The sequence below is a fragment of the Microcystis sp. M015S2 genome (assembly GCF_020245945.1).
Lineage (GTDB): Bacteria > Cyanobacteriota > Cyanobacteriia > Cyanobacteriales > Microcystaceae > Microcystis.
Genome location: NZ_JADBTX010000030.1, coordinates 1 through 54,567, shown reverse-complemented (window position 1 = coordinate 54,567; position 54,567 = coordinate 1). Strand labels below are relative to the sequence as shown.

Annotated in this window: 58 protein-coding genes; 17 read left to right on the top strand and 41 right to left on the bottom strand. The window is 41.5% G+C overall.

Features of this window, described 5'->3' with window-relative positions; all coding sequences use genetic code 11:
• From IM473_RS06745 to IM473_RS06730, 4 genes are all read right to left on the bottom strand, one after another.
• On the bottom strand, positions 1-228 hold a 228-nt coding region (locus IM473_RS06745; RefSeq protein WP_287659771.1), incomplete at its 3' end, for a GDP-mannose 4,6-dehydratase.
• A 122-nt stretch (positions 229-350) separates the two neighbouring features.
• Positions 351-695, bottom strand: a complete 345-nt coding sequence (locus IM473_RS06740; protein ID WP_287659770.1) for a TIGR03792 family protein — start codon at positions 693-695, stop codon at positions 351-353.
• A 12-nt stretch (positions 696-707) separates the two neighbouring features.
• The gene (locus IM473_RS06735) at positions 708-1,595 is read right to left on the bottom strand and encodes a ParA family protein (protein ID WP_287659769.1); all 888 of its coding nucleotides are present in this window, start codon (positions 1,593-1,595) and stop codon (positions 708-710) included.
• Positions 1,596-1,610: 15 nt separating this feature from the next.
• Positions 1,611-2,666: a metallophosphoesterase family protein gene (locus IM473_RS06730; RefSeq protein ID WP_287659768.1), complete on the bottom strand. Its 1,056-nt coding sequence runs from the start codon at positions 2,664-2,666 to the stop codon at positions 1,611-1,613.
• A gap of 107 nt (positions 2,667-2,773) precedes the next feature.
• Between IM473_RS06730 and IM473_RS06725 the strand changes: the two genes are divergently transcribed.
• A complete protein-coding gene (locus IM473_RS06725) occupies positions 2,774-3,250 on the top strand; it encodes a pyroglutamyl-peptidase I family protein (RefSeq protein ID WP_287659767.1) in 477 nt (158 codons plus the stop codon).
• Positions 3,251-3,672: 422 nt separating this feature from the next.
• On the opposite strand, the gene IM473_RS06720 is transcribed toward IM473_RS06725, so the two are convergent.
• The 3 genes from IM473_RS06720 to IM473_RS06710 form a co-directional block, all read right to left on the bottom strand.
• Entirely contained in the window at positions 3,673-3,858 is a 186-nt protein-coding gene (locus IM473_RS06720; RefSeq protein ID WP_002757942.1) for a hypothetical protein, read from the bottom strand.
• A 2-nt stretch (positions 3,859-3,860) separates the two neighbouring features.
• Complete coding sequence (locus tag IM473_RS06715; protein WP_002797897.1) at positions 3,861-4,346, bottom strand: type II toxin-antitoxin system VapC family toxin; 486 nt, start codon at positions 4,344-4,346, stop codon at positions 3,861-3,863.
• 239 nt (positions 4,347-4,585) lie between these two features.
• Complete coding sequence (locus IM473_RS06710) at positions 4,586-5,716, bottom strand: AlbA family DNA-binding domain-containing protein (protein WP_002757944.1); 1,131 nt, start codon at positions 5,714-5,716, stop codon at positions 4,586-4,588.
• 315 nt (positions 5,717-6,031) lie between these two features.
• On the opposite strand from IM473_RS06710, the gene cobS reads away from it, so the two are divergent.
• Complete coding sequence (gene cobS, locus IM473_RS06705; RefSeq protein WP_287659766.1) at positions 6,032-6,790, top strand: adenosylcobinamide-GDP ribazoletransferase; 759 nt, start codon at positions 6,032-6,034, stop codon at positions 6,788-6,790.
• Here cobS and IM473_RS06700 read toward each other — a convergent pair.
• The 12 genes from IM473_RS06700 to IM473_RS06645 all read right to left on the bottom strand — a co-directional run bounded on the left by IM473_RS06700 (position 6,787) and on the right by IM473_RS06645 (position 18,849).
• Positions 6,787-7,248 carry a PPC domain-containing protein gene (locus tag IM473_RS06700; RefSeq protein WP_287659765.1) on the bottom strand — a complete coding sequence of 154 codons (462 nt, stop codon included), beginning with the start codon at positions 7,246-7,248 and terminating at the stop codon, positions 6,787-6,789. The two genes, cobS and IM473_RS06700, sit on opposite strands and share 4 nt — an antisense overlap.
• A 401-nt stretch (positions 7,249-7,649) precedes the next feature.
• Entirely contained in the window at positions 7,650-7,871 is a 222-nt protein-coding gene (locus IM473_RS06695) for a DUF4278 domain-containing protein (RefSeq protein WP_287659764.1), read from the bottom strand.
• A gap of 93 nt (positions 7,872-7,964) precedes the next feature.
• A complete protein-coding gene (locus IM473_RS06690; RefSeq protein WP_287659763.1) occupies positions 7,965-9,020 on the bottom strand; it encodes a potassium channel family protein in 1,056 nt (351 codons plus the stop codon).
• 162 nt (positions 9,021-9,182) lie between these two features.
• Positions 9,183-10,028, bottom strand: a complete 846-nt coding sequence (locus IM473_RS06685; protein WP_287659761.1) for a DNA-formamidopyrimidine glycosylase — start codon at positions 10,026-10,028, stop codon at positions 9,183-9,185.
• Between the two features lie 104 nt (positions 10,029-10,132).
• A complete protein-coding gene (locus tag IM473_RS06680) occupies positions 10,133-11,476 on the bottom strand; it encodes a cytochrome c biogenesis protein (protein ID WP_287659760.1) in 1,344 nt (447 codons plus the stop codon).
• Between the two features lie 50 nt (positions 11,477-11,526).
• Positions 11,527-12,255, bottom strand: coding sequence for a cytochrome c biogenesis protein CcdA (locus IM473_RS06675; protein ID WP_287659759.1), 729 nt, complete (start codon positions 12,253-12,255; stop codon positions 11,527-11,529).
• An 18-nt stretch (positions 12,256-12,273) separates the two neighbouring features.
• Positions 12,274-12,636, bottom strand: coding sequence for a VOC family protein (locus IM473_RS06670; RefSeq protein WP_287659758.1), 363 nt, complete (start codon positions 12,634-12,636; stop codon positions 12,274-12,276).
• Positions 12,637-12,638: 2 nt separating this feature from the next.
• Positions 12,639-13,595 (bottom strand): ABC transporter permease, encoded by a 957-nt coding sequence (locus tag IM473_RS06665; protein ID WP_287659757.1) that lies wholly within the window; start codon positions 13,593-13,595, stop codon positions 12,639-12,641.
• Complete coding sequence (locus IM473_RS06660; protein WP_287659756.1) at positions 13,596-15,329, bottom strand: peptide ABC transporter substrate-binding protein; 1,734 nt, start codon at positions 15,327-15,329, stop codon at positions 13,596-13,598.
• A 148-nt stretch (positions 15,330-15,477) separates the two neighbouring features.
• Positions 15,478-16,356: a UDP-N-acetylmuramate dehydrogenase gene (gene murB, locus IM473_RS06655; protein WP_287659755.1), complete on the bottom strand. Its 879-nt coding sequence runs from the start codon at positions 16,354-16,356 to the stop codon at positions 15,478-15,480.
• 145 nt (positions 16,357-16,501) lie between these two features.
• The gene (gene murC / locus IM473_RS06650; protein ID WP_287659754.1) at positions 16,502-17,929 is read right to left on the bottom strand and encodes a UDP-N-acetylmuramate--L-alanine ligase; all 1,428 of its coding nucleotides are present in this window, start codon (positions 17,927-17,929) and stop codon (positions 16,502-16,504) included.
• Positions 17,930-18,162: 233 nt separating this feature from the next.
• The gene (locus IM473_RS06645; protein ID WP_287659753.1) at positions 18,163-18,849 is read right to left on the bottom strand and encodes a hypothetical protein; all 687 of its coding nucleotides are present in this window, start codon (positions 18,847-18,849) and stop codon (positions 18,163-18,165) included.
• Between the two features lie 222 nt (positions 18,850-19,071).
• Between IM473_RS06645 and hisD the strand changes: the two genes are divergently transcribed.
• On the top strand, positions 19,072-20,376 hold the full coding sequence (hisD, locus tag IM473_RS06640; RefSeq protein ID WP_079207808.1) for a histidinol dehydrogenase: 1,305 nt from the start codon (positions 19,072-19,074) through the stop codon (positions 20,374-20,376).
• 271 nt (positions 20,377-20,647) lie between these two features.
• Here hisD and IM473_RS06635 read toward each other — a convergent pair whose 3' ends face one another.
• On the bottom strand, positions 20,648-21,052 hold the full coding sequence (locus IM473_RS06635; RefSeq protein ID WP_287659752.1) for a type II toxin-antitoxin system VapC family toxin: 405 nt from the start codon (positions 21,050-21,052) through the stop codon (positions 20,648-20,650).
• A complete protein-coding gene (locus IM473_RS06630) occupies positions 21,049-21,273 on the bottom strand; it encodes an AbrB/MazE/SpoVT family DNA-binding domain-containing protein (RefSeq protein WP_223212298.1) in 225 nt (74 codons plus the stop codon). The genes IM473_RS06635 and IM473_RS06630 overlap by 4 nt, the downstream gene beginning before the upstream one ends.
• Before the next feature lie 153 nt (positions 21,274-21,426).
• Between IM473_RS06630 and IM473_RS06625 the strand changes: the two genes are divergently transcribed.
• Complete coding sequence (locus IM473_RS06625) at positions 21,427-21,732, top strand: excalibur calcium-binding domain-containing protein (protein ID WP_287659751.1); 306 nt, start codon at positions 21,427-21,429, stop codon at positions 21,730-21,732.
• 51 nt (positions 21,733-21,783) lie between these two features.
• Here IM473_RS06625 and IM473_RS06620 read toward each other — a convergent pair whose 3' ends face one another.
• A complete protein-coding gene (locus IM473_RS06620; protein WP_287659750.1) occupies positions 21,784-22,857 on the bottom strand; it encodes a Gfo/Idh/MocA family protein in 1,074 nt (357 codons plus the stop codon).
• A gap of 233 nt (positions 22,858-23,090) precedes the next feature.
• On the opposite strand from IM473_RS06620, the gene IM473_RS06615 reads away from it, so the two are divergent.
• Both IM473_RS06615 and IM473_RS06610 read left to right on the top strand, forming a co-directional pair.
• Positions 23,091-23,663: a shikimate kinase gene (locus IM473_RS06615; RefSeq protein ID WP_287659749.1), complete on the top strand. Its 573-nt coding sequence runs from the start codon at positions 23,091-23,093 to the stop codon at positions 23,661-23,663.
• Positions 23,663-23,983, top strand: coding sequence for a cupin domain-containing protein (locus tag IM473_RS06610; RefSeq protein WP_004266823.1), 321 nt, complete (start codon positions 23,663-23,665; stop codon positions 23,981-23,983). Before IM473_RS06615 ends, IM473_RS06610 begins: the two co-directional genes overlap by 1 nt.
• 17 nt (positions 23,984-24,000) lie before the next feature.
• Here IM473_RS06610 and hemW read toward each other — a convergent pair whose 3' ends face one another.
• Complete coding sequence (gene hemW / locus IM473_RS06605) at positions 24,001-25,173, bottom strand: radical SAM family heme chaperone HemW (RefSeq protein ID WP_287659772.1); 1,173 nt, start codon at positions 25,171-25,173, stop codon at positions 24,001-24,003.
• Positions 25,174-25,546: 373 nt separating this feature from the next.
• Here hemW and IM473_RS06600 point away from each other — a divergent pair, with 373 nt between their 5' ends.
• Entirely contained in the window at positions 25,547-26,626 is a 1,080-nt protein-coding gene (locus tag IM473_RS06600) for a PIN/TRAM domain-containing protein (RefSeq protein ID WP_045358336.1), read from the top strand.
• A 118-nt stretch (positions 26,627-26,744) separates the two neighbouring features.
• Here the strand turns inward: IM473_RS06600 and IM473_RS06595 are convergent, their stop codons facing one another.
• Complete coding sequence (locus IM473_RS06595; RefSeq protein WP_002778592.1) at positions 26,745-27,023, bottom strand: hypothetical protein; 279 nt, start codon at positions 27,021-27,023, stop codon at positions 26,745-26,747.
• A 242-nt stretch (positions 27,024-27,265) separates the two neighbouring features.
• On the opposite strand from IM473_RS06595, the gene trmFO reads away from it, so the two are divergent.
• On the top strand, positions 27,266-28,603 hold the full coding sequence (trmFO, locus tag IM473_RS06590) for an FADH(2)-oxidizing methylenetetrahydrofolate--tRNA-(uracil(54)-C(5))-methyltransferase TrmFO (RefSeq protein ID WP_287659748.1): 1,338 nt from the start codon (positions 27,266-27,268) through the stop codon (positions 28,601-28,603).
• A 61-nt stretch (positions 28,604-28,664) separates the two neighbouring features.
• The gene (locus IM473_RS06585; RefSeq protein WP_287659747.1) at positions 28,665-29,162 is read left to right on the top strand and encodes a 2TM domain-containing protein; all 498 of its coding nucleotides are present in this window, start codon (positions 28,665-28,667) and stop codon (positions 29,160-29,162) included.
• A 179-nt stretch (positions 29,163-29,341) separates the two neighbouring features.
• On the opposite strand, the gene mutS is transcribed toward IM473_RS06585, so the two are convergent.
• On the bottom strand, positions 29,342-31,990 hold the full coding sequence (mutS, locus tag IM473_RS06580; protein ID WP_287659746.1) for a DNA mismatch repair protein MutS: 2,649 nt from the start codon (positions 31,988-31,990) through the stop codon (positions 29,342-29,344).
• A 294-nt stretch (positions 31,991-32,284) separates the two neighbouring features.
• Entirely contained in the window at positions 32,285-33,031 is a 747-nt protein-coding gene (locus tag IM473_RS06575) for a metallophosphoesterase family protein (protein WP_287659745.1), read from the bottom strand.
• A gap of 252 nt (positions 33,032-33,283) precedes the next feature.
• Here IM473_RS06575 and hemF point away from each other — a divergent pair, with 252 nt between their 5' ends.
• From hemF to IM473_RS06560, 3 genes are all read left to right on the top strand, one after another.
• A complete protein-coding gene (gene hemF / locus IM473_RS06570; protein WP_287659744.1) occupies positions 33,284-34,306 on the top strand; it encodes an oxygen-dependent coproporphyrinogen oxidase in 1,023 nt (340 codons plus the stop codon).
• A 192-nt stretch (positions 34,307-34,498) separates the two neighbouring features.
• Positions 34,499-35,473 (top strand): tRNA lysidine(34) synthetase TilS, encoded by a 975-nt coding sequence (gene tilS, locus IM473_RS06565; RefSeq protein WP_287659743.1) that lies wholly within the window; start codon positions 34,499-34,501, stop codon positions 35,471-35,473.
• Between the two features lie 79 nt (positions 35,474-35,552).
• On the top strand, positions 35,553-37,853 hold the full coding sequence (locus IM473_RS06560; protein WP_287659742.1) for an ATP-dependent helicase: 2,301 nt from the start codon (positions 35,553-35,555) through the stop codon (positions 37,851-37,853).
• Here the strand turns inward: IM473_RS06560 and IM473_RS06555 are convergent.
• Positions 37,818-38,057 (bottom strand): DUF6737 family protein, encoded by a 240-nt coding sequence (locus tag IM473_RS06555; protein WP_287659741.1) that lies wholly within the window; start codon positions 38,055-38,057, stop codon positions 37,818-37,820. The genes IM473_RS06560 and IM473_RS06555 overlap by 36 nt on opposite strands.
• Positions 38,058-38,183: 126 nt before the next feature.
• Here IM473_RS06555 and IM473_RS06550 point away from each other — a divergent pair, with 126 nt between their 5' ends.
• Positions 38,184-38,750: a hypothetical protein gene (locus IM473_RS06550; protein WP_287659740.1), complete on the top strand. Its 567-nt coding sequence runs from the start codon at positions 38,184-38,186 to the stop codon at positions 38,748-38,750.
• A 34-nt stretch (positions 38,751-38,784) separates the two neighbouring features.
• On the opposite strand, the gene IM473_RS06545 is transcribed toward IM473_RS06550, so the two are convergent.
• From IM473_RS06545 to IM473_RS06535, 3 genes are all read right to left on the bottom strand, one after another.
• Entirely contained in the window at positions 38,785-39,666 is an 882-nt protein-coding gene (locus tag IM473_RS06545; protein ID WP_287659739.1) for a 4-hydroxybenzoate solanesyltransferase, read from the bottom strand.
• 163 nt (positions 39,667-39,829) lie between these two features.
• On the bottom strand, positions 39,830-40,327 hold the full coding sequence (locus IM473_RS06540; RefSeq protein ID WP_287659737.1) for a DUF427 domain-containing protein: 498 nt from the start codon (positions 40,325-40,327) through the stop codon (positions 39,830-39,832).
• Between the two features lie 37 nt (positions 40,328-40,364).
• Complete coding sequence (locus IM473_RS06535; RefSeq protein ID WP_287659735.1) at positions 40,365-40,880, bottom strand: DUF1499 domain-containing protein; 516 nt, start codon at positions 40,878-40,880, stop codon at positions 40,365-40,367.
• Positions 40,881-40,950: 70 nt separating this feature from the next.
• Here IM473_RS06535 and IM473_RS06530 point away from each other — a divergent pair, with 70 nt between their 5' ends.
• Complete coding sequence (locus IM473_RS06530; RefSeq protein WP_024969002.1) at positions 40,951-41,154, top strand: ssl0294 family protein; 204 nt, start codon at positions 40,951-40,953, stop codon at positions 41,152-41,154.
• Between the two features lie 73 nt (positions 41,155-41,227).
• Here IM473_RS06530 and IM473_RS06525 read toward each other — a convergent pair whose 3' ends face one another.
• Positions 41,228-41,692 (bottom strand): SRPBCC family protein, encoded by a 465-nt coding sequence (locus IM473_RS06525; RefSeq protein ID WP_002736419.1) that lies wholly within the window; start codon positions 41,690-41,692, stop codon positions 41,228-41,230.
• Between the two features lie 326 nt (positions 41,693-42,018).
• The gene (locus tag IM473_RS06520; RefSeq protein WP_287659774.1) at positions 42,019-42,201 is read right to left on the bottom strand and encodes a hypothetical protein; all 183 of its coding nucleotides are present in this window, start codon (positions 42,199-42,201) and stop codon (positions 42,019-42,021) included.
• A gap of 28 nt (positions 42,202-42,229) precedes the next feature.
• On the opposite strand from IM473_RS06520, the gene IM473_RS06515 reads away from it, so the two are divergent.
• The 3 genes from IM473_RS06515 to IM473_RS06505 all read left to right on the top strand — a co-directional run bounded on the left by IM473_RS06515 (position 42,230) and on the right by IM473_RS06505 (position 43,108).
• The gene (locus IM473_RS06515; protein ID WP_287659733.1) at positions 42,230-42,568 is read left to right on the top strand and encodes a DUF6972 family protein; all 339 of its coding nucleotides are present in this window, start codon (positions 42,230-42,232) and stop codon (positions 42,566-42,568) included.
• Positions 42,558-42,785 (top strand): hypothetical protein, encoded by a 228-nt coding sequence (locus tag IM473_RS06510; protein ID WP_287659732.1) that lies wholly within the window; start codon positions 42,558-42,560, stop codon positions 42,783-42,785. The genes IM473_RS06515 and IM473_RS06510 overlap by 11 nt, the downstream gene beginning before the upstream one ends.
• A gap of 164 nt (positions 42,786-42,949) precedes the next feature.
• Complete coding sequence (locus tag IM473_RS06505) at positions 42,950-43,108, top strand: type II toxin-antitoxin system Phd/YefM family antitoxin (RefSeq protein WP_004159063.1); 159 nt, start codon at positions 42,950-42,952, stop codon at positions 43,106-43,108.
• 413 nt (positions 43,109-43,521) lie between these two features.
• On the opposite strand, the gene IM473_RS06500 is transcribed toward IM473_RS06505, so the two are convergent.
• From IM473_RS06500 to IM473_RS06460, 9 genes are all read right to left on the bottom strand, one after another.
• Positions 43,522-43,950, bottom strand: a complete 429-nt coding sequence (locus tag IM473_RS06500; protein ID WP_287659729.1) for a type II toxin-antitoxin system VapC family toxin — start codon at positions 43,948-43,950, stop codon at positions 43,522-43,524.
• A gap of 2 nt (positions 43,951-43,952) precedes the next feature.
• Entirely contained in the window at positions 43,953-44,213 is a 261-nt protein-coding gene (locus IM473_RS06495) for a hypothetical protein (protein WP_287659728.1), read from the bottom strand.
• Between the two features lie 169 nt (positions 44,214-44,382).
• Positions 44,383-44,799 carry a putative toxin-antitoxin system toxin component, PIN family gene (locus IM473_RS06490; protein ID WP_287659727.1) on the bottom strand — a complete coding sequence of 139 codons (417 nt, stop codon included), beginning with the start codon at positions 44,797-44,799 and terminating at the stop codon, positions 44,383-44,385.
• A complete protein-coding gene (locus IM473_RS06485) occupies positions 44,786-45,034 on the bottom strand; it encodes a hypothetical protein (RefSeq protein WP_287659726.1) in 249 nt (82 codons plus the stop codon). The genes IM473_RS06490 and IM473_RS06485 overlap by 14 nt, the downstream gene beginning before the upstream one ends.
• Positions 45,035-45,268: 234 nt before the next feature.
• Entirely contained in the window at positions 45,269-47,446 is a 2,178-nt protein-coding gene (locus IM473_RS06480) for a GTPase domain-containing protein (RefSeq protein WP_287659724.1), read from the bottom strand.
• Positions 47,447-47,476: 30 nt separating this feature from the next.
• On the bottom strand, positions 47,477-48,226 hold the full coding sequence (locus IM473_RS06475; RefSeq protein ID WP_287659723.1) for a hypothetical protein: 750 nt from the start codon (positions 48,224-48,226) through the stop codon (positions 47,477-47,479).
• Positions 48,220-51,006 carry a GTPase gene (locus IM473_RS06470; protein ID WP_287659722.1) on the bottom strand — a complete coding sequence of 929 codons (2,787 nt, stop codon included), beginning with the start codon at positions 51,004-51,006 and terminating at the stop codon, positions 48,220-48,222. The genes IM473_RS06475 and IM473_RS06470 overlap by 7 nt, the downstream gene beginning before the upstream one ends.
• Positions 51,007-51,167: 161 nt before the next feature.
• On the bottom strand, positions 51,168-51,806 hold the full coding sequence (locus IM473_RS06465) for a hypothetical protein (protein WP_287659720.1): 639 nt from the start codon (positions 51,804-51,806) through the stop codon (positions 51,168-51,170).
• A 234-nt stretch (positions 51,807-52,040) separates the two neighbouring features.
• Positions 52,041-54,353 carry a transglutaminase TgpA family protein gene (locus IM473_RS06460; RefSeq protein WP_287659718.1) on the bottom strand — a complete coding sequence of 771 codons (2,313 nt, stop codon included), beginning with the start codon at positions 54,351-54,353 and terminating at the stop codon, positions 52,041-52,043.
• Positions 54,354-54,567 lie beyond the last annotated feature (214 nt).

The following is a 54,567-nucleotide window of genomic DNA, read 5'->3' as shown; positions in this document are numbered from 1 at the left end:
GATACGCCGCAGGGTCGTCCCGTCGGTGAGGTCGCCATAATGAAGAAATAATTTAGCATCCGGCTGGTGGGGGTCAATGTAGATATGATCGATGCGATCGGTGTTAAAAGTTGAAGTACGACGGATGATACCGTGGACTTCATAGCCTTTTTCTAATAATAATTCGCTCAGATAGGAACCATCTTGACCGGTGATGCCGGTAATTAGGGCGCGTTTAGCTTCAGTCATCAGTAATTTACCTAATCGGAAAGAATAAAGACGATGGCAGGGTCTGACTGCTTATAGCACACTTTAGCCCCTCAGGACAAGTTTGGCTAGGTTGAGAGGGGACAAAAAGATGAATTGATTTTTTATCTGGGCTGCATAGATTCTAAATTGTTCTGACAATTTTCTCGAAATTTTCTGACTTGAAATTCCTTGACTTTGATTAATTGATAATTGTCTTTTCCCATGGCGAGGGAAAATTTGGCTTCGGTGTCATCAAGCAAATTTTGTGGGACAGCTTTCCACTGTTCTTTCGTTTGCCAATGGACAACGATAATTAATTCTTCCTCAATGGTGGGATTAATCCAAAGCTCCTTACCTAAAAAACCTGGTTGTTTTGCTAAAAACTTTGTCCAAATTTCTTGATCTTTTTGGATAAATTTTTCCCTAGCTTCGGGTTTAACTTGAAATTCTAACCACTCAATGACCATAGTAATTATCTCCTATTTTTTGGTTTTCATCAAGAATTCTTCTGTGAGTTTCATAAAAGCTTTGGAACCACTAGAAGAGGGCATGGCTGCTACCACAGGCACGAACATATCAACAGCTTTAGCTACATTAACATCCATAGGAATCGCATTAGCAAAAATTTGATGGGCTTGAAAATCCTGTTGTACCCGGCGCATGACTTGATTATAGTAGCGACTGAGTAAACCACCACCGGAAAGAATAAAAACTATACCGAGTAAACCGGGGTTAATCGGTTCGGTTTCTTGATGACTAGCTTTGAGTTTAACTATTCTTCTTTCTAATAGCTGAATGCCGACAATTGATAAAGGTTCGGGACGGGCAGGTAGTAAATAAAAATGACTGCTACATAGACCACTACGAGTTAAAAGATTATAGCCTGGAGCGCAATCCATGATAATATAATCGTAACGGTCTTTAATGGGGTCAATGATTTTTTGAATTAGGATTCTTTCCAGGTTATTCCAAGCATGATCAAAGCCTAAATCTTCCTGTAAAATTGCTTGATGGTGCAGGGTTTCTGAGACGACATATTCATCATAAAGTTCGATATCTCCTGGCAGTAAATCTAAGCCTTGAATTTCACAGACTGAAGGGACGATAATATCATCAATAGTTAATTTATTGTAGGGATTGGGTTTGATAATTGCTTCTAATAAATAGCTTAAAGTGCGTTTTTTGCGACGCAGTTGAGCGAATTCGTGAGGGGACATTAAACTAAGAGTCGCACTGATTTGAGCGTCTAAATCGAGGACAAGGACTCGTTTTTGCTGAAATTTAGCTAAACAGGTGGCAAGATTGACGGTAAGAGTAGTTTTTCCTACTCCTCCTTTCATATTAACGGTGCTGATGACAGTGGCCATTATGGGAATTCCTTTCTAGTTAACCGATGGAATATCTCGACGTAAAACTTGCCCGTTGGGAGCCATAATCAGAGGAGGTAAACTGGTAATATTGATCGCCTCTTGGGTTTTCATGTCGTAGGTGGTGTAAACTGTTTCCTGTTGATGGGGATTAATATCGACAATTGTTAGGGTTTTTCTGGGTGCTTGTTCACTGTTCAATAACCGTCGCGGTCCACTGCCTAAAGCTCCCGCGTGTAATAATTGTAATTGCCCCCGTTTACCCGGATAGTAAGCGTGAGCGTGGCCACTAATATAAGTATGCACCTGATAGCTTTCTAAAAACGCTCTTAATTGCTCGGCATCGGCTAAATAATCCCCCGGTCGATTTCTGCCCACGGCAATACCGTAGAGCGGTAAATGACCGATTACTAGCCGCATTTTAGCATTTTTAGCGTCGGTACTACTCAAGTTTTTTGCTGCCCAATTTAGTTGTTCCCGAGAGATTAAATGAGTGGAGGCATCCCAAACTAGATAGAATATACCATTTTGAGTGAAAGTATAATAAAAAGGAAAGCCAGTTTTATCGATAAAATTTAAACTTGTATGATGTTGGGGGTTTTGCCAATAATCTTGGGCTAATTTTCTCTCCTTAGCATAGATAAATTTTCCTGCGGATAAAGCTCCAGAAGCGTCATGATTACCGATGGTAAAACCAAAAGGTATTTTAGCAGCTCGCAGGGGCGCGGCGATATGACGATCAAAGGCTGACCACATGGCGTTAATTTTTGCCTCTGTCAGGCTGGTTTTTTGTCCTGCCACCATGTCCCCACCACAGAGGACCAGATCGGGTTTATGATTGATAATTAAGGGGATGGCTCGATCGATTTCGGGATCGTAAGTAGTGGAACCGTATTGACTATTAAGGTCACTAATCACAATTATCTTGACTTTTTTCGCTTTTTGTGCTTGTTTAACAGCCGACTCAGGGGGATTTTTGGAAGTAACAGGCTGTAAAATTTGATGAGCGCAAGCTGCCAAGCTAAAACCGCCTAAACTGCCACTAATAAGCAAAAATTTACGGCGTTGCATAGGCTATCAATCTCGTCTTTAATTGAGGTCACGTCAGTTATTGTAGCAATTTTTGTCCCTTCGATCGCTTTTTTGTTGATCATCCTAATTAACCATCAGGAGATAACTTGACAATTCTCTTAACTTCTTTTGCGCCTTGGTTATGCCATCACTGGAGTAATTCCTCCGATGATTTGTTAGTATCTATTCAAGATAATTATCCAAAAAATCTTTTATTTTTGCGTCAACTTCCCGTTAATACCCATCGAGCCAGTGAACGAGTTATCAAAGCTATTCAAGACAAAAAAACCGATTTAGTTATTTGTTGTGGCATGGCGGAAAGTCGTTATCGTTTAAGTTTAGAATCTCAAGCTAGGAGTAGCACAAAAAAGTTATTGACATCAATTCCGTTGCCAGATTTAATTAAAAACCTTGACTATAGTTATATCAGCGATAATGCCGGTCAGTTTGTCTGCGAAGAGTTATATTTTCAAGTCTTAAAATATCATCCGAGAGCCTTATTTGTTCATGTGCCGCTTTTAACTGATAAAAATTTTGCTATTATTCAAAGGGATTTTCAGAAAATTATCGCCCTTAGCCGTTAGCTCATATAATTCGAGAGTAAGTTTCAAGGGAAAAAGGAAAAAGGATATACTGGTATTTTGCCTTAATTGCCCTCCTCGACTTGAGAGCGCACCTGAGATTCATAAATCTCTTTACCACGTCGGGCAAATTCTTCTTGGCTGTAGAGGGGTGGTCGTACTATCATTGGTTTGACCCGGTTGCAACTTTTGCCCCCCCATTTTAACCCAAACATTGGGAATCTTCGCTAACATTCCTCAACTGGTCCCACAAGAGCGGCATCGCACTTAAACCCACAGCTGCAATCAATGGGCATGGTGCGTTCCCCAAAATCGATCGCTGGAGCAGTAGGAACCACATTAGGGAACGCACCCTAGGGAGATAGCGTACTGCTACGCAGTGCCTTCGGCATCGCACTATAGATTTAGCGGTTCCATTGAATGCTTTAGCCGGCGGTCGGGTGCAGTGATTTGTTAGACGCTCGCTTAATTGGCAACCTAACTAATCTATCTTTATGAGCCAGTTGCTTCTGCTTTAAGTCATTAAAAATAGCTCTTAAGTCATATTGAAACGATTGAGCGTATTCTTCTCTATACTTGTGAATTTCATCGAGAATTTCATTTTTATACATGACTAAACCTCTAGGTTATATCCAATAAGCTCATAAGGAGTGCAAATAACTGGCAATATATATCCGAGATCAGAACTAATCTGAGCCAGCTTACGCTGAATTTGGGCATTTGCCATGTGCTTGCAGTTCCATGTTAGCAAATAATCTAAGTTATAGACGGTTGCTAATGCCATATGTAAAGCGTCGTTAGATGCCTTTAGGGGCAGATTGCTTTGAGTCAGAAACGCTTGCGAAAGTTCAAACGCATCTTCCGTAAGTTCGAGAAGCATTAGGGATTGTAACAAGTTTAACCGTTGAGCGGCGATTATCGGATCTCCCTTAGCTGCCTCATCTTCAACGATCTCTGATGCGTAAAGCGTAAATGAGCTACTATGTTCGTTCCACCAATCCTGGGTGATCTTGATATTAGCAGCAACGATCAGATTGTCAGTGGGTCTGGCGGTTAAATGCCCAAAAATACTTGTTTCAATATAGACGCTTCCATTCACGGCAACCTAGAATATCTTTTCGCTCTCTATCCTACCTTATTTAATCTTGGTTTTGAGGGTGTTGGGTAACAGCCGCCAACCCAACCGACAGGATCAGCGTACTGCCACGTAGTGCCTTCGCCATGGCACTTTAACCCACAGCTGCAATTAATGTCCATGGTGCGTTACCCAAAAATCGATCGCTGGAGCAGTAAGAGCCACATTAGGGAACACACCCTACAAGATCAGCGGCGATCGCACTACCCCCAAGACATCAAATCTTCTACTGTCAGAGAAGACTTGCTTAGTGAAGCAGATATTGTAAGATTCAACTCAGAGGGGCAAGGAAGATTGTCGGCATAAACTGCTCCGACAATATTATCGCAATTTTCAGTTTTCTTGCCGATATAGAAGACATCAGAGAATATTCTCCTGCCTGGCTGTAGATCTCCACAATCAATCTCAATAGTTAGTTGGTCAGTAGTTTGATTGATGCACACATTGCCTGGTGTCTTAGTAAATCTCATTCTATTTAGATTTAGTTCTGGTCCGAGAGATTGCTTTTTGGGCATTTGAGGAAGATTTTCCTTTTGGAGCATTTCTATCTGCATTAAAGAGTTAACTGAGAACTCGACTCTGACATTGCGCGCAGCGACACGCCCAACATTTGAGATAGATAGTCGAACTGGGCGAAATAACTTACATACATAGATATAGTGAGCTAACTCACGGTAATATTGATGATTTGTTCTATACGCTGATATTGAATCAAGTATATAGGAATTTCTGGGCAAATCAGGCAAAGATGGGGGCAAGTTGCATAATTCAGCTTCAATTGATAAGTGTGAGCCAATCAGTTCCTTAGTATCTGGGTTGGAAAATACAACCGCAAGATTAGCGTCAATATCTTCAGGTTCCACCCTCATTTGTGCAATTTCATCTAAAGTAGCCGGTTTTTGTGGATCGGTTGAACTTCCTCTCCTCACATAAACCTTATCTTTATCCAGCTTTCCATATTTCTTCTTAAGATATATTGGTCTTGTTTGCTGTTCAATTCGGATAACACCTACTTGCTTGCCCTCAATAGTTGCGGCCTCGTAATGAAAGCGAACTGGCTGATTAGTGAGACTGTTAATAAATTGTTGAAGTGTGTGATCATCAAGATGATTTTGTATTCCTATTACTTCACTTTTTCCGCCCCGTACTTCCTCTACTCCAATCAAGATATAGGCATCGGATCTTCGCCATGCGTTTGCGAATCCTAAAATATCCTTGACAAGTTCAGACTTCTCTTCCTCACTTGCCTTGGAGAATGGATATTGTTCTTTTTTGAAATCAAGCGTTGGACTTTCTTCTTCGTAAAGTAGGCTTTCAAGTAACTGAGTTTTCATTTAATTTGCTTTTTATGTATTAGTAACTGTACTAAGTCACAGGGGGAACTCGTAGCTTAGAAGTGTACGTCGGACTAGATGCTATACGGAAACTTTCCACATATCACGCCAAATACGCATTTTTTCAGGAATCTTTCCGTATATTACTCTCCTGTATAGCGATCGCAAGAACTCTTCCTATAACATTACAATAAGCGTGTTATGCCGAATTATTATAGGCGTTCTCAGATGTTTTGAAAATCCCACAGGGTGGCCGATACAAAATTAAGTTATACTTCATCTTTATGAGAAAGGCTGCCATACCGGAATCTAATTTTGGGGGGATTGACTACCATATTTAACTTCATTTGTCAAGAAATTCGCTCATTTTTAGGTGCGATCGCTTTTTACACGATTATTCCGGTTCCGATTGCCTGGCCGGATTTTGGTAGAATTGCCCGATGGATTCCCTTAGTGGGCTTATTTTTGGGTTTAATTCTGGTTTTGCTCGATATAACTCTAGCTGGTCTGGGAATGCCACCCCTAACTCGTGCAGTTGTCCTTGTGGGGGTTTGGGTTTATCTAACGGGAGGACTACACCTTGATGGAGTTAGTGACACGGGCGATGGTTTAGCTGTCACCGACCCCCCGCGTCGTTTAGCGGTCATGGCCGATAGTGTTACTGGGGCCTTTGGAGTCATGGCCGTGACCATGGTTTTGCTGCTCAAAATCGCCGCTTTGACGGATTTAAGCGATAATCGAGCCTTAGCTCTAATTTTAGCGCCAATTTGGGGACGTTGGGGGCAAGTAATGGCGATTGCTATTTATCCCTACCTCAAACCCACCGGTAAGGGAGCCTTTCATAAAGTGGCTTTTTGTCTGCCTTGGGACTGTGGGGGAGTAATTTGGGGGTTAATCGCCCTATTTGGCGGTCTAAGCTGGGGAATAATCGCCATTAGTGCCGGAATCGCCCTCGCTCTGCTTACTGGTTACTGGTTATATCGTCGTCTTCGGGGTCACACCGGCGATACCTACGGTGCGGTGGTGGAGTGGACAGAGGCTCTATTCTTGGTTTTTTTAACAATAATTAGCTAATTTTTGCCCTCCACGGCCCGTAAACGGGTTAATTTCAGGGTAAATTTTCCCCCACCGGTTTCTCCGAAAGCTCTCACCCGAATAATATATTTACCCGACTCGGTAATGCGGGCAAAGAGGAGGGCATTAGTGCCACCATCGGGACCATCATCATTTTCCGCTACAGTGGAACCATCGTCGGCCAGGAGAATTAAAACTCCATCAAAATTTTCTGATTTCAGATCGATGGCCACCTGATCATCCTTGTCCAAATCTACGGTATAATCTCTGGCAAACCCCCCCTCACCCGTGGGAATATCTTTGTCGGTGAGAGTATCGTTAATTTCTTTATTGAGGATTAGGGGGACGGGACTATAGATTTTTTCCGCTCGCACTGGCAAAGATTGACCGCTTAACCAGAATAAAGTGAGCAAGACGCATAAACCAGAATAGCGACCAGTCAAAGGGAATCTTGTCATAGGGGCAGGTATTCGTTTTCTCAATCTCCCTATTCTACAAAAAACTGATAACTATCAGCAGTTCGACAAAATTAAATTCAGAATCTGGAAAAGGGGAACACTGGAACTGCGGAACTGCGGAAGGTAAAAATATCTGTAATTAATTTTGTTAATTATGAACGTAAATTAGTTTTGCAAAATTAATTTCTTGGTTAGGATAGGCACTCATGTACTCATGCAAGAGGTAGTTAGATATGTGTAATTAATTTTGCTTAGGTAGTTATTCCTTGCTGGCAAAAACAAGTAAAAAAATCTCCCTTTGAGCAAGGGAGTAAGAGGGAAGATAAAAACCGTTTAAGGTAATTGCTGTGATCATTAATTGACAATATTTAAAGGAGATTGATTGAAAAATGAACTAGAAGTTAAAAACTTAAAGAGGGTTTTTCCGTGGGCAAAGAAGCTAGAGATTGCATGATATGATAGGCTTGACCGCGATAGGTAACGGCTACCTGTTTCTGAATAGTTTGAGCAACACCACGGTTTTTTAAATAGGGAACACCACGATAACCTAAAATCATCGGACTGGAAGCAACGGGGGCAGTGGGATTTTTCTCGTAAACAATGCCGCGATAGGTTAATTTCATAGCTGTCTCTGGAGATAATTAGTGAGTTAGTAATATCTCCAGAGACAGCGAAATTAATTCCAGAAAAGCTCAACTTTTTTGTAGGTAAATATCCTACCAAGAAGACCCGCGATAGCGCATTTCTCGACGCAGAGCATAACGACGGGCAAAATTGGGAACATCGCCCCGATGACCTAATAAAATCACCGTATCGCCTTGCTGTAGAATGGTGGAATTGTCGGGATGGGCGATGACACGACCATCAAATTGACGCACAGCAACGATAATAAAAGCACCCTGTCCCCGCACTTCCATCTGACTGATGGGTTGTCCCAAAAAGGGCGAATCGCTTAAAATCGAGTATTCTTCAAATTGCAGGTCGATATCGGCTAATAATTCGTTAAGATTGCGCCTACCTTCATCTTCCTGTAAAAAATCGATTGCGGCCGGATGGGTGATTAAATGGGCCATTCTCTCTGCTCCAATGGTAGCAGGTAAGACCACTTGATCGGCCCCGGCTAGTTTTAATTTTTTCTCGGTGCTGGGATATTCTCCCCTGGCGATAATGTATAGTTGCGGACTGAGTTCTCTTGCGGTTAAAGTGATGAAGACATTTAAGGCATCATCAGGCAACACCGTCGCTAAAACTCGCGCTTTGTCGATACCGGCTTTCTGGAGAATACTTTCATCGGTGGCGTTACCATTAAGAGTTATGTAACCTTTTTCCTGAGCTAATCGGATGCGCTCGGGGTTATTATCGACGATAATAAAGGATTGGGCTGTTTTTGCCAATTTAGTCGTTAGGATGCGTCCTATGCGCCCAAAACCGCAGATTATGACGTGATTTTCTAAGCATTCCATCTCTTTATTCATCCGGCGATCGCTAAAAGCTTTGTTAATTTCTCCCTCGGTGAGCATCTGAAAAAACCCTCCCACCACATAAACGGCCGAGGTGGTCCCACAGACGATAACTAACATGGTAAAAGCTCTCAGACTGGGAGTGTTAATCGGTTTAACTTCCCCGAAACCCACCCCAAATATGGTAATTATCACCATATAAACGGCATCAAGAAAACTCCAACCGTAGGCCATATAACCGATAGTTGCCCCGACTACCGTAGCGAGAAAAAAACTCGCCCCGATGATAATCCTTTTCAGTGAACTTTGCATCGATTTCCGTGACCTGACCATCTAGCCATTAGCTTACAGCAGAATCGAGGAGACTCCGAGACAGGAGGCAGGAGGCAAAAGGCAATAGGCAAAAGGCAATAGGCAAAAGGCATCCCTTCTCCCTTCTCCCCAATTCATAATTCATAATTCATAATTCATAATTCATAATTCCCTTGAGACTTGACATTGGGGACAAAAATGAGCCGAGCGTCCACTTAATTTAATTCTGGCAATAGTTGCACCGCAAAGACGACAATTTTCGCCAGTACGTCCATAAACCCAGGCCATCGCCCCATAATTGCCATTAACTCCCGTAACGTGGAGAAAATCGCTAAAACTGGTGCCGCCTTCAGCGATTGCAGTTTCCAATACAGAAATAATGTTTTTTGTCAATAAGTCTATTTGCTCAATTTTCAAGAGATTAGCGGCAGTTTGGGGATGGATACCACTTTTAAAAAGAACTTCATCTGCGTAGATATTGCCAATTCCTGCCACCACATTTTGATCGAGGAGAAAAGTTTTAATCGGACGACGACTTTTTTGAGAGTGACTATAGAGGTAATCGGCGGTAAAATTGCGATCAAAGGGTTCCAATCCCAGTTTTTTCAGACTGGTAATCACGCTTTCTGGGGTTTTATCGGCGGCAATCCACCAAATTTTCCCGAAAGTGCGGGTATCGACAAAGCGCAATTCTTGCTGATTGGCAAAAAAGAAGCGTAAGCGCGTATGAATCGGCAGGGGAGTGGTATCTTTTACCCAGAGCAATTGTCCGGTCATACGCAGATGAACCCCGATACTGCTACCATTATCTAAATTGGCGAGGAGATATTTGCCTCGGCGCTGCCAATTGGTAATCGTGGTCTGAGCAATTCCTTGCAGAAAAGTTGCCTCGCAATTAGGATAGGCTAGGGTACGCTGTAATAATACTTCCCCACCGATAATTTTTTTGCCCTGGGTAACTTGATTTAACCCGCGACGCACCGTTTCTACTTCTGGCAATTCTGGCATATAAGTGATTGAACAAAATTAAGTTCTTGGTTAGGGTAGGCAAAAGGCAAAAGATAGATAAACAGAACTTTTCATCGGGAAACGACACCAGATTAACGTCAATTCTAATTTAACTTTAACATTTCAATGGTATCAATTATTTCCCGTTCAAAACCGACTTGAGCGCGATTAGTTTTACCACCAATATAAAAGCGATCGCCCGATTGTAAAGCCCAAATTTGCGAATGGGAAAAGTAACTCATTACCACTCCCATCATCAATAAAGCAAAACCTAAATAGACGATAGGCACTCCCGGATCTGCCTTAATTTGTAAACCTGTACTGCCGACTAATTCGACTATTTTTAGATTAACTCCATTGATAGGAATCGTCATTCCTTCTCGTACAGCAGAGGTTAAATCTCCCTTAGCATCATAGACAATTACCGTACCTTGTAGATCTCTGGTTAAAAGAGAAACTCCCTCACTAAGATCGGTTTTAGTCGGAATCCAAGTTCCCCAGATTTGTCCATTACCTTTGGTGTCTAAACTAGCCATCGGTAGCTGTAGGATCGGACTATTATTCACCTGTACTTTTACCCCAGCAATTCCCCAACTGGTTTGATAAAAAGTCACCCCTTTATGGTGCAAAGGTTGATTAACTTGAATAGTTTTGCGATCGATCTCCTGTCCTTGATTATCGATCACCGACAAATCAGAATAAAATTGTTCTACGTCACCTTTAGGACTATAATCAATCCAAAAACGATTAACTTTAATCCCCCAATCCTTAGGGAGAGAATTTTTAGATAAGGGTCCAGCTTCAATAATATTTTTAACCTGAAAACTATCGCCACTAGCTACCATTTCTTGAGCGAAAAACCCCGTTAACGCTCCCCAGATCGCTCCCGCTAAAATAATTAACATGGCTGCATGAACGATAATCGGACCGATTTTACCGATCAGACCTTTACGAGCATAAAGACTGTTATTTTCTAGAAAAACTTTGTAGCCTTTTTTTTCTAATAGAGGGGTGAGGGATTCTAGGGAACCGGTTTCTAATTCAGCACTTAAAGCTAGTTTTTGAAATTGGCGAGATTGTTGATAAAATTGCCAGTTTCTGGCCGCCTTTAAAGCGGGGAATTGTCGTCGGAAGGTGCAAGCGGTTAAACTGGAACCAAAGAGAATTAATAATGATAGATACCACCAAGTGCTATAAACATGATTTAATCCCAATAGTAATAAAAATTTCCAAGTCAGAAAGCCAAATAAAGCGGGTTTCTCAGGATAATTAGCTTGGTAAAAAGATAGAGATTGTCCCTGTTCTATTACCGTCCCAGAAATGCTAAAAATAGCGATTAAAAGTAAGAGGATAATTGCCAATCGCAGATCGGCAATAGTCTGGATAAATTTACGTCCCCATTGGACCGGTCTATTCTTTAAATTTGAGGAAGTTTCCGATATAGTCATAGTTAAAAGTTTTGCAATTCTAGCCAATTATCCATTGTAACTCTCCACCATCACAGCAGACGGGATAATAAAGAAAAAACTCCAAAACCGATTAATAAAACCCCACTGACAGGATTAATCCACCCGGACCATTGACGCAGAGAAAGAAAGCTTTTCAGCGAGGCAGTAAAAGAACCGACGATAATTAGGGGTAAAACATAGCCGGCAGTGTAGGATAACAATAATCCCCCTCCTAAGCTTAAATCTCCCGTATTTGCCACCCATGCCAATAAAGTTGCCAGAACAGGCGTACTGCAAGGAGAAGCGATTAAACCAAATGTTAAACCGAGAAGATAGGACCGCAAAATCGGGGGAAAATCGCTGGTAATCCAATCGGTAGCACCAAGGGAGGGGAAGCGCAGGGGTAATAATTCCAAGAGGTTTAACCCCATCAAAATAGCGATCGCACTGACGATAATTGGTAAACCGATCCCCACCTGTCCATAGACTTTTCCTAAAGTAGCGGCAATTAGTCCCAATCCCGCTAAGGTGGTGGCTAATCCCAGGGAAAACCATGTGGACTGCCAAAAGGCCGCTAAACGGCCTTGATTTTCGTAACCCCCGATATAAGCGACGGTAATCGGCAACATCGACAGCATACAGGGGGTAAGACTGGTGAGTAAACCGGCTAGAAAAATCACGGCAATACTGACAAAACTAAGGTGAGTTAGTTGGGAAGTCACTAAGCGATCGGTGTATTGTTCAAGGTGATAGAGTTGAGTCTGTAATTGGTCTAACATATTGGGGAATTTTTCAGGCTAAATTTGGCTCATTTCTAGGATATTACCATCGGGATCACCGACAAATAATGCCTTTCTACCCGAGGCACTCATTTGAATTGTATAACCTTGACTTTCTAGATAGTTACCCATGGCTGTCACGTCATCAATAGCGAAGGCAATATGAGGATTGCGTCCCCATTTTTCGGGATTGGGACGGTAGTTTTGGTAATTGGTATCGACAATTAAATGAATTTGATAATCTCCCACTTGATACCAAACCCCATCGTATTGAAAAGGGCGATCGATTCTAGTCAATCCTAGAACATTTTCGTAAAAGTTAACAGCTTTTTCTAGATCGGTGACTAAAATCCCCGTGTGTAAGGATTTTGTGATGTTCATAGTTAATATCTGACTCGCGGATCGAGCCAACTATAGGTTAAATCGGCAATTAAGTTAAAGATAACAATTAAAATCGCATAGATAAAGGTAATCGCCATCACTACGGGGGTATCACTGCGGGAAATAGAATCGATTAATAAAGCACCGATTCCCGGCACACGAAACACTTGTTCTGTAACTAAAGCACCGGTAAAAATTGAGGGAATATCGAGAGCAATTAGGGTGACAACGGGGATTAAAGCATTGCGAACTATATGCTTAGTGAGGACAGAAAAATTAGTTAGTCCCTTCGCTAAGGCAGTTTTAACGTACTCTTGGTGAATTTCTTCGGTTACGGAAGAACGCACGAAACGCATCAACATCGCCCCCTGATATAAGCTTAATACAGTTACGGGCATAATTGACTGTTTAACCTGCTCGACCAAACTATTAAAATCACTGATTTCTAGGGTACTGTTATAAAAAGATGGTAGCCAGTTTAACTGCACACTAAAGATAATTATTAATAATAATCCCGTCACAAAGGTGGGTAAAGAAAAGCCAAGCATCGAAAAAGTAGAGATGATTTTGTCTAACCAAGAATAGCGCTTGACTGCTGAAATTACGCCCAAAGGAAAAGCAATTAAAACCCCAAAAATATAGGCAATACCGACAATCCAGAGAGTTGTGGGTAAACGCTGCCAAATGAGGGTAAAAACTGGGCTGCGACTGGTGAAAGAATAGCCCATATCTCCTTGAAGAAATGCTAACAACCACTTGACATAACGCACGGGAAGGGGTTGATCTAATCCGAGACTTTTGCGAATATTTTCTCGCACCGCTTCTGTAATAGCAGGATTAGCGGCAAATTCCCCCATCGGATCCCCCGGCGCTAGGGCCAAAATGCCAAAAACCACCATACTAATAGCTAAAAGAGTGGGAATCGAAAATAATAATCTTTTCAGAAAATATTTGAGCATTTATTTACTACGCTTCCAGTCTTTGATGTTCCAAGTATTTCTATCCCAGGGAGTTAATTCAAACCCCGACAAACTATTGCTAATTGCCACCACATCGGCACGATGAACTAGGGGAATAATCACAAAATCATTAATTAACATATCATTCATTTTAATCGCTATTTCTTGCCGTTTTTCTGGGTTTAATTCTTGACTAAAAGCTTGCCATAATTTATCGTATTCAGGATTACAATAACGAGCATAATTATCCCCGGCCCAACCATCAGCTTTTTGGGGAATTTCACTACAGGTAAAGGTTTTAAAATAGGCTTTCGGATCGGGACTATTATTACCAGTAGTGTACATTTGTAGGTCAGCATAAAACTTTTCTACCGTGTCATCGTTAGCAGGATCGCTAGAAAAGAAAATACTGGCATCAACAGTTTTTAATTCTACTCCTACCCCGATCGCTTGTAAACTTTGTTTGATAATTTCTTGGGTTTTCTGACGAAGAGGATTGACGGTAGTTTGAAAAACTAATTTCATTTCTACCCCATTTTTATCCCTAGTACCATCACCATTACTATCTTTCCATCCCGCATCATCTAGTAATTTATTAGCCTTTTCTAGATTAAATTCATAGCTAGTATTGGGCGAATTATATTCCGATGGCATCACAATAAAATTAGGAGTTGTTTTCCCAGTAATACCATAAAGTTGCGTGGCAATAGTATCTCTATCAACGGCTAAAGATAAAGCTTCTCTTACTTTCACATCACTTAAAAAAGGATGGGGAAACTTAATACTAGACCTCTCACCTTCGGGAGTAGCTTGATTAGGATCACTCAGATTAAATAAAACTCGTTCAATCAAAGAACCGAAACTAGATATTAACTGACCCCGACCCGCTTTTTCTAAATCACTTAAAACCTTGGCCTCTACTTGCAAATTATAGGCATAATCCGCCTCCTGTGTCTGTAAAACCGCTCGTGCCGCCGAAGTTGCATCACCTCCTCCTTTTAATTCTATTCTTTGAAAACCTAACTTATCCGCTTCTCGAAAAAAAGAATTTTGTTCATAAACCGCCGTATCTCCCGGTTTAAATTCTACCACTTTATAGGGTCCAGTTCCCACCGGTAATAAATTGGCAGGGGCTTGGCGTGCCGTTTCATTGCTATACTTTTCATAGAGATGAGCGGGTAAAATCATCCCTTCTGTTCCCACAAAAACTAATGACCAAGCGGGATTAACTTGCTTAAAAGTTATTTTAACTGTATGGGGATCGATCGCTTCCACACTTTTAACTATTTCATAATTGCCAGCGCTAGTAGAACCAGTTTTCGGATTGGTAATAAAATTATAGGTAGCGATGACATCTTTGGCAGTAAAAGGAGTACCATCCGACCATTTAATATCTTTTTTTAGCTTCCATGTCACCGCTTTACCATCCTGGGCAACTCCCCCATTTTCAACAGTAGGAATTTCTGCCGCTAAAAAAGGAACTAATTCCCCTTTTTCATCGAAACTAGCCAAAGGTTCTAAGGTAATGCGACTCGCTTCTGAGTCTTTAAATCCCGTGGAGAGATGGGGATTTAAAATCGTCGGTGCTTGCCAATATAAAAGTTTTAAAGTTTCTGAATTATTATTGGTCGTTGCCGGAGGATTATTAGCTGTTTGTTGACGACAAGCACTAAAAAGCAGCGTACAACTAAGGGATAAAATTAACAGGGGCAAGAAAAGCGATCGCTTAAACATTTTTAATGACAATCAATAATTCAACAGGGTGACTTAGGTGATTCCCTACCCCACCAATAACAAGTTATCAGACATTGAGTCTTGATCTCGATCGATTAATTGATTATTTGCCTTTATCCATTCCTAGTCAAGTTATCGAGAAAAATAATTAAATCCCGTCAAATTCCCCTAAAACTTTCACTTCTGGTTCTAACCAGAGGGACCAGCGATCGAACACTTGTTCCTGCACATGACGAATTAAACGCAGAATATCCGAGGCTTTTGCTGAACCAATATTCAGGATAAAATTAGCGTGTAATTCTGATACTTGCGCCCCACCAATTTGATAACCTTTTAATCCCATTCCCTCAATTAAAGCCCCGGCAAATTGCGGTTTAGGATTGCGGAAAACACTACCACAACTGGGACGATCATAGGGTTGGGTACTTTTGCGATGGCGTAAATTATGGGTAGTAATTGCCATTATTTCCTCACAATTATCGGTAGCTTCTAACTGAAATGTGGCTTCGACAACTAAACGTTGATCCCCTTGCAGAGAAGAACTGCGATAACTATAATTTAAATCTTCTTTGCTTAAAGTTTCTAACTGACCATCGGGATTTAATACCAGCGCCCGCACTAATCGATCCGCCACACAGGAGGTATGCGCCCCCGCATTCATCACCACAGCACCCCCCACCGTACCGGGGATACCCACCGCCCATTCTAGGCCCCTCCAGCCCCTTTTTGCCGCTCTCCAAGCTATTTTTGGCAGGGGTTCCCCCGCCGCTGCTGTAATCGTAGCAGTTTCGGCATCAAAACAACTCGATCGCAGATGGCGAGTATTGAGGACAAGTCCGGGTAAACCTCGATCGCTGATTAGTAAATTTGAACCAGCCCCCAAAACAGTCAAGGGTAAATCTTGCGCTCGCCACCAAGCGAACACTTCTCTTAATTCCTCTAGATTAACTGGTTCGGCATACCATTGCGCTCTTCCCCCCACCCGGTAGGAAGTGAAATCAGCTAGAGAAACAGAGGTTTTAATCATAGGGTTTTAGGGGTTGGAAATTATAAATTATGAATTATAAATTATGAATTATGAAGTAGGGAGAGGGGAGAAGGGAGCGGGGAGCGGGGAGAATAAATAAAAATAATCTCCTGAATCCTGTCTCCTGACTCCTGACTCCCGACTCCTATACTCTAACTGCTAATTGTTCGCGGTAAAGAGAGAGCATTTCGGGGATAACTTGATTGAGATTGCCGGCGCCGAGGAACATGGCTAGATCCCCTGGTTGGAGAATTTCTAGCAGGAATTGACCTAAAGAACTCAATTCAGGGTGATAGTAGGCGTTTTTATGGTGTTTTCTCACCTGTTCGACTACTTGCTGCCCGGTGATGTGATCGATATTCACTTCCCCGGCACTATAAATATCCGTTAAGACTACCACATCGGCGGAACTGAAAGCGGAGCCGAATTCCTCTAAAAAGGCAGTGGTGCGACTGTAGCGATGGGGTTGGAAAATAGCGATCGAACGTTGGTACTGTTTGCCTTCTACCTTCAATTTTGCCGCCGCTAAAGTAGCCAACAATTCGCTAGGATGGTGGGCATAATCATCGATAAAAGTAATGCCGTTTGCCTCTCCCTTGTGTTCAAAACGGCGTTTTGCCCCGGCAAAAGTAGCGATCGCATCGGCAATAACGGCAAATTCTAAACCGAGATAACGTCCGATAGCCACCACTGCCAAAGCATTACTAATATTATGTTGCCCCGGGATTTTCACTTCCATTTGTCCCAGATAACTGCCTTTTTCCCAGACGGAAGCTTTCATCATTCCCTGTTCATAGATAATCTCGCTGACGGTGTAATCGGCACCTTTTTCGGGATCGAGACTATAACTGATTGTCGGACGGAAATGCTCGGCGATCGTGTCACAATCTAAACAAGCGACTAAAATCTGGCACTGATTGGCGAATTCATGGAAAGTATCGATAACTTCGCTTAAATTCTGGTAATGATCTGGGTGATCTAGCTCAATATTAGTGATTACGCCGATTTTCGGGGCGTGCTTGGTTAGGGAACCATCGGACTCATCGGCCTCTGCCACCAAAAAACGCCCTTGACCGAGACGAGCGTTACCTTCCCAAGCGTCCACCTCACCACCGACAATGATCGTGGGGTCTAATCCCGCTTCTAACAAAACGTAACCGATTAGGCTGCTAGTGGTGGTTTTGCCGTGGGTGCCAGCGACGGCGATACTGTCGTAATCAGCGATTAAAGCCGCTAAAACGTCGCTACGGTGAAAAATTGGGTATCCTAAGTCTCTGGCCGCTTGATATTCCTTATTATGGTCATTAATCGCCGTGGAGCAGATTACTTGCGGAACTGTTTGGCTACTGTTTTGAGGGACCGGAGAATGAAATACAGCTAAATTATTGGCCTCTTGACGGTGGAAAATGTGCGCTCCCGCTCCCTGTAGCCGTTGGGTGATATGAGTAGGACGTAAATCGGAGCCAGACACGGGTAAATTGCGCTTGGCTAAGATATAGGCGAGGGCTGACATCCCAATACCGCCAATACCGATAAAATGGAAAGGTTGGCCGTTAAAATTAACTTTTTTCACTGTTTTCACTCCTCAGACCCACGATTATATAAGTTTTAAACTCGATCGGTAGTAAAGTCAACTTCATGATAGGGGCATTTGAGCAGAATGCCAAAATGTTGCCCAGTCACCTTGCAAAATCCTTGACGCAGAATTAAAATTTTTTCTCCCAATTCCTTTTTTTACCGAGCTTTGCCAAACGTCCCAAAAATCGGTAAAACCCTACACCCCACAAGCTGCCCCCACGAACCTAATTAGGGCAGCCATTCCAGTAAAATTCCCACGGAGCTATCTTTACGAGCGCGGGAATTTTGGGCTTGAATATCGGCGGCTAAACGTAAATTAGAGGTAATCGCATAACCAACCGAAAGAGTAGTCAATCCCACCTCGTTATCACCACCGGGGGAGATAAAACTCTGACTGACGGTGATATCTGCCGCCCCCGTGCGAGAAAGGGCTAATTTGAGCTTTAATCCTAAGTTAAGCCCATCGGTGCTGTAATTTCCTGTCTGAATGTAACGATAGCCCACCATGGGAGCTAGATTGACATAATCACCCAAAGGGAGGAGATAGTATTGTAAATTTCCTCCTATTGCCGTCCTTTTGCCGTTAAAAGCCGTCTGATAATCGCCGCTTAGGGTTAAACTGGTTTGACCGAAAAACACATCTTCTACCCCCAAAATCACGCCACTGGAATTATCGGTAGAAGGAAACTCTGCATACCCTAAACGGATACGAGTGCGAAAACTAGGATCGCGGCGAATATCTTCGGCGATATCGGGTATTTTTTCTAACCAACGCTCTAAAACCGGGCTTTCTTGCCGAATTTTCGGATCTAAGTCTAAATCCGTTTCTGCCCACACAGCACCACTCGCCCCCCATAATAAACTAAGAGCGATCGCATTTACAGAACAGCAAGAGAGCTTAAACATGATCTGCATTATACCTATTAGCTGTCACATCGGTCGGCGGTCGTCAGGAGTCAGTAGCCGGTCGTCAGCAGTCAGGTGATAGGGGTTTAGGGAAATTTCAGCCAAATGCTCCACTACCCCACTTCATAATTCATAATTCATAATTCTCCGGCACTCCCCCAAAGGTTACAATCAAAAAAGATCAGATTCTCCGTTATTCTTGAGAGGACGGGGGCAGTAGGAGCAGCAATAGTGGTCAGAATATTAAAACTTTCGCAATTAAGTAGCGCGGAACGGGCAAAACTTCAGAAAAGAGCCGAGTTAGATATTGATAACGCCCTCAAAGTCGCTCAAACGGTGATAGAAACCATCCGCGAACGGGGAGATGCTGGCGTTGTGGACTATGTGCGGCGTTTTGACTACGAAGGTGCGACGGTAGAAAATATCAAAGTCAGCGAGGCAGAATTTGAGCGGGCTTTTCAGTTAATTGAACCGGAAGTAAAAACTGCCATTGAACAGGCTTTCCGGAATATTCAAGAGGTACATCGTCGCCAAATGCCGGAAGAAACACTACTGGCAGAAATTGAAACCGGTGTCTTTGCCGGCGAAAAAATCTCTCCTATCCCCAATGTGGGTTTATACGTTCCCCGGGGCCGCGGCGCTTTTCCCTCGATGATGTTAATGTTAGCCATCCCGGCAATGGTGGCAGGAGTGGAAAGAGTTGTCGTTTGCACTCCCCCCGATAAACAGGGCAACGTGGAGCCGGTTTCTCTGGTGGCGGCGCAGATGGCTGGAGTCAGAGAAATTTATAAGTTAGGGGGCGTACAAGCGATCGCCGCTTTGGCTTTGGGAACAAAAAATATCAAAAGGGTTGACAAAATTACCGGTCCGTGCAGCGTCTATGGGGCGGCGGCCAAGCGGTTACTGTTCGGTACTGTGGATGTGGGTTTGCCGGCCGGTCCAAGTGAGTCGATAGTTTTGGCCGATGAGTCCACCGATGCCCGTTTAGCGGCCTTGGATTTATTAATTGAAGCGGAACACGGGGCGGATTCGGCGGCTTTATTAGTCACCCACTGTGAAGATTTAGCGATCGCTGCTAGTGAATATGCACAGGAATACCTGCAAAAACTCCCAGATTGGCGACGGGAATTTTGTGAGGCGGGTTTAGCCGCCTATGGGGGCATAATTTTAACCGATAGTTTGCAGCAATCCCTCGATTTTGTCAATGAGTACGCCCCGGAACATCTAGAGGTTTTAGTTAGTAATCCTTTTGCCATTCTGGGCAAGATTAAAAATGCTGGCGAAATTCTCCTGGGAAATCATACTCCTTCCTCTATGGCTACCTACGCCATCGGAGTCAATGCTGTGCTGCCGACGGGAAGTTTTGCCCGTTCCTATTCGGCGGTTTCGGTTTATGATTTTCTCAAGCGCTCTACTTTGGCTTATGTCACCCCTGAAGGCTTTGAAAAGTTAAAAGAAACCACGAAAACTTTAGCCGAGTACGAAGGTTTTCCCGCCCATAAATTAGCAATTCAACACAGGGAAATTTTACTCTAAATACAGGGAATAGGAAACAGGGAATAACTTAGATATGTAGGCAAGCTTATTTTTTAAATTCAGAACGTAGGTTGGGTTGAAGCATGAAACCCAACGCCCGCATGGGTTACGCTACCGCTAACCCATCCTACAAATAATTGTGCCTCCCTACTTAAAACACCTGAAGAAATTGCCAAAACTTACTCATCTTTGAGCTTAGAACAAGTTTATGCAACAATTTTGTACTATTTGCATGAGCAAGAAAAAATAACCAATTATTTAACCGAATTGTCTAAGGTGTAATCAGCAAGACTGAGGGAAAGTAAGTTCGGTAGCGGTTGACATCTCTCGTTAATAGGGACATGGCAGTGACAGCAGCGTGAGCGCCGATGTAGAAATCCGGTAAGGGAGAACGTCGCTCACCTCCACGACGACGATATTCCAAAAAGCTTTGTCCTGCTAAAAAAGCTGCAGCATAGGGTAAAGAATCTCGGCGAAAGAAGTCTTCTGGTAGGGCTGCTTCTACCTCCTCGGGTTGATTAAACCCGATTGAGATTTCTGCATAAATAATTGGGTTAATCACTAAATTTCCTTGCTCCGCATAGTTTGTGAGCATTTGAGCCGACCACTCAAACCATTGCGGGTCTTCGGTTACAACATCAAGAATGACGTTGCTATCTACCAGAATGTCGGTCATGAGTCACGGGTCGCTTGCATGATGTCGTTGGTTGTTAGACGGCTAGTTGCTTTGCCACGGATAGCGGCAATCAGTTGCTTTCCCCGGCTTAGGGTTCTAGGCTTGCGAATTTGCAAGATATCCCCAATCACTTCCAGCTGGATTTCTGTACCGGGTAACAACCCAAGCTTTTCTTGAATATCAGGGGGAATAGTGATTTGTCCGTTAGGGCTAATTTTCATGGTGTTTTTCTGCATATACTAACAAATAATCGGAAGAGTCAGTGCCACTGGCTGCTTGACCCCCCCCAAACGTTTACCTGGGAATAACTCTGATTTATTATCCTGTATCCTATTTGGTACTATGATAAGAGCAGAGAATCAGGCAAGCATTTTATGAAAAAAGTAATTGTTATTTTAATTCTGGGTTTTCTGAGCGAACAAATATCAATAAAATCACCAATTTCTGGCAATCAAACCCTCAATAATTTAGCCGTAGCTAACAACAATAATCGTCCCAAATTTCGGTGCGATGGTAGAACTCACTGTTCCCAGATGACCTCCTGTGCAGAAGCGACTTTTTTCTTGAGAAATTGCCCCAATGTCAAAATGGATGGAGACGGTGATGGAGTTCCCTGTGAAAGTCAATGGTGTGGAAAAAAATCCTCAGAAAAATGTTGGGAAAGTTTTCCAGATAACTAATTTTGGTTCTTCACCCCAATTCTCTCATTTAAAGAATTGGGGTAAAAACAATTAAGAAGCAGTAATCACGGGAGAATTAAGATATTGATAATTCCAGTCCGATTGTTGCCAAACGCGACCATCAAGGGCAATTTGTTCGATTAAACTAGCTAATCGTAAAGCTTTTAAAGCTTGTTCCCCACCGACAGAAGGTTGGTCCCCACCGCGCACACAATGAACAAAATGTTCTAATTCCGCGTGTAGAGGTTCAATATTGCTGGTATAAACCTTTTCAATTAAACCATCTTGACGGTAGAGAACTTGACCGTAATCGGTGCTATAGTTAGCGGTGGTTTGCCGGTGAATGAGGATTTCATTATTGAGAAAATCCGCTTCCGTGAGAGAATTTTTACAGTGGGCCGCTAAACGGCGAATCTTACGATGAGTCACCTTACTAGCGGTTAAATTAGCCACCACTCCATTACTAAAACCAAGGGTTGCAGTGACATAATCGAGATAACCAGAATCAGTGGCAGCGCGACTACCACTAGCGGTTAATTTCACCACGGGAGCGGCGACTAATTCTAAAATTAAATCTATATCGTGGATCATTAAATCTAACACCACCGACACATCATTAGCGCGCTGGGAATAGGGACTCATGCGATGGGATTCAATCGCTAAAATCTCCTCGGTTTTCAAGACCTTCGATAACTCTTGGAAAGCGGGATTAAAACGCTCGATATGACCCACTTGCAGAATACAATCGTGATCGGCTGCCGCATTGACTAAAGATTCCGCTTCACTAATACTAGCGGCGATCGGTTTCTCGATCAAGGTATGTACTCCCGCTTGCAGACAGTCCATCCCGACTCGATGGTGTAACCGCGTGGGGACAGCGATACAAACCGCATCTACCCTAGGTAAGAGATCTAAATAATTTTCAAAAAAACGGACTCGGTATTTACTGGCAGTTTCCAGACCCTTTTCGACGTTGACATCGGCCACCCCGACGAATTCCACGTCTTTTAATAAACTCAGGATGCGACTATGGTGTTGTCCCATGTTACCGACCCCGATAATCCCGACTTTAATCGGTTTGAGTTGATTTCTGTTACCCGGAAAGTTTGCTGGTTGATTGGACATGAATTTTAGACTCCTGTGTTCACACTCCTCACACCACTTGATTAAATTAATCAAGCTGATTTTGTCGATTAATTACCAAGATGGTATCATGGTTATCCAGATTCTGACACGATGTCGGTGTCAATGGGGGTTCTGAGAAGATTTTCTGATTTCATCTCGCGGTTTTTACTCCTAAATGCTTATCAAAACATCGTCCCTTAGTAGCGAGGACTACATTCAGCTAAATTTTAACTATGGACAATTCAACGGATTTTAACTCCTTACGGGGATTAAGTGTTTTTTTGCTAGGAATGATGGGATCTGGCAAATCCACCCTGGGAGAGTTGCTTTCCCGACGGTTACAATATCGTTTTTTTGATACAGATATATTAATAGAAAGGGTCGCGGGAAAGAAAATCAGGGAAATTTTTGCCGACGAGGGAGAAGCGACTTTTCGGGAGTTAGAAACCCAGGTTTTGGCCGAATTATCCTCTCTGACTAAAACTGTGATTGCCACCGGGGGAGGGATGGTTTTAAAACCGATGAATTGGAGTTATCTTCGTCACGGTTTAATGATTTGGTTAGATGTTCCTCTCGAAGTCTTGGTTAAACGTTTAAAAAAAGATACCTCTCGTCCCTTGCTTCAGTCCACTGATTTAGAAAGTAAACTGGAATTATTATTAGAACAAAGACGAGGACTTTATGCAGAAGCAGATCTTCGGATTGTTGTTTCTGACCTAGATAGACCTACTGATATCGTTGAGAAAATTTTAACAGCAATACCGACGGTGATTAAAGATTTTCATCCAGAAAGAGACAATAACTAATGATAGCAGCTTCAATTTTTGATTTACCTGAACTAATTCCTGACCGAGAAATTCTGGAAATTTTAGCCCAAAGTCAGGCTATTCGTCTAGAAAGAATTATTTCCACTGGTCAAACCACTCCCAGGGGTCAATGGTACGATCAATCTGAGTTTGAATGGGTGATTTTATTACAGGGATTCGCTGAGATTAGTTATGAAGATGGCAGCCAAGTTAATCTGCAAGCGGGGGATTATCTCTTGATTCCTCCTCACCAAAAACACCGCGTCGAATTTACTAGCAATAATCCCCCTTGTATTTGGTTAGCTATCCATTATCGCTAGTAAAATATAGTTTCTAACTATTGCCAGCGATCAAATAAATCGGTTAAAACTAGATTAGAAAACAAAAAACCTTCGGGGTCGCTTAATCTGACCCTGCTATCCCCCTCAATTATTACTAAATTACGCTGTTTATGCGGCTCTAAGACCTCTAAAATTGCTTTTTTGATTTCCGAACCAAAATTAGCTTCAATCGCGGGTAAACTCACCCCTGACCCTAACCTTAACCCTAGCATCAAGGTTTCGAGAAGATCATCGATCAAACTATTTTTCTCCACGTCAATCTGACAGCCTTCTTTTACCCAAGCGAAATAGTCGCGACTTTTGCGCGGACGGGTAAAACGTTGTTGATGAAGATAACTAGCAGCCCCCATACCAAAGCCATAATAGGGACGATTTTCCCAGTAAACTCGATTATGTCGGCATTGATAACCCGGTTTAGCATAGTTAGAAATCTCGTAATGTTGATAACCGGCTAAAGCTAGTTTTTCACCGGCTAAAACATACATTTTCGCCGTGGTTTCATCATCGGGTAAGGGTTTTTTCCCCGGTTGATACTGTTTACCGAAAGGAGTAACCGCTTCTAAGACCAAATCGTAACAGGAAAGATGGGCCGGTTGCAGTTCGATCGCTTTTTCTAGGGAATTTTCCCAATCTGTCAGGGTTTGTTGTGGCAATCCTGAAATCAAATCCAAACTATAGTTAACTATTCCCAATCCCTGAATTAATTCCACTGCCTGATAGATATCCTTAACGGTATGCGATCGACCAGAAACCTGTAATAATGGTTCTTGAAAAGCCTGTACTCCTAAACTAACCCGATTGACTCCCGCGCTAACATAACCCTGTAATTGTTCTAAACTAAAGGTAGCCGGATCAATCTCCATAGAAATCTCTATATCGGCGGCAAAATCAAACTTTTTGGCTAAAGTATCCAGAATTGCTCTTAATAATTCCACCGGTAATAGGGAAGGAGTCCCCCCCCCAAAAAAAATTGTTTCTAGGGGTTTCCCCGTCCCCTGACTAAGGCTAATTTCTTCTTGTAATATTTCCACATACTCCACCACAGGGGGAAAAGTCGCCGGATTGGTGCGATTACCGACGACAAAAATCGGGAAATCACAGTAAAAACAGCGCCGACGACAAAAGGGAATATGAATATAAACCGAGGTTACGGGGTGAAAATAGGGCATTAAAGCAGTTATCAGTGAACAGTAATCAGTAATCAGTGAACTCATACAGCCTTTCTCGTCAAGGTGAGGTACAGACTAAGCCTTGCTAATCAAGTATTTTAGCTGCAAGAACGAACCTCATCTATCTGAGAAACGCTGTAACTCGTATCTGATGACTGATAACTAATAACTGATAACTGATTCAAGGCTGACTCCCAACGGCTATAATTTCGTTTATCTTCGTTAAGATGTATTATGGCTGGGGAGAACATCTCCTAGAATGAAAGCAACTTTCCCGACACAAATTAGGAGAAGCCCACGGATATAATGTAAAAGTATCCATACTCATTATTTTCTACCGTCATTCCCCTCTATCCCCTCTGGTATTATCCCCATGCTTGATGCCGTCATAATTTTACTATTCGTCTTCGCTATTGCCAGTATTGGTTATAGTGGTGTGGACTTGCTGCCGGTTGCTGTCCAGTCGCAAATCAGCAATATTGAAGCTTTACGCTGGTTATCGGCGGGTTTTGCCTCAATTATTGGTTTAGCTCTTGGTTTAGTTGCCCAAACTACCTATCGTCGTCTAGAAACCCAAGTAAGACAAACTCCGATCGAAGTTATTTTAACCCGTTCGGTCGGTCTAGTTATCGGTTTGTTAATTGCTAATCTGATCTTAGCCCCGATTTTCTTCCTACCGATTCCCAGAGAATTCTCGTTTATTAAGCCGATAATCGCCATTTTAGGCAGTATTATGTTTTCCTATCTGGGGGTTAGTTTAGCTGATACCCACGGTCGCACTTTTTTGCGTCTGATTAACCCCAATAGTATGGAATCAATTTTAGTGGCAGAAGGAACCCTGCAAGCGGCCGCCACCAAAGTTGTGGACACCAGTTGTATTATCGATGGTCGTATCGAACAATTGTTAGACACGGGATTTATCGAAGGACAGATACTCATTCCCCAATTTATCCTTCAGGAATTGCAACAGTTAGCGGATGGCAGTAATGACCAAAAACGAGTTAGAGGAAGACGCGGATTAGATATCTTAAACCGGATGCAGCAAGAATTCCCTGATCGCATTATCATTCATCCCGCCGATTATGAGGATATTAGCACCGTAGATGCTAAATTGGTCCATCTTGCCCAAGAAATTAACGCCACCTTGCTCACTAACGATTATAATCTCAGTAAAGTGGCCAATCTGCAAAAAGTCACCATCTTGAATGTCAACGATCTCGCCCAAGCAGTACGCCCGATCTACTTACCCGGGGATACTTTGGATCTGAAAATTCTCAAAGCAGGAAAAGAACCCACCCAAGGCATCGGTTATCTAGAAGATGGCACGATGGTGGTGGTAGAAGAAGGGAAAGATTATCTAGGGGGAGAATTGCGGGTAGTGGTGACATCTGCACTACAAACCTCGGCCGGACGGATGATTTTTGCTAAACCCCAAAATTCCCTAATTGCCTAAAGGTAATAAAACCCAAAAAAGCCTCAAATACAGAGCCAGAGGGGATTGTATTTGAGGTATTTTATTTTTTAAGGGAAGTTAAGTCACCAATCGAACTATCTAGCCAATTGATACCTAATTAAGCTGGTTTATTGATTACAGCCATGGACTGACGAGCAAAACCGAAATAACTATCCCAGAATTGTTTCTGACTATCGAGGGCAACTTTGGTGGCGGTTTCTTGGGCGGTTAGATAGGATTTCACCCATTCTTGTTGATATTCGAGGGATTTAACCAAAGTTTCCGGAAACTCAAACACTGGTGTAGTCGAGGGAAGACCATTACCCCAAGCGGACAGAAGCATTTTCTGCCATTCGGCTAGGTATTTTTGGTATTCCTCAAGATAATTGGTGTTCATAGAAGTCAAACCGCTAACTAGCCCATCTGGACGGAGATGGTGAGAAAGTGGGGCGGTGTTGCCACCTTCTCGAAAGCAAAACCGGTGCAGAGATAAAATATAATATTCTATCCCCTCCTTAATTATAACCTGAGTTTGCGATCAGCCCCAATCTTTATGCGATCGCCGTCAGCCCAGCCTATTTTTTTGGTGACTCGGAACTAACGCTAAAATAATCCTACTCTAGCCATTTTCTCCCAACTATGATCGATCGCCCTATTCATGTAATTGGTGGAGGATTAGCGGGGACTGAGGCGGCGTGGCAGATAGCCCAAGCAGGTATTCCCGTGATCCTGTACGAAATGCGCCCAATTCGCTCTAGTCCTGCCCACCATAGCCAATTTTTAGCCGAATTAGTCTGTAGTAACTCCTTTGGTGCCATGGCGGTGGATCGCGCCACCGGGTTACTCCATGAAGAATTACGACGCTTAAATTCTCTAGTTATTGCTCAGGCCGATCAGCACAGTGTCCCCGCAGGAGGGGCTTTAGCGGTCGATAGAGGGGTCTTTAGTCGAAATTTGACGGAAATCTTGGCTAACCACCCTCTAGTCACCTTAAAACGTCAGGAGATCACGGAAATACCCCGGGATGGTATCGTCGTTTTAACCACTGGACCGTTAACCAGTGCTGCTTTAGCCGCAGATCTGCAAAATTTTGCCGGACTGGACTATCTGAGTTTTTTTGATGCCGCTAGTCCGATTATTCTAGGGGAATCTATTGATCAATCGATCGCTTTTCTGGCCTCTCGTTACGATAAAGGTGAGGCCGCCTATCTCAATTGTCCCATGGATCGGGAACAATACCTGCACTTCTGGCAAGAGTTAAAACAGGCAGAACAAGCAGAATTAAAGGATTTTGAGCGAGAAAATGCCAAATTTTTCGAGGCTTGTCTGCCAATCGAAGAATTAGCCTGTCGGGGAGAGGATACCATGCGTTTTGGTCCCCTGAAACCGGTGGGATTAGCGGATCCCAGATATCCGGATCAACGTCCCTACGCAGTTATACAGTTGCGAATGGAAGATAAAGCGGGGCAATTGTGGAATATGGTGGGATTTCAAACTAATTTAAAATGGGGTGAACAAACACGGGTTTTCCGTCTGATTCCGGGGTTAGAAAAGGCCGAATTTGTCCGCATGGGGGTGATGCACAAAAACACCTTTATCAATTCTCCCCAGTTATTATCCTCCAGTCTCCAGTTTAAATCGCGACCGACGCTGTTAGCGGCAGGACAGTTAATCGGCACGGAAGGCTATACGGCTGCGGCTGCTGGGGGATGGTTAGCGGGAACTAATGCCGCTCGTTTAGCTTTAGGATTAGAAACGGTGACATTGCCAACCACAACGATGATGGGGTCATTATTTGAGTTTATCAGCAGTGCCGAACCGAAACATTTTCAACCGATGCCGCCAAATTTTGGCATTTTGCCGAATTTTACCAGAAAAATCCGCAATAAACGGGAACGTTACGGTCAATATGCCGAGCGCTCTTTGCAGGATTTAGAAGCATGGATGAATCAGTTAAAAACTCCCTGTCTCGTCTAACTGTCAATCGCTAAATCGATCGCCCATAATAGAGAAGGAACCTATTTCTTTCTCTATCGCTATGCCAAACCCCGATTTTTTCCCTCCCCAATCCTACAGTCAAGAGGATGTGCAGGAAATTCTCTATTTGGCTATCTCCCGTCAAGGGGATAAGGGAGAAATTACCCGTCAACAGTTGTTAGAAATTGCCGACGATTTAGCTATTGAAGTTAAAGACTTAGAAGCGGCGGAAAAGGACTGGCAAGAGTCAAAAATGGTCAGTTATAAACGGCAAGAATTCGATCGCTTTCGTCGCGAGGAGCTAAAAAATAAAACCGTTCGCTATCTGATTATTAATAGTTTTTTTATTATCATTAATTTAATTAGTGCGGGAACAATTTCTTGGGCAATTTATATCTTTTTGCTGATGGGTTTACCTCTTTCTCTCTCGGCTTGGAAAACTTTTCAAAATCAAGGTATTGCCTACGAAGAGGCATTTAAACGCTGGAAAATTAAGGAGGAAATGAAAGAGTCTTTTACCAATCTTTGGACTCAAATTAAAAAGTTTTTACAGTTTTAATATTGTTGCCAAATTAAGCCTTTTTTGTTTTTGTAAACCACAGAGACACAAAGGACACAAAGTTGAGTTTTCCACGACTACTTAAGTAGCTGGTTATAATTAAATTAAAAATGGATTTTAGGTTCGATCCCCCCTGCCCCCCTTGATAAGGGCGGTGTCTGACAACTTTTAACACCTACCTACTTACTGTCATCAAAAATATCTAACTGCTGCAGAGACGGGGAATTATCCGATTTAACTGGTTTAATTTTCTTAATTCCTTGACGCAAACCGATAGCAATTTTACTATGTTTTTCGATTTGACCCATCACCTGCATGGCACGATCGATCACAGAAGCTGGTAAACCGGCTAATCTCCCCGCTTCGATACCGTAGGACTTATCCGCGCCTCCCGGTCGTACTTGGTGCAAAAATACTATCTCATGGGGTAATTCTTTGACCGTTACCTGATAATTGGCTACATTCTCTAAAATTGAGGCTAATTCGTTTAGTTCGTGGTAGTGAGTGGCGAAAATCGTCCGCGATTGCAGTACCGTGGCTAAATACTCCGCCACAGACCAAGCTATGGATAACCCGTCAAAAGTGGCTGTCCCCCGGCCAATTTCGTCTAATAATACTAATGATCTGTCCGTGGCGTGATTGAGAATATTGGCAGTTTCGTTCATTTCCACCATAAAGGTGGATTGGCCAGTAGCGAGGTCATCCACAGCCCCCACCCGGGTGAAAATGCGATCGCAGATGGAGATTTTGGCCGACTTTGCCGGGACAAAACTACCAGTTTGGGCCAACAATTGAATTAATCCCACCTGTCGCAGATAACAACTTTTGCCACTAGCATTGGGACCGGTGAGAATAATCAAGTCGGGATATTCTAAACCTTCCTGATTGCCCAAATTAATCGAATTCGGCACAAAAAAGCCGGCCCCAAGGGATTGTTCCACCACGGGATGACGACCATCTTTAATATCGATAAGACGACCATCGGCGATTTCTGGGCGACAATATCCCTGATAAACGGCGATTTCTGCCAATGCTGCCAACACATCCAAAGCGGCGACTTTTGTGGCCACTTCCCGAATTTCTGGGGAAAATTCGGCCACTTGACGGCGTAAATCGCTAAAAATCTCGTATTCTAACTTATTTAATTCATCTACTGCCGTCAGAATTATATTTTCTTTCTCCTTTAACTCGGTGGTGATATAACGTTCCTCATTGACTAAAGTTTGCTTACGCACATAATCTTTTGGGGCGAAATCGGCTTTACTGCGGGGTAAACTGATATAATAACCGAAAGTTTTGTTATAATTAACCTTAAGGTTACTGATACCCGTTCTTTCTTTCTCTGTCGTCTCTAGATTCTTAAACCAATCGATTACTTCCTGATAGTCGCGCCGCAGGGCATCCAATTGGGCATCAATTCCCTCGCGAATCACCCCCCCTTCCTTCAGATGCAGCGGAGGAGATTCCACCAGATGCGCTATCACCTGCTGGCCTAATTTTTCTAAATCGGCGGGAATTTGCTGTAAAGCTTGCAAATAGGGCGAATTTCCCGAAGCGACCAAAGCCGCTAAATCGGCTAATTTGACTAAAGATGCCGCTAGGGAAAGTAAATCGCGGGCGTTAGCGGTTCCTGCACCAACACGACCGCTTAAACGTTCTATATCGTAGATTTCCCTTAATTTTTGCCGAATATCTTGGCGCAAGGAGGGATTATCCTTTAACTCTTGGATAGTATCTTGACGGGCGCGAATACCGCGAGAATCTAAGAGAGGTTGCAGTAACCAACGACGTAAAGCGCGACTACCCATGGCCGTACAAGTGCGATCAATCGCCCATAATAGAGAACCATAGAAGCTACCATCGCGCACCGTTTGGGTAATTTCAAGGTTACGACGGGTTTGCCCATCTAAAATCAAAAATTCCGAGATAGAGTAGGTTTTTAAAGGTTGTAGGGGGACTTGATTGGCTTTTTGGGTATCTTCAATGTATTCTAAGAGGCCTCCGGCGGCGCGAATAGCAAGGGGTAAATGTTCGCAGCCCATCCCCTCTAGGGAACGCATTTTATAGGTGATTAAGAGACGATTTTTCGCCTCTGTGAGAGTAAAGATATTTTGGGGACGGAGAGAATAACAAAAACTATCGGGTAAACAGGGGGGGAGATGGTCTGATTTTTCCCCGGGGCGCAAAATACGGTTTAAATCGGGGGCATTGATGGGAAAAAGGATTTCCGAGGGCTGTAAACGGGTTAATTCTAGGCTTAAAGCCGTTAAATCACTGGCTTGGGTGGTGTAGAATTCTCCGGTGGAGATGTCTGCATAGGCTAATCCCCAATTTTCTCCGGTAATCACCACAGCAGCTAGAAAATTATTCTTTTTTGCGTTTAACATTCCCTCATCGGTGAGGGTTCCGGGGGTGAGCAGTTTGGTGATAGCGCGTTCTACGAGTCGTTTTTCGGCGGCTGCTTCCGTTGAATCTTCCACTTGGTCACAAATCGCCACCGCATAGCCTTTTTCCACCAATAAACGACTATAGCGCTCTAGGGCATGGTGGGGAACCCCGGTCATGGCGACTCTCCCAATCCCTTTACCCCCTTCCTTGCTGGTGAGAACTAATTCTAATTCTCTGGAGATAATCACCGCATCCTGAAAGAAACACTCGAAAAAATCGCCCACACGATAGAGTAAAAGGGCATTGGGATAGGTTTCTTTTACCTCCACATAATGCTGGTACATGGGGGTGAGTTTATCGCGATCGAGTCCGCGATAATCACGATGGGGATCTTTATTGGTAGCCGGTGGTTCTAGGGGAAAATCCGAGGGGAGAGTCATGGGTGAAAGAAAGCTGGACAATTCTTTATTCAATTTACCGCTCTTGAGAACCTACGATCAAAGAATCCCAATAGCCTAAGCTGCTGGTTCCTGTTATCCAACCCAGAGATTAACATCTGAGCTATCTGGGTGGATTTTATATCATACTAAATCCAGTTATTAAAAACTGATTATGTATTCCCCCTTTTGCCTCTTGCCTCTTGCCTTTTGCCTGTCCTTATAAGTAGCCTATGCTCAACGGATTTATTATCACTCCCCGTCCGAGAATTATATTTTTGTTAATAACAGTTATTTTTAAGGGGTGGGCTGCACTCTTTTAGTATAGACTTCGGCAGGATTAATTGAGGTGGTTATATCTTCTAAATCGAATTTTCGCAGGGTTTTATCTTTGGTATTAACCTGATAAACCAAACGATTAGTGATATCTAATCCAGTTAACCAATTACTGTGGGAATGATAGGCTCCCGTGTCGATATCTAGCCAACCGGCACCGGCGACTAATTGCCCCGGATTTACCCCCGGAAAAGTAAAAGTAATCGTGTGGCCAGTGATAATTAATTTATCACTAAAAAAAGGTTCCGGCATACTGTGGAATTCATCGCGGATCCAACAAAAATGAGTAGCATCTTGTTCTTCGAGGGGTAAATGGGGATGAACCCCAGCATGAACCAGCCAAATATCGCCTAAATCGAGGTAAAGAGGCAAGGTTTTCAGCCAATCGATGTGATCTTGCGGTATTTTGTGGTTATAGCTAAAAAGAGTAGTATTACCGCCATTATAAAGCCAACCTGGCAACATTTCCCCCATCATTCTTTGGCTGCCCAACACTTCTAGCAGCATCTGTTCATGATTGCCCAATAGACAACGATAGCGGTGTTGACGGACAAATTCAACCACTTGGGCGCTATTGGGACCACGATCAATTAAATCGCCCAAGAAATAAACCGGTTCCTTTTCTTGAGGCGCGATTGTTTCCATTAGCTGCAAAAGAGCATCGTATTGACCGTGAACGTCACCGATGATGATTCGACGGGAGGGCATAGTGGTAAAAATTGGGGGTCTGTGTTATTGTCTCTTGGTCGGGACTAATTCTAATATGCCCAGTTGAGACTTAGAAATTAACATTGATTTAGGGGAAATGGGGAAATGGGGGAATTCAACTAAAACCCTAAAACCCCAACACCCAACTCCCAACACCTAACCGGTCTAAATGTTAAGTTAAGTATCGAAGAGCGTCCGTTTCATCACCCAGTAGTAATATAATCACTGAGTTATCAACTTTGATCCTTGAGTATGACTGCATTCACCACAACCCCCACCCTTAGCAATTTGCCCGCCAGTGACAGCCGTAGCCGCGTCAGTGAATTTATGAAATCCCTACAGGATGAAATTTGTCGGGGATTAGAAGAAGTGGATGGACAAGCAAAATTTATCGAAGATAGTTGGCAACGGCCCGAAGGTGGCGGCGGACGTTCGCGAGTTTTGCGGGAAGGGGCAATTTTTGAACAAGCAGGGGTGAATTTTTCGGAAGTTTGGGGGAAAGAATTACCTCCTAGCATTGCCAAACAACGGCCCGAGGCTGCCGGTCATCAATTTTATGCCACGGGAACCTCGATGGTTTTGCATCCTCACAATCCTTATATTCCCACGGTTCACCTCAATTATCGCTATTTTGAAGCAGGTCCGGTTTGGTGGTTTGGCGGTGGCGCTGATTTAACTCCCTACTATGCTTTTGAAGAAGATGCTAGTCATTTTCACCGCACTTTTAAACAGGTTTGCGACCAACATCATCCCGAATATTATCCCGTTTTTAAACGCTGGTGTGATGAATATTTTTATCTCAATCATCGTCAGGAAGCCAGAGGCATCGGCGGGATTTTCTTTGATTACCAAGACGGTTTAGACCCTCTCTATCGTGGTCCTTTTGCCGAAAGTGATGCCGCTATCTATTCAGAAAAATTATCTCCCCAACAACCGCGCAACTGGGAAGAAATTTTTAGTTTCATTAATGACTGTGGCCGAGCTTTTCTACCCGCTTACGTTCCCATTGTCCAGAAACGGCGCTCGACGGAATACGGTGACAGAGAACGTCAGTTTCAACTCTATCGTCGCGGTCGTTATGTAGAATTTAATTTAGTTTATGATCGTGGCACAATTTTTGGGTTGCAAACTAACGGTCGTACCGAATCAATTTTGATGTCTTTACCTCCTTTAGTCCGTTGGGAATACTGTTATCAACCTGCACCCAACACCCCAGAAGCAAAACTCTATGATGTCTTCCTAAAACCCCAAGATTGGGTTAATTGGCCAGGTTAAATCAGTTATCAGTTATCAGTTATCAGTTATCAGTTATCAGTTATCAGTTATCAGTTATCAGTTATCAGTTATCAGAAGATTGCTTTTATTTATTCTTCCCAATTCCCAATTCATAATTCATAATTCATAATTCATAATTCCTTCTCCCGTTCTAGTTATCTGTCATTTGTCAAGTAAATAAATCTAAAAATTTTGGCTAATTTTTGGACACCTCTCCATACTCGTCTGGAAACCACGGTGAAAAAGGGACAATTACTACCTAAAAATGCGTCTCTGTTAGTGGCATTGTCGGCAGGTCAGGATTCCCTCTGTTTAGGTCAATTATTGCTGGATTTGCGCTCTCGTTGGGGTTGGCAACTAGCGCTCGCTCATTGTGATCACCGTTGGTCCTACGACGGAGGATTAGTGGATCATCTGCAGAAAATCGCCGAAATTTGGCAATTACCTGTTTATATTGCCACCGCACCTCCCATGGCGGAAACGGAAGCCAAAGCCCGACAATGGCGTTATCAAGCTTTACAAACAATCGCCCAAGAACAGGGTTTTAATTATCTTCTCACGGCACACACGAGGAGCGATCGAGCGGAAACTTTCCTTTATAATCTCATGCGCGGAGCCGGTAGTGATGGACTTTCTGCCTTAACTTGGTGGACAAGTTTAACCCCAGATATTTTTTTAGTCCGTCCCCTCTTAAATGTTACTCGCGGGGAAACTTTCGCTTTTTGTCAAAGTCGAGAATTACCGATCTGGTATGATCGAGCTAATGAAAATTTACGCTATGCTCGCAATCGCATCCGTCTGGAATTATTACCCTACCTGCAAACTAATTTAAATCCCCAAATCGAAAAACATCTCGCCCAAACTGCTGAAATTTTGGAAGCAGAAAGCGATTATTTAGATAGTATTGCCCGGGATATTTTTCGTCAGGTTATCGATCTAGATCAACAAAGACTCGATCGCTCCCCTTTACAAATTCTACCTCTAGCGATACAAAGACGAGTGATTCGTTTATTTTTGGCTCAATATTTACCCTCATCGCCTAATTTTGCCGAAGTTGAGTCAGTGGTTAATCTCATTACTGGTGTTAATCGCGATGCCACTTCCTCCTTAACCGGCAAAATTCGGGTAGAAGTACAACAAAATTGGCTACATATCAGTGATCAGTGATCAGTTATCAGATTACAGTTTTAAGTGGACAGTGTTAATAGTAATACAATTAAACTAAAAATAAAATTGGCGTAGAATAATGAGCGAAACTAAAGTAATTAATCGAGAAAATTTACTGGTCAATCTCCGGCGACAACTGCGTGCAGGACAACAGGAATTAGCCGATTGGCAAGGGGGAAAAATGGCCATTTCTGCGGTGCCGGGGGCGGGAAAATCCCACAGTTTAGCCGTAGCTGCCGCTATGGTTATTGCTCGTGAGCAACTTCATGCTAAAAAACAGTTAATTATTGTCACCTACACGCGCTCGGCTGCCGCTAGTATTAAAGCTAAAATTAAACAACGCTTGCAAGATTTACAACTTTCGGCCCAAGGTTTCAGCGTTCAAACACTGCACGGACTGGCTCTACAATTGGCCCGTCGTTACCCAGAATTATCGGGATTAGACCTCGAATCTTCTACCTTAGTTATTCCGACTCCTAGCCACAGAATTATTAGAAACTCGGTGGAAAAATGGCTAATTGCCGATCCAATTCGTTATCAAAAGTTATTAGAAGGAGTGGAATTTGATGGGGAAGAAACCGAAAGATTACGCCGTCAATCGGTGCTGAGAACCGAAATTTTACCTAGTCTTGCCTATACGGCCATTCATGAGCTAAAAAGTTCGGGATTATCACCGCAGCAAGTCTGGGAATTAAGCCACTACACCGACGATAATTATCAAATTCTCGCTATTGCTAGTGGTTTGTACCAACAGTATGAAATCCTGATGCGTCAGAAAAACTATATAGATTATGATGACATGATTTTAGGAGCCTTGCGAGTATTAGAGGAAGAAAAAATTCGCCGACAATGGCAAAAATCTGTCTTTGGAGTTTTTGAAGATGAGGCACAGGATTCTAGTCCTCTCCAAGAAAAACTAATTACTATTTTAGCAAAAAATAATGACAGGGAAACACCTAATTTAATTCGCGTCGGCGATCCCAATCAAGCGATTAATTCTACCTTTACGCCCGCCGATCCTGTTTACTTTAATTGGTTTTGTGAAAGTTGTCAAAACGAAGGCAATTTATCGACTATGAACCAAGCAGGTCGCAGCAATACTAAAATTATTGAAGCTGCTAATTTAGTTTTACAATGGGTCGATCGAGATTGGAAACAGGGAAAAGATAATCATAAAGTTACCGAGGCTCCTTTTCGGGTTCAAGGGATTATTCCCGTCAGTGCTGAAGATCCCCAACCTAATCCAATCAAGGAGGGAAAAGGATTAGAAATTTATCAACCCGATGACATTTATCAAACAGTGGAATTAATTGAAAAACGTCTAGTTAAATTATTCCAAGAAAATCCTCAACATAATGCCGCTATTCTCGTTAGAGAAAATCGACAAGGACACTTTTTTGCTCAAAAATTCGCCCATTTTTATAAAAGTTATCAAATCAGAATTTTTGAAGCTAACGAGATTGATCGCTTTTCCCAAATTCCCGCCGAAATGCTGAAACTATTAGCTTTTGTCGAACGTCCCCACTCTCCCGATTATCTCAAAGCGGCTTTAGAAGTGCTACAATTTAGGGGTTTAATTACTGCCCAAGACTTAAATCCTTTAGTTACCTATCCCGAACAATTTCTTTATCCCACTCCCCTCGATCCTGAACTGAAATCTAACGAAAAAATCGCCCGTCGTTATTGCTGCAGTTTACTAAAAGCTAGATTAGAATTACCCCATTATCAACTCCTGTCTTTTTTCGCTATGACTCTCCAATATTCAGGGTCAGAATTAGCCACATTGCAAAAATTAACCGCCCGTATTTATCAGGAAACTGCTGGTAATAGTTCTCTCAAAAATACCATTAATACTCTCAATGAAATTATCGCCTCTGAGCGCTTTGAAGGGGTGGAAGAAGATAACGATGATTGTTATACTCGTCCCGGACAACTGACAATTATTACTATGCACAAAGCCAAGGGTTTAGACTGGGATTATGTTTTTATTCCCTTTCTTCATGAAGATATTATTCCTGGCAAACCTTGGGTACCCAATGGGGCGAAATTTTTGGGAGATTTTACCCTCGCAGAAGTGGCACGAGCGCAAATTCGAGCAGCGGTTCATCAACGCTATTTAAACCCCGACAGCATACCAATTATTCCCCCACCTTTAAGCGCTTGGTTAGAAGCTGGACAACTTAAAAAAGCTGAAGAATACCGACTTCTATATGTAGCGATGACGCGAGCAAAAAGACTTTTATGGATGTCGAGTGAAAAAAAAGCTCCTTTCCGTTGGAACACTTTTCGCGCGGATGAAAGTAGTCAATTACAGGATAAAAATCCCTGTCCTGTCTTTCCTGTTTTAATCAATGCTTTCCCCGATTCTTTCTGTGTTTAACTGTTGCTGCAGCGTCCTTGGATAAAGAATTAGGAAGACAAACCACCAGAGGAGTATAGGAATAGATAGGAGTAGAGTTAACCAGAGACGCTGAGTTAAAAACCAACACCCAGTAATCAGGGTAATTCCTGTCAACAGAATCGACCAAGGTTGACACCAACGGGGTTTGTGATCCCAAACGTTATCGGATTTCGAGTTAGACATTGGTTAAGGTTCGGTAATTTACTAACTTGATTTTATCGTACCTGACTATTCAGATCACTGCTATAATTTTGGGTAATTCTATCCATAGATTTTCTTATCTCTAGACAAACTAAGCTAAATTTTCCTATGATTGATGTCTTTTACCCGATTCCCAAGCTGTTAGATACTATTCTGACAGAGATTTATGCTGAAAATCGCCGTAAACATGAAGAAAGAATGGCAGAATTACAAATAATCTCTAATTCCTCCCTTCGCGATGCCTACGCTCAACAGCTATTATTAGATCGATTTCTTGCCCCCGTGGAAAATGCTCAACATAGCATTCAAAATGCCGCTAAACACGCTCAGTATATGGCAGAAATAGTTAATTATTATCATCACGATCACGGCTGTAGTCAAGAGCAAGCTCAAGAAATATCCCGTCAATTTCGGGTTTTAGCGGTTAAAATTTCGCACATTGACTCTCTTTACGATTTAAAAATCATTTATCAATTAGTTACTGGTTTCACCCAGCAATTATCAAGATTTAAACACCGAGAAAGAAATTATTCTTGGGAAAGGGAAATCAGAAAGGGCATTTTAGATCCCTTAAATACCTGCATTGCTGTGGAGAAAAATTTTCAAAGACGGATAGCTTTGATGACTGGTGAACCCGCATCGGCTACGGTAATGGGATTATTAGAGTCAGAATAGACAAACTGACTCTAGGGACATTTTTGGGGGAGTTTTAATACAAAGTTCCCCCAATCATAGCCGCTAATAAAATAAAACCGACCCAAACATTTTCACCGAACATTTGACCATAAACTGGTTTAGGTAAATCCGATTGACGTAACAGCCGGTATTGACGCAACCAAGCGATCGCCGCTAGAACCAACCCTAGCCAAAAAAAGGCTGATAACTGCATTTTTTGCCCCTCCCAAGCCAATAAACCCACTGTCAGGGCAAAAAAGACCCCCACGGCTTCTGGAGCGTATTTACCGAAAAATATGGCACTAGAGTTAATACCAACCTTGAGATCATCCTCTCGATCGGACAAAGCATAAATTGTATCAAATGCCAATGTCCAAAAAATCACCGCTCCCCATAATATAAATGTATTACTATTTAAGGACCCGGTGACGGCACTCCAACAGATTAAAACGGCAAAACCCCAAGCGAGAGAAAGAACCAATTGGGGTACAGGAAAAAAACGCTTGGCGAGAGGATAGCAGATAATCAAAGGAACGGCAGCCAAACATAGGCAAAAACTCAGGAAATTGAGATATAAAGCTAAAATTGCGGCGCAAAAGAAAGCAATCAGAGCGATAATCAAACCAACCTTGATCGATAAAGCTCTGGCCGCTAAAGGACGGTTACGAGTGCGATCGACCTGTGGATCGATATCCCGATCCCAAAGATCGTTAACCACACAGCCGGCAGCGCTAGTAGCCAAAGTTCCCAAAACGATCACCCCGATCAAGGGTAGCGGTGGCACCCCCTCTGCCGCCAAAAATACCGCCCATAAAGCGGGAATCATCAAAATTAACCTACCGGCGGGTTTATCCCAGCGCAAGAGGCGAATAATCGTCATCCAAGTGGGTTCTAGATCGGGTTGGGATATAGTCATAATTTCTCGTAAAAAGTAGAAACTAGGAGTTAAGGGGAATTATGAATTATAAATTATGAATTATGAAGTGGGAAGTGGGAAGAAAAAAGCTACCTTTTGCCTTTTGACTTTTGACTTTTGCCCCTTCTGACAAGTAGCATAATGCCCAAAGGACTTAACGTGATTACCAGCCCCAACTATTGAGAACCCCTTTAAATGGACCAACCACATCGGAGGTTATCCATCCCCCGTAAAAGTTGCCCGGTTGCGGTTGTACTAATTCCCCGTCGGCATAACAAGCGGTCATTTTGGCAGGATAAAAAGCCAGATAATTCTTAATTGCCTGAAACTCTGGTGTCGGGTCCGGATAATACCAAGCGGCGTTAATTGCCTGTTGATCCCCAACGGCGATATTATAATATCCGGCTAGACCTTTCCACTCACAAAAAGACTTTTCTGCTGTGGCTTGCAGGTATTCCATTTTAATATCTTGGGGCGGTAGATAATAAACTGGAGGATGACTGGTTTCTAGAACTCGATAACTGCTTTTAGTATCGGCAATTATCACACCATTAAAGATGATTTTTAGGTGTTTAGGCGATAATTCTAGGCGCGGGGGACGAGGATAATCCCAGACGGATTCCTGTCCTGCTTTTGCTGGTATTGGTTGGGGACGAAACATAATTTTTCTTATCGTATTCTCCGAGTCAGTTCACTGTTTACTGATTACTGATCACTGAAAAGAGTTTTCTCAGGGTTTCCACTCGTTCTCGATTGACATTTAAATCCGATTCTCCTAACCGGGAGGCCGAGCGAACATCGATCGCATTTTTGCTAGGATTAAGAGAAAATTCCAGATCATCGACAAATCCCATCCATTGACTGCTAAATTCGGCGTAGAGATAGTTACTATCTTGGTTAATAATTTTAGTTCTCGGTTGGGAAGCGATAATTTTAGCTAATTGCTCGATCGCTTCTTGGCCGCTACCCTGATAACTAAGGGGTTCGATCGCATGAGCCTGATCCTGACTCTGACTACTAACACAATTAGGAGTGACTGGACAAGGGGCCAGTTTACCTTCCCTGACTCCCAAATAATCGGGACGATTACCGGCGAATAAACTAACGCTATCGGGAGCGATTAACCTAATTCCTAGCCAAATGAGCAGTATTCCTAGAAAAATAAACGGGGTTAGCCGGAAAGATTTTTTCACCGTGTTGGGAGTTTCAGTCATGCTAGTCTTACAGAATCACTTCAATTAACTTAACATTGATAGGTGTGACAATATCAGGAGATAGAATAAGATGTTTCTCGATGAATTACAACCCGTTGTTAAAGAACTGATTCAACAACCGATCGCTTTTTTCGGTGGTTTTGCCTCTGGATTACTGCGCTTGAAACTTTCGGACGATCCCCTCAAAAAATGGTTAGAACAGCAGGGATTAGTCAGTTTTAAGGACAATAATCAGGATAACGGCAATAGTCCCCAGTCGATCTCGATCGATTAGGGATCAGGGGTTAGCTGTTGGGGGTGAGGGTATTCTCCCATCCCCAAAACCCCCCGCTTACCACCCCATCAGCTTAACTTGTTGCTGAAAGTAGATAAATTTCCTCAGCTACTCTTTTTAAGCGTCTTAATTGCGCTTCCATATCCTTTTTAGTCCATTTGGCGGCGAATTGCTGGAATCCCCACCCCACAACCGGATTAGGAATCGCAAACTCAAAACGATTGATGAGACAAGTGCCGTCATCATTGGGTTGACATTCCCAGCGATCGCAACCGCGAAAAAAGCCTTCAAATTGCCAGACAATTAATCCCGGTTCCCTCTCAATCACCGTACTTTTTAGCGTTGGCTGAATTAGGGGAATTTGAATCAAAAAACGACTTCTCCCACCGATATCGGTCTTCCAATCGCCGATAGGTTCACAAACTAACACCGGATTCAACCAACGACGCATTAACTCTAAATCCGTGATACAACGCTCCACCGTCGTGGCACTAGCTTTAATCTGAATTGATTGTTCAAATACTTGACAAGATGACATTGATCTGCTTATAAATTGCTGGCTGAGAATTATCGGTAGTCGGACAAAAATAAAGTTAACTGTGCAGACAAGGCAACAGTAAGGGTTTCGGCCTTGGTTACATTTCTTAACATAGTGTTGTTTATAGCCTTTCTCATCAAGATGAAGTGTAACCTAATTTGCTATGGACGACCGGCGATCGACCCCCAAAAACGAAAACTTCCTACCTCACCATTAAGATAACTGCTCTCAAGCTCACTTTTTCACTAGCTTGACAAATTCTCGAAAACGTTGGCGTAAACTCTCGATATTAACTGATAATAACATTGGGATCGAGAACAAAGCATCTAGTCATCTTCATTTAAGAGAGATTCTAAAATTTCAGGGGTTAATCCTCTTTCTTGCGCTTTTTGTCCAATAGTAGCCATCGTTTTATATAATTTGTCCAGAGATTCTTTTCTAGATAAATTTGAAGATTGAACATAAAAAGCGATTTTTTCTGCTATTTGACGGCCTGCCGATTCCAGCAATTATTAGAAACGCCGAAGTCTAACCATTATGAGCGGAATTAATCGCGAGATTTTTCTTGACACTAAGCATATTTCTAAACATCTACCGAATACTCCACAATCACGGAGATTACTGTTACGAGGACGAGCTATTCATGTGTTTAAAGATGAAGATACAATGCTACGAGTTATTCAGGCTATCATGGAAAGGGGTGAATACACGGGAAATATTCGTAACTATGAGCGCTATGGGCTATTTTTTGCCGAAGCGATTGGTTGTCGAATTAGCCCAGATGGTTTAAAGTCTTCTTTATTCTACGGCGAGGTTAAGATTAATGCAAACAACCAATATCACGCAATTCCTCAAACCCGACCTAGTGAAAGATAATTGGCGCTTCCTAGAAGTTTGGGTGGATTCTATGCAGTCGCCTCCCTATATCCTGCTAGTGTTGATCGATAAGGCGAGGGGATGTTATGTTTTTGATCCTGCTGAAAAGTACCGTCTCGTCAAGGCGTTTCCAGATTATGAAGAGGCTCAACTCTGGCTCTTGGAAGATGAATACGAACCGATTGAAGGACGATTATCTAGTGAGGAAAGCTCTTAGATTTGTTTAAACTTGTCGTTTGGAATAAAGTCAGAATATCGCCTGACCAGTGCCGTTAGGGTAAGCGCCGAGATAGTTACGAATGGAGTCAGGTTTGGGTAATTGGCGCTAGGATTATCAGAAGATTTTCTTTCGGCACTGGTAGAAAACAATTAGGAGGATTTATGATCCCGGTTAATGAGGCTCAACAAAAGTTGCAGGATTTGATTGATTCAGTGACTGTTTCCCACGAACCCATTATTATTGAGGGATGCGATGGTAATGCAGTTTTGCTATCTGAAGGGGATTGGAAATCGGTACAAGAAACGTTATATCTCCTCTAAGTTTCAGCAACATCTAAAGGAACTTTGATTTTAATTTCTGTGGTTCTTCGTTACTTGGTATGGTTCGATATGGGGGCATAAATCGACTAAATCCTTATCTGACAAGAGATTTAATTGATTAGTTCGCTCTAGATCAAAAATAATTGACAAAAATCGCTAAATGCCTTTCTATACAAGGGTTACATCCTCTATAACCCCCGTTCATTGCATAACATAAACCGAAGAGCCATTTCTGTTTGATAATTTGTCATAATTATGCTTTCTCAATTTAGTCCTGAAGATAGTTAGGAGATTGAGGGATTTTAATAAAGGAGAAAATGACAAACTCCACGGCATACAAATAACTTGAAAACTGGCGATCGCCCTTTGGTTGGTAGTAATGGCTTTAGCCATAGATAATAAGAGTAATTGCACTACTGAGGATAAAAAACTCTGATAAAAAATTGATTACGATAACGGCGATAAATATCAAAATCTTTATCTAAAGTGGCAATAGCAGGTATATTTAATCTTTCAGAAATCGCTATTAACGATAAATCAGTAAAATCAGCAGGTAAGTCTTGGTAAATCTGATTTAACTGTTTGATTTTTTGATAATCTTCTGATAGTAAATGTTCAGCAATAAATACTTCTTTTTCTAAGGCTGATAAAAACTCTGTTTGAACTTTTACATCTGGTGCAAGTAACCACATAGTTTCAGTTATACAGCCAACAGTAGTAATTAATTGACTACTACAATTAGCAAAAAAATTAACAACTTGTTGATGATAACGATCACCTTTATTGTAAAATGCGACGATAATTCCTGTATCAATAAGGATAAAGGAGTAATATTCAGTCATAACTATTCATGGCGTTCATGTTTTTGGCGCAAATATTTAGCAATTTTTTCCCTACGAATATCTCTGTCAGATAAGTCTTCTTTTTCGTCTAATAAATGTTCAGGATAACCACCCATTCTTTCTAAAACTGTTGGCGATTTTTTTAAAGTAATCCAATGGTTACGCAAAAGTTTTTTGACTAATTCTTGGCTAGTTATTTTTTCTTCTGACAAAATTTCAATTAAATATTTTTCTGATTCATGATCTAGATTGACTGTTAACATGATTGATTAAGCCTCCCTTAAAGTTATCAATTATAAATTAGTTGGATAATAGATTTTGATAATTTGTTTCTATTTCTTTTTCAGGAATACTCATAGTATTTAATGAACTGGCGATTCGCCTTTTGGTTGGTAGTAATGGCTTTAGCCATACATAATAAGAGTAATCGTCCTAATTGCTGAGTAAAAAATCATTAACAGTAACAATATTGATAGATTGAAAAGGATGTAAAATCAATAAATCTTGATCCCCTGTAATGATTGACTCTGCTTTGCCATTAACGGCTAATTCCAAATATTTATTATCTTTAGTATCTCGACAAATATCCGTCCTAAAGTCTATTTTTGAGACGAACTCAACAGTTTCAGAGAAGTCCAATAAAAATTGTTTGCGTTCATCAAGACTAATATAGCGATCAAATTTTGGTCGAGATAAGACAGTTTCTAGTTCTTGCCAAGTGGCAGGAGATACGATAATAATTCCTAATTGTTGAGCTTTTTTAAAAGCAGTATTAGGTTTACTCTTGGGGAATAAAACTGAACTGATGATAATATTAGTATCCACAACAAATCGTCTATTTATCTTCATTTAAGAGAGATTCTAAAATTTCAGAGGTTAATCCTCTCTCTTGTGCTTTTTGTCCAATAGTATCCATTGTTTTATATAATTTATCCAGAGATTCCTTCCTAGATAAGGTTGAGGATTGAATATAAAAAGCGATTTTTTCTTCTATTTTTTGGCGTTCTTCCTCAGTTGCATTCCAATAAGTTTCGGCAATATCTAAAGGGACTTTGATTCGGATTTCTGTTTGATGATTTGTCATAATTATGTTTTCTCAATTTAATAGTCAAGAAGGTTAACAGACTGAGGGATTTTAATCAGCAAGACTTGTACTGAGCTTGTCGAGATATGTCTATCCCACAATAGAGAATAGTGGGGGGAGCAAGCATAGTTATAGTGATTTGCTCTCATTTGCTATCCTACAAACTATTTTATCATATTGATTCCCAATTTTATTCAACCCCACTTAGTCCCGATATATCTTTTCCATTTATCATCAGATCACTCCTCTAAATAAGTTATAAAGTAAAAATTTATAAAGTAAACATGGGATAGACAATAGGACATGAAGCCATCTCAATATGACAGGCAAAGTAAAATAAATAATAACTATTTTGTAAAATCCATAATTTAACATAAATTTATATACTAATATGACAGCTATAAAAGAGATAAAAAATATTAAAGCTTTTACCCAAATAGATTCAGCTTCCTCTACTGCTGACCAAGTCACTTTTCCTGTATGTAGCATAAAATATAATAAATCTAATATAAGATTCAGCAAATATTTAGCATCCTCCCACAAAATCTGAAAGAAAAATTTGAAGTAATGACTTATCAGAATAAAACATTGGGATAAGAACTCTGGAAGAATTGCTTTAGCAATTGGAATAATTTTTTCAAAAATAATAAAAATAATAGAGAAGGGAATTAAGGGAAACAAAAACAAAAATAAAGAAAAGTAGAAGAATAAACCTCGTCGAGATTTTTGGGTATTCTCAAGATTTTCTATTATGGTGGAATCTCTTTCTACAAATGTTTTTATCGCAGACAAATTAAAACTTTGATCGAGAATCAAATTTATATTGCTCATTAGCAAATCTTTTAATTCTTTTTCACTTAGTTTTTGCTTTTCATCTAATAAATTGAGATTAGTTAATTTTTTGAAAAATGAATCATAAGAGTCTATGAACTTTTTAAATTGATTTTTGTCTTGAAAATTACTATTGACAATCGCTAAACATAAACATTGCAAAAAACAAATACCATGCAGTCCAAGAGTACGATAGGTGCTATGCGAATATTTTTTCAAGCAGATTCGTTCTCGCCCTTCCAAAGAGATGCCATTATAAACATTTTCTTGTACATCAGCAACCTTTTTTTTTACTTTTCTTTTGTAAAAACCAATGAATTTTTTGGTTCGATATTCTTTTTCCCATTTGCCTGTTGTCCAATAATCAATGAATCCTCCCCGTGTATACTTAGTTTCATCCTCAAACATGGGTTGATTAGGATCGTCTTCCCATACCTCTATCCATTTATAGAATTCTTCATCCTTATAAACAACTTTTGGAAATGGAATATAGAACTCTATAAGTGTTGCTTCATAATGATTTTCTTGGCAATTATTAATAACTGTTTTGATGAGATGATTAATAATTTCTTCAAAATCTAGATAAGAATTCTTGATTTTTTGAACATCAGACTTGATTTTTTCAACGTCAGCAGAATTAGACAGATTTTCTGAAAAATCAACGAAATCATTCCATAATAATTTGCTAATTTCGTTTAGATAATCTTTCGCATTTTCAGATGAGGTAGGCTTATAGCAAGCAAGATTTACAAAAATGTTAATTAGCCATTTTTTTATCGAATCTATGTATAGCTGTGGTGCTTTTTCATGCTGTACTAAAATAACTTCTTTAAAGACTAAGCCTCTAGCATCTCCTAAAGATAGGTAAGCTTGTTGAAGCAAACTATCGATTCCTTGACCGGTTTTACAATTAATTTTTACGATGATTGGTTCTTCATCTATATACAACTCACAATAAATTTTTTTAATCTTTTTTTCTGCATCTTCAATATTTTGTTTGGTTGCCTTCTGTTTATTGTTTTCATCTAACTCTATATTTAATCCATAAATAATTTTGTATCCCAATTTCATTAAATCCTTTAAATAAGACCCTTCTGATCTTGAAAAACCACGAAAAGGATTAATTAAATAAAATACGATGTCTGGTTTAAAAGGTAATTTTGCAAACTCATTTAATCTATATATATATTCTTGTGGAACATTGTTTTTTTTGTAAGTGGCAACAGTAATATCAAAAATATTAGGATAGCTAGGAAATTGATTTAATCCTAATGCAACTCGATTATAATTTTCTAGTCGATCACCTTCTTCTCCATCACCACCATCTACTCCGGGTAGATCAAAAAATCTGATACCACCAGAGAAGTCAATTAAGTTAACCACTTGTGTTGTATTTTGATTACCTGTTGAAGTGAAATATTTTTCCCCAATTAGCCTATTTCCAAGAGTCGTTTTACCACTTCCCGTTCTACCAGTTACAAAAATATTGATGTAACTAGAATTAGGGGGTAAATTCTTAAGTCCTTCAGTAATTAATTTGGCTCTAATCTCGGCAAGAGAAGGTTTATTGGGGATAGTCATTTTAGTTGTTGTAAAATCATCAAGTATTAGTTAAAGTAATGTCTTCCTGAGAATTGAAATAATTTCATTTTCAGCAGATTTAGAATCAGAATTATTGATAATTTGCTCAATTTTTGATTTTAAATTACCAATCTTGAGATTGACTTGTTTTTTCCCATTTTCATAGATACTCTTTAAATTCCCTCCGGGTAAACCCTCAAATCCCAACCCAATTGCTAAAATACCTTCAATAATCTCATAACCTCCTTTTAAAAATTCTCTTCCTACCACTATTGTTTCATGTCCTACAACTACTTCAGTGTAACCTTCACTAACTTGCTTCATGCCTATAACTCCCCACGTTGTCTTAGTTTTAGGTACAACCTGTTGTTGATTCACTATCACTACTTCGTTGCCAAGGAAAAATTGAGCAACAGGATTTTCCCTTGACTTTGGTAGCGATATTGGTACATTTATAATCTCGTCAGATGTCTCTTTTATCTCACCATATTTTGGCACGTCTCTGGTCTTTTCTTGTTGATCATATATAGGCTTGTCAATAGTCTTATCTTGAGTGCGTTTTCCTGTTATCTCATTGCTAATGTCATCAAAAATTCCATCATTATTGTTTTCAATCGGAACTTCTTTTTTGAAAATTCTCGATGAATAATTGTATACTGCTAAGCAAGAACCCAACACAACATTATAATCGGCATTGAAGGATTGATCTACTTTGAAAGTTGCCAAACGACTATAGCGGTAAGCGCTTGAGTGAGATACAGACCAAGCCTTGCCTAGCATGGTTTATAGCTCGTGACACTGTACTTCATACGACTGCACACCGCTATAGCAATGTAAATTAGTGCCTCATGAAATCTTTTGCTTCTTGTTATTCTTGCTTTCTCCTTTAACTTTTCTCCAAGAACTTCTTCCATTTTTCCCAGTTTATGAACGGGAAGTAACTTACAGATTTCTTCTGCTATTTTATCAGCACCAATACCTTTGATTGAGTTAATTTCAATTATTATAGGTTCAGTATTTTGATCACCATAAACTTTTTTGTAAACTTTAGTAATTCGTTTATAAGCATCCTCGATATATTGTTTTCTATACATAGGGCGATCATTCTCATCCAAATGTAAATTAAGAGCAAATATTACATTACAAGAATCTCGCTTTTCTTTTTGAAGATATAATAAACTTCCCAAGTAAACTTCATCATCACGTCCCATACCTTCATGGGCAGCAACAACATATAAAATTACATCTGCACCAAGCTCAAGCTGATTGTCTTGTGATTGCCATTTCTCTACGGATATAGTCTCTTCTTGTGCTTTTTTCGTATTTTGATAATCAGTATAATCAGACAAAATAAATTCAGTCACACGACAGTTTTCTTCGTCTATTTGTTCAATACATAAGGCGGCACGGTTGATATTTTCAAATGTTTCATCTGATCCAGCACCTGGCAAATCGAAATATCGTAAATTATTAGCTAATTTAAAGCAATTTACTTTATCAGTGCAGTCGGTATATCCTGTACTTTTCATGGCTGTTTGCTTTCCACCAAGTAAGGTATTACCCAAAGAGGTTTTACCTGCTCTCGTTTTCCCTGTAACATAAAGATTAATAGGAGAGGAAAATCCTTCCTGATTCCTGTAATTTTCAAGGACGACTTCCCCTGCAACTCTGTCTAGATCTAAGTTTGATGGGTCTAATAATCTCAAAACTTCAGGGCGATCTGAAAAAATATTTTGTAGATTTTTTAGGATTGGATCGACTTGTTGATTTTCATTGTTGTTGTTCATGGTTGGTTCTCCTTTGGAAGAATTTTGACTACCGTTTTTTTCTTCATCCATTGTATCATTCCTTCTGGAATTTGTCTCCTTATGCTGAAACTGTTTTTCGGATTCTACGGTTGGTAAGCTAGAACTAAGATTAGTTAAAAAATCCCAAGGAACTAAAAGGCGATTTATTGATGCACTTTGATTCGCATCTATTTTATCAGTGCTTTTAACCTTTTCTGATAACAGTTTTAAAGACTCTAGAAATAGTTTATCCTCTTGATAAATAATCTGTTTTAAGGTCTGACAATCACGGTCATTATCCAAATCAAAAACCTTATCTGACGGCACATTATTAGATCGTAACCAATCAGAAAAAGCCTTACTTCCTTGTTCTAAAGCCAAGTATTTGTAAGCATCAGGTAAATTCGCCAAAGATAATGCTAACTTCATGCGGATTTCAGGAGAAGAAGAACCAGCGTCAGACTCCAAACTATCGTAAAATCGCCCGTAAGCCTTAACAATAGTGGTAATACCCTCCTGCCAAAACTCCGGCGTTAAAAGAGGATGATTCTTATACTTTTCTAATAAATAGGGAATTAAACTCGGTAATAACGGCGTATTTTCCCAAGAATTGCCCAAAAAGAGAATATCCGCATAAAGCCCAATCACTAAACAATGCCATACCGCTAAATATTGATAAAATGCACGATAATCGAGATTACTGAGCTTATAATCTTTTTTCACTGTCAAATCAAGACCATGCTCTTCAAATTCAGCTTTTTCAGCTAATTCTTTGTAAAGGATCTGTAAATTTTCTTCATTTAGTCCTCCTTTTTCCTTAATAAAAGCTTCATCCTTACCAATCTCTTGTAATTTTTGGCGAGTTTTTTCCCATTCTAACGCCCGATTTTTTGCGATAGAATAAAGTAAATCAGAATAGGATTGACCCGATAAAATAGTAGCTTTAGTGTAGGAAACATCCCCCGCCGACCAATAACCCAACTTAAAATTAAGCAAATCCCCTAAATTAATATCCGACTCCAAAACCAAAACAGGAATACTTTTTAATTGTCCATGAAGAGCCTGTAACGCAGAACTTCCACCCCATTTCTTGGACTCCCAAGCTCGATCAACCAATTGCACAGGATGGTGATGACTTACTAAATAACCTTGGTGCAAAAATTGCTCAATTTCTTCGGCTAAATAGGTCTCATAACCCGATGTTAATGGCTTGCCTGTACTAGGATCATGATCTAAAAAAGGCGGTGCTAGAAATAACTTTAAAGGCATTACCCCATGAGCAAAAGAATTTTCCAGTAAATCAAAAGGTAAATTAGCAATGGGAGATTTATCCGATCTCAACCTTTCCCGCATCAACTCCACCGCATTTTGATGTTGCAAACGAACTAAATCACGTTGAAAATCCTGCTGTAACTGTAAAATATCATATTGAATTTTCTTTTCCTGCTCAAAACGCCATTTTTGAAAATCCAGATTTTTTTGATTAATAGCGTGACTCACTTTCGCCCGAAAAGCCTCAATTTCCTTCGCTCTTTCGTGGTTAAGTTCAGCTAATTCTCTTTGAAATTCTTGATTTTCTCTTTGTTGCAATACGGAAAATTTTAATTGATTATACTGCAATTCTGCGGAATGCTTTCTACTCAGTCGGGCAATTTCTTCGGAAGAATCCCGATTTAGCCGACTGATACTTTCAGAAGATTTACGATTTTCTGATGCTGACCAAGCATTAATACCACTTGATGCTAACAAACTTAAGCCATACATCCAAGACATATTTCTAAATCCTCCACAATGGTTTTTCGTAACTTTAATTTAGTCTTAGTCAACCCCAGTAATACAGAACAATCCTGTCCTGGGCTATCAGAAAGAAGGTAAAAGTCAAGGTTTTTGCTCTCTAATGCGACAGTCTAAAAGCTACCTTTCATAATAACCCTCTAGACTTTTTCCGCCTGTTCCCTTAACTTTTGAGCTTCCGCCTGATATTTCTCAGATTCAGCCATCGCATTTTGGGCTTCTTTCCCATGACTAGAGGCATCTGACTGGTTTTTATGCTCACGATGCCAATCGGCTTCTTTACTGTGACTCTGAGAACGACTTAAACTTTCATTAGCCCGTTTCTCCATTTCATTTGCTTTACTTAATAACTCAGAAGCCGTCTCAGAACCAGATCGCTGTGAAAGATGATCCCAATGGGAAGTATGATCTGCGTGGGAATATTGATGGTCTGGGAAACTGTTAGCATGATGAGGGTGATAATCTGCTAAGTGCTGGCTCTCAAAACCTTGATCAAAATGAGAAGGATGATCAACTTGAGAATATTGATGGTCTAATAAACCATTAGCGTGATGGGGTTGATAATCTGCTAAACTCTGACGCTCAAAAGCATTATGGATATGATGAGGCTCATAAATGCTGATATTAGATGGGACAAAGGGATCGTGGTGAACTCGCAAATTAGGGTCGTTTAACAAATCTTGGTGGTCGTGCAAATCCAGCGACGAATCCGCATGAGTATGTAAAGTGTGGTTAGCATCGGACTGATGAAGGTTATGATCAAAGGCTGGTAGATCCATGATGATATGTTGTCAGTGGAGGAATGAGTGTTTATTTAAGCTAGGGAATAACTTGATCCAGATAAATTACCGCAATCCTAGCATATTTATTCTAGTCGAAGCCATCGGATTAGCGCAATGCGATCACCATTTATCAAAGGATCGCCAAGTAATACTAAATCCAGTTATTAAAGACTAATTATTTAGGATTTGCTGAAAAACTTTTTGCCGCAAACCCTAACTATAGGCTCAAGCTCACTTTTTCACCAACTTGACAAATTCTCGAAAACGTTGGCGTAAACTCTCAATATTAGCCGATTTACCGCCATAACGCCAATCAACGTAGGCGCAAGCAATCTCCTCGATAATATTCGCCACTGGCGGCGGTTGGACGCGGCGGGCGGCGGTGGCGTATTCTAAAGGGGTTTGAGCGGGATGTTTGCCATAACCGGCTTCTGTTAAGATTCCTAACATTTGCTGGTATAAACGCTCGATTGGTGGTAGTTTTGCCAACCTGCGACCCCGACGCCAACGATGGAACTGTCCCCATCCTAACCAACCAGCGTAGGCGAAGACGACCCCCACTAAACCACCGAGAATTCCCCCGAAAAGACTGCCGGAAATAAAGCGCCATAACCAGGCCAATAACTGACCGATAGTAACGATAACATTTTCCCAAATCAGACCGAGAAAACCCGTTACTGGAGAGGGCAACCATCCGGCTACCCATTGCCACAATTGCTTGAGGACGCTAAAAGGTTCCGCTTCCTCAAAGGATGGGGGAATTAATTCGTGGCCTGGGATAGGATCGAAAGTGTACCAACCGTAACCGGGGAAAAACACCTCTGTGATGGCGTAAGCGTCCGTATTTTGGACAACATAAAAGCCAGTGAAAGGATTAAACTGGCCAGGGGCAAAACCGGTGGCTAATCGGGCAGGAATACCGATCGAGCGTAACATAATCGTTAACACGGTGGAAAAATGATCGGCGTAACCCCCCTGAAAACGAAACAAAAAGGCCGAGACTAAATCCTCATTTTCGGCTAAAAAGGGCAAATCGGTTTTTAATTCGTAGTTTTGCTTTAATGCTTGGGCCAAATATAGGGCCTTCTCGTAGGGAGAGGTTAAAGGTGTGGGAGATTTGGCCAGCAATTCCTCGGTTTTTCGGCGGACTTTCGGGGCAATTTCGGCAGGAATTTGTAAATAATAGTTGAGAATAGACTTAGGGTAGGTTTCTGGGGCCGATCGCAGTTGGCTGCGATTGCGTTCCGGCACTTGTGAGATTACAGTATAAGTTAGCCCTTCTGCTAATCCCCCCGGCGACCTTAAGCTATTTTCTCGGTCTAAAGATACCTGTCGGGTAGGAAAAAAGAGAAACTGGGGCGAGGTAAGAGCAGGGATAATATTCGGTAAACTGGAGACAATGCTGTAGGTTTGGACTACCTGATGGGTTTTCGCTTGGGTTGCGGGTAGCGGCACAAAAAAGCGATAGGACCAACTACTGCGATTTAAATCCTCTACTTCTTGATCTCGCGAGATTTGCCACCCTTGACCAGTATAGCGATCAAAGGCCATGGCCCGCCAGAATCCGGGGGCTTGAGAACGTACCCGCATGACTGTCTGGGGAGTCATACTTCCCCGCAAATTTTGGTTGATTTGGGGGTTAAAACCGTAATAAAAGGTAGAATCTAGCTGTCCTGACCCCGTAGTGGGACTATTACCGCCATTTACGCCACCATTCCCCGTTTCACCCTCGCGCACATAGCCGGGGTTAACGATTTGTCGGTTTCCCTGTTCAAAACCCTGATTTTCCATACCTTCGGGACTATTGACGGGAAAAGATTGAATTTGATAACCCGGAAAACGCGGCATCAGGGCAAAAATTGTCAATCCCAAGAGGAGAATTGTCAGAAAGAAAATCCCGAAACGTTTGGGAGAAAGGGGGGAATTTTGCGGGGAAACTAATTTTTTTGTGGCTAGACGCGGGGATTTCCTTGAGAAGAAAGGGAGACTCTGATTGAGATTATCTAAACCTAAACGAGAACGATAGTCTAAAACTAGGGTAGGTAGGGATAAAAACAGAAAGAGGATTAACCAAGGCGCAAAAGCGAGGGTTTGGGAGATTGTCCCGGCGACTCCCAAGAGAATTAAACCGATTACCATAGAATACCCTAAATCTTTGCGTCGGGGCAGGTCAAAACTATGGAGAATTTGCAGTTGAATTAGTAATTGTGTTAGAGCAATACGACTATCCTGCATCGCAACGATATCACCCAAGAATAGCGCCAAAACTACTAACATTCCGATCGCTATACAAAATTTTGCCCCGATATTGCGCTTTTTCCTGCGTCGCCAACTCCAGATTCCGCCGATAATACTGAGAGGAACGGCCCAAATACTGGTATAACTATCGGTAGCCACATCGGTGGCGACAATACCCACGATTACTAAAGCTTGCACCAGAATTCTTAAAATAATCGATTCCTCGGTTTCTGGTAGGGGAGAAGATTCTATCTTTTGCCAGAGGGTTTTTAAGGAAGGTCTTGGACGAGCGGCATTGCTAACCATAGGGTAAATTGGAAGAAGGACAAAGAAGTTAATTTTATATTTCCCAGTTCTAATCTCGATCGCTCCCTGGGGTAAAGTGGATTTTAGATGTCAGGAGATAGGGTGATAGGGTGATAGGGTGATAGGGTGATAGGGTGATAGGGTGATAGGGTGATAGGGTGATAGGGTGATAGGGTGATAGGGTGATAGGGTGATAGGGTGATAGGGTGATAGG

Coding starts and splice junctions, on each gene's coding strand:
- IM473_RS06465 (WP_287659720.1), bottom strand. CDS start 51,806: ATGGATCTACCAGCCTTTGATCATAACCTTCATCAGTCCGATGCTAAC.
- IM473_RS06485 (WP_287659726.1), bottom strand. CDS start 45,034: ATGACAAATCATCAAACAGAAATCCGAATCAAAGTCCCTTTAGATATT.
- IM473_RS06535 (WP_287659735.1), bottom strand. CDS start 40,880: ATGACTGAAACTCCCAACACGGTGAAAAAATCTTTCCGGCTAACCCCG.
- IM473_RS06660 (WP_287659756.1), bottom strand. CDS start 15,329: ATGTTTAAGCGATCGCTTTTCTTGCCCCTGTTAATTTTATCCCTTAGT.
- IM473_RS06600 (WP_045358336.1), top strand. CDS start 25,547: ATGCTTGATGCCGTCATAATTTTACTATTCGTCTTCGCTATTGCCAGT.
- IM473_RS06470 (WP_287659722.1), bottom strand. CDS start 51,006: ATGTCTTGGATGTATGGCTTAAGTTTGTTAGCATCAAGTGGTATTAAT.
- IM473_RS06615 (WP_287659749.1), top strand. CDS start 23,091: ATGGACAATTCAACGGATTTTAACTCCTTACGGGGATTAAGTGTTTTT.
- IM473_RS06735 (WP_287659769.1), bottom strand. CDS start 1,595: ATGGCCACTGTCATCAGCACCGTTAATATGAAAGGAGGAGTAGGAAAA.
- IM473_RS06475 (WP_287659723.1), bottom strand. CDS start 48,226: ATGCTAGGCAAGGCTTGGTCTGTATCTCACTCAAGCGCTTACCGCTAT.
- IM473_RS06630 (WP_223212298.1), bottom strand. CDS start 21,273: ATGAAAATTAGCCCTAACGGACAAATCACTATTCCCCCTGATATTCAA.
- IM473_RS06595 (WP_002778592.1), bottom strand. CDS start 27,023: ATGAACACCAATTATCTTGAGGAATACCAAAAATACCTAGCCGAATGG.
- IM473_RS06695 (WP_287659764.1), bottom strand. CDS start 7,871: ATGAAATTAACCTATCGCGGCATTGTTTACGAGAAAAATCCCACTGCC.
- IM473_RS06500 (WP_287659729.1), bottom strand. CDS start 43,950: ATGACTGAATATTACTCCTTTATCCTTATTGATACAGGAATTATCGTC.
- IM473_RS06665 (WP_287659757.1), bottom strand. CDS start 13,595: ATGCTCAAATATTTTCTGAAAAGATTATTATTTTCGATTCCCACTCTT.
- IM473_RS06730 (WP_287659768.1), bottom strand. CDS start 2,666: ATGCAACGCCGTAAATTTTTGCTTATTAGTGGCAGTTTAGGCGGTTTT.
- IM473_RS06720 (WP_002757942.1), bottom strand. CDS start 3,858: ATGTATAAAAATGAAATTCTCGATGAAATTCACAAGTATAGAGAAGAA.
- IM473_RS06530 (WP_024969002.1), top strand. CDS start 40,951: ATGTTTCTCGATGAATTACAACCCGTTGTTAAAGAACTGATTCAACAA.
- IM473_RS06710 (WP_002757944.1), bottom strand. CDS start 5,716: ATGAAAACTCAGTTACTTGAAAGCCTACTTTACGAAGAAGAAAGTCCA.
- IM473_RS06525 (WP_002736419.1), bottom strand. CDS start 41,692: ATGTCATCTTGTCAAGTATTTGAACAATCAATTCAGATTAAAGCTAGT.
- IM473_RS06685 (WP_287659761.1), bottom strand. CDS start 10,028: ATGCCAGAATTGCCAGAAGTAGAAACGGTGCGTCGCGGGTTAAATCAA.
- IM473_RS06575 (WP_287659745.1), bottom strand. CDS start 33,031: ATGCCCTCCCGTCGAATCATCATCGGTGACGTTCACGGTCAATACGAT.
- murB (WP_287659755.1), bottom strand. CDS start 16,356: ATGATTAAAACCTCTGTTTCTCTAGCTGATTTCACTTCCTACCGGGTG.
- IM473_RS06690 (WP_287659763.1), bottom strand. CDS start 9,020: ATGCAAAGTTCACTGAAAAGGATTATCATCGGGGCGAGTTTTTTTCTC.
- IM473_RS06625 (WP_287659751.1), top strand. CDS start 21,427: ATGAAAAAAGTAATTGTTATTTTAATTCTGGGTTTTCTGAGCGAACAA.
- IM473_RS06675 (WP_287659759.1), bottom strand. CDS start 12,255: ATGTTAGACCAATTACAGACTCAACTCTATCACCTTGAACAATACACC.
- IM473_RS06680 (WP_287659760.1), bottom strand. CDS start 11,476: ATGACTATATCGGAAACTTCCTCAAATTTAAAGAATAGACCGGTCCAA.
- IM473_RS06545 (WP_287659739.1), bottom strand. CDS start 39,666: ATGACTATATCCCAACCCGATCTAGAACCCACTTGGATGACGATTATT.
- hemF (WP_287659744.1), top strand. CDS start 33,284: ATGACTGCATTCACCACAACCCCCACCCTTAGCAATTTGCCCGCCAGT.
- IM473_RS06620 (WP_287659750.1), bottom strand. CDS start 22,857: ATGTCCAATCAACCAGCAAACTTTCCGGGTAACAGAAATCAACTCAAA.
- IM473_RS06740 (WP_287659770.1), bottom strand. CDS start 695: ATGGTCATTGAGTGGTTAGAATTTCAAGTTAAACCCGAAGCTAGGGAA.
- IM473_RS06460 (WP_287659718.1), bottom strand. CDS start 54,353: ATGGTTAGCAATGCCGCTCGTCCAAGACCTTCCTTAAAAACCCTCTGG.
- IM473_RS06505 (WP_004159063.1), top strand. CDS start 42,950: ATGATCCCGGTTAATGAGGCTCAACAAAAGTTGCAGGATTTGATTGAT.
- trmFO (WP_287659748.1), top strand. CDS start 27,266: ATGATCGATCGCCCTATTCATGTAATTGGTGGAGGATTAGCGGGGACT.
- IM473_RS06645 (WP_287659753.1), bottom strand. CDS start 18,849: ATGCAGATCATGTTTAAGCTCTCTTGCTGTTCTGTAAATGCGATCGCT.
- IM473_RS06495 (WP_287659728.1), bottom strand. CDS start 44,213: ATGTTAACAGTCAATCTAGATCATGAATCAGAAAAATATTTAATTGAA.
- IM473_RS06555 (WP_287659741.1), bottom strand. CDS start 38,057: ATGTCTAACTCGAAATCCGATAACGTTTGGGATCACAAACCCCGTTGG.
- IM473_RS06515 (WP_287659733.1), top strand. CDS start 42,230: ATGAGCGGAATTAATCGCGAGATTTTTCTTGACACTAAGCATATTTCT.
- IM473_RS06670 (WP_287659758.1), bottom strand. CDS start 12,636: ATGAACATCACAAAATCCTTACACACGGGGATTTTAGTCACCGATCTA.
- IM473_RS06540 (WP_287659737.1), bottom strand. CDS start 40,327: ATGTTTCGTCCCCAACCAATACCAGCAAAAGCAGGACAGGAATCCGTC.
- IM473_RS06560 (WP_287659742.1), top strand. CDS start 35,553: ATGAGCGAAACTAAAGTAATTAATCGAGAAAATTTACTGGTCAATCTC.
- mutS (WP_287659746.1), bottom strand. CDS start 31,990: ATGACTCTCCCCTCGGATTTTCCCCTAGAACCACCGGCTACCAATAAA.
- IM473_RS06610 (WP_004266823.1), top strand. CDS start 23,663: ATGATAGCAGCTTCAATTTTTGATTTACCTGAACTAATTCCTGACCGA.
- IM473_RS06635 (WP_287659752.1), bottom strand. CDS start 21,052: ATGACCGACATTCTGGTAGATAGCAACGTCATTCTTGATGTTGTAACC.
- IM473_RS06585 (WP_287659747.1), top strand. CDS start 28,665: ATGCCAAACCCCGATTTTTTCCCTCCCCAATCCTACAGTCAAGAGGAT.
- IM473_RS06550 (WP_287659740.1), top strand. CDS start 38,184: ATGATTGATGTCTTTTACCCGATTCCCAAGCTGTTAGATACTATTCTG.
- hemW (WP_287659772.1), bottom strand. CDS start 25,173: ATGCCCTATTTTCACCCCGTAACCTCGGTTTATATTCATATTCCCTTT.
- IM473_RS06490 (WP_287659727.1), bottom strand. CDS start 44,799: ATGAAGATAAATAGACGATTTGTTGTGGATACTAATATTATCATCAGT.
- IM473_RS06480 (WP_287659724.1), bottom strand. CDS start 47,446: ATGACTATCCCCAATAAACCTTCTCTTGCCGAGATTAGAGCCAAATTA.
- IM473_RS06700 (WP_287659765.1), bottom strand. CDS start 7,248: ATGACAAGATTCCCTTTGACTGGTCGCTATTCTGGTTTATGCGTCTTG.